This is a genomic window from Gallibacterium genomosp. 1 (genome assembly GCF_001678575.1).
Classification (GTDB): domain Bacteria; phylum Pseudomonadota; class Gammaproteobacteria; order Enterobacterales; family Pasteurellaceae; genus Gallibacterium.
Genome location: NZ_JTJP01000019.1, coordinates 1 through 57,671 on the forward strand (window position 1 = coordinate 1; position 57,671 = coordinate 57,671).

A 57,671-nucleotide genomic window follows, 5' to 3' on the forward strand; every position below is an offset into this window, starting at 1 on the left:
CAATTTTTCTCGGCATCTTTTTTATCCCAAATCTATAATTCCCAAGGGTAATAAAAGTTATTGGAATTTTTGAAATAGATGTGGAGACCGATATATTCTTCCTTATCTCTAAGATACCAGTTTTTTAAACCATATTTTTCTTTCCAATTGTCAAGCTGTTCCATAATTTGTGAAATATCTTCACTAGATACTATAATGCGAGCACCAAAAATATCATTCAAAATACTATTAACCGGATAACCTTCGCTCCTTTGTTGGAAACGTTTAATTTTTTCTAAAATAGATTCTGATGTTTTAACACGATAAAAATAGGAAATATCATATAAATCGGCACGGTAGAGATAATCATTAATTGATTCGTGTAGATTTAAACGATATGCAAGAATATGTTGAACAGTTGTTTTTGATAGTATATTGATTGTTTTAATTTTCCCTGTTTCAAAATAATCTTTTGAAAAAGTAAGATGCACTTTATTTATTTCATCAATAAGTCTTTCTACTTTTTCCAACATTTTTTAATCCCTCAATAAAAAATATTATTCAAAACGTTTTCTTTTTTAATTTTGAGAAAATAAATAAAAACTAATCCCCATAAATCTCACGATAAAGTTGTGATTCAAAACGGACTAGCGGTGCACGTTTGGTTTTATCTTCCAAATCACCGGTGGAGTATCCGTTGATAAATTGAACGAATGCGACTTTTTCACCACGGGCGTTGTTGAGGAAACCAGCGAGGTTGTAAACTCCCTTCAGTGAACCAGTTTTAGCAATGACATTTTTTACTAATGGTGAGCTGATCAATGAACCTCTGCCACTGATAGTGCCGTCAACACCGGCGATTGGGAAAGTTTGCATTAATTTGAGCGTGTTGTCGTTGCGAGCAATGTATTCCAATGCTTGCAACATCGTATTAGCGCTGATCAGATTTTGGCGTGAAAGCCCTGAACCGTCAGCAATCACACTGTTACCAAAGCGGATATTGGTGTTTTTTTCTAGAATTCTTCTCACCGCCATTCCACCTAATTGGAATGTCGCTGGGCGTTTATAGTAGTAATAAGCAATTGTTCTGAATAATGCATCTGCAATTTGGTTATCAGAATGTTTCATCATTTTTTTCAACAATTCCGGCAAGGCTTTAGACTGATGAGTAGCTAAAACATTACCTTGCTGTGGTTGGAATGGTATTTGAACTCGCCCACTGAATGAAATGCCGAGATTTTTTAACATTCTTTGTAAAATCGCTACGGCATAGCTATCGGTATCCTGTACCGCAAAACTTAAACCGAATTTTTTCGGTTGACGGCGGATACAGCCTTTGAGTTGATAACGGTTATTGTCGTTACTGACCACATCAAATTGACAATAGCCCGCTTCATTGTCATTAACGATATAAACTTGGCTAAACATCTGAATTGGGTATTGAGAAGGAACATCAATACGAACTAAACTGCCAACAGAACCACTGGCATCAATGTTTACAGAAAAACAGTTACCGTCAATATTCACCGCTGCTGGTGGTGCATTAAAACACATTGTTAAATCGTTCCAAATCCAACCTAAGCCACGGTCGTGGGAAGCAAAAATGGAGGTATCTAAAATTAAATCACCATTGATTTGGCGAATTCCTTGTTTTTTTAAAGTGGCGAGTAGGTTGTAAAGCTGTCCGCTAGTTAAGTCTGGATCTCCACTAAATTTGATAATTAAATCACCTTTTAAATGTCCATTTTCAATTTTTCCGTTGGTTAATAAGCTGGTTTGGAATTTAAATTGATCAGTTAATAGCAGCTTTGCGGCAATGGCGGTAAATACTTTTTGTGTACTTGCAGGTAACATAAACATATCGCTTTGATAATCTGCAATGGTTTGATTGGTGGCAAGATTTTTGGCAGTGATCGTAACATTTGCGCCTTTAGGTAATTCGCGGGTTAATTGGGCTACATCAACAGCAGCATTTACGAATTGGCTAAATATTGCACAACTTAATGTAGGAAGCAGATATTTTAAAGATTTACGAATGTACGTATTGATTGAAATAGAGAAGATCATAACAACGGTTTTTAATATTGATATTTTTTGCAATGCGGTAAATAATAATAGCTCTCGTTGATTTCGTAAATCACAATTTATTATTTTTGCCACATAAGTACAATGTTTATTGCTTATGTGGTTTTGTTTTGACTGTTAATTAATACGTTAAAAGGGATCAAAATAATGCAACAAATTCCGATGACAGTACGCGGTGCTAATCTTTTACGTGAAGAACTTGAGTATTTAAAGAATGTGCGTCGTCCAGAGATTATTAAAGCAATTGCCGAAGCGCGTGAGCATGGTGATTTAAAGGAAAATGCAGAATATCACGCTGCTCGTGAGCAACAGGGATTTTGTGAAGGACGTATTCAAGAGATTGAAGGCAAATTATCTAATGCACAAATTATTGATATAACGAAAATTGCGAATAATGGACGTGTAATTTTTGGTGCAACAGTCGTGTTAGTGAATGTGGAAACTGATGATGAAGTAACTTATCAAATCGTTGGTGATGATGAAGCAGATATTAAACAAGGGCTAATTTCGGTCAATTCACCAATTGCACGTGGTTTAATCGGTAAAGAAGTAGATGATAATGTCACGATTACAACCCCAGGTGGTAAAGTTGAATTTGATATTATCAGTGTAGAATATCGTTAATACCTCCTTAGCTTTAGGATTGCCCGTTTTCATTTGAAGCGGGCGTATTTTTGGATAAAACTCATCAAACTGATTCTCATTAATCCAATCTGTATAACCAATAACCCTCTTATTGATGTTGATTGCTGATCGGTGAACGCATTCGTGATAAAAATTTTGTAAATTCTGTGATAAGATAACGACCGAATTTTAACTAGAACGATGATATAGATAAGAAAATGGATAGATTGTGGGTAAAAAATTATCCGGCTGAATCAAGAATGGATCCGAATACGTTGGCATTATCTTCTTTAGTAGAAATGTTGGAAAAAGCGGTAAGAGAACATCCGGATAGACCGGCTTATGTCAATATGGGGCAAGTTTTAACTTATCGTAAATTAGAAGAGCGTAGCCGAGCATTTGCAGCTTATTTACAGAATGAGTTGAAGTTGGAACGAGGTGATCGCGTTGCATTGATGATGCCGAATTTGTTGCAATATCCAATTGCACTGTTTGGTATTTTGCGAGCTGGTATGGTGGTGGTGAATGTTAATCCGCTTTATACTCCGAGAGAATTAGAGCATCAGCTCAAAGATAGCGGTGCAACCGCGATAGTGGTGGTTTCCAACTTTGCTTCGACATTAGAAAAAGTTGTTTTTAATACTGATGTGAAGCACGTGATTTTAACTAGAATGGGCGATCAACTTTCATTCGGTAAGCGGACGTTAGTCAATTTTGTGGTTAAATATATCAAAAAGCTAGTGCCGAAATATAAATTGCCGCACGCCGTAACTTTCCGTGAAGTGTTAAGGGTTGGTAAATATCGTCAATATATTCGTCCAGAAATTGGTAAAAAAGATCTTGCATTTCTGCAATATACTGGCGGTACAACCGGTGTGGCGAAAGGAGCAATGCTCACTCACGGCAATATGATTTACAACATTGCACAGGCAAAATGGTTGGCTGAGCCTTTTGTTAAAGCTGGTAATAATCGTTATGCCACTATTATTTTGCCGATGTATCACGTTTTCTCTTTAACCGTGAATGCATTATTGTTTATTGATTTTGGACTTACTGGTATTTTAATCACTAACCCTCGTGATTTGCCTAATTTGATCAAAGAGTTAAAGCGTTATCGTCCGATAGCGATCACAGGCGTAAATACTTTATTTAATTCGTTATTACAGCAAGAAGAGTTAAAAAATGTTGATTTCTCTCAGCTAAAATTAACTGTTGGTGGTGGAGTATCTGTGCAAAAAGCGATTGCACAACGTTGGTATGATTTAACTGGTTGTCATATTTTAGAAGGCTACGGAATGACAGAGTGTTCACCGTTGATTGCTTGTAATCCAGCGAATTTCGCCGGACACGCTGGTAAAATCGGTGTGCCAGTGCCGGATACCGATATTAAAATTATGGATGATAACGGCAATGAGCTCGGGCTTAATCAACCGGGTGAGCTTTGGGTGAAAGGCGCACAGGTGATGCAAGGTTATTGGAATAAACCGGAAGAAACCGCAGCAGTGTTAAAAGATGGTTGGATGGCGACTGGTGATATAGTTGAAATGGATGATGACTATCAGTTGCGTATTGTTGATCGTAAGAAGGATATGATCATTGTTTCTGGTTTTAATGTCTATCCGAATGAAGTAGAAGACGTTATTATGTTGAATCCGAAAGTGGCTGAAGCCGCTGTAATTGGTGTGCCTCATCCGGTTTCAGGAGAGATTATCAAAGCTTTTGTGGTAAAAAAAGATGAAAGTTTAACTCGGGAAGAGTTGCGTAAACATTGTCGTAGTGGTCTAACAGGTTATAAGATTCCACGAGAAATTGAGTTTCGTGAAGAGTTGCCAAAAAGTAATGTCGGAAAAATTTTACGCCGTGTTGTGCGTGATGAAGAGCTGGCAAAACGAGCAAAAATAGCAGCACAAAATTAATCTGAATTTCATCATTGGCTCAAACGCTGAAGATGACGATAATGCGTTACATATTAAGATAGTTTTCGCAAACAGTAATGTACAGTAAGGTAAATAAGGCATGGATTTCATGCCTTTCTTTTTGAAAGATAGACAAGTAGAATGATTCCTTATCAATTTATTCAACAAGATTCACAATTAAAGCAGCTATGCGAACAAGCACGGCATTATTCAGTAGTGGCATTGGACACTGAGTTTGAGAGAATACGCAGTTATTATGCCAAATTAGGGTTGATTCAGCTTTATTTCGGTAAAGATGTTGCATTGATCGACCCTCTAAACATAACTGATTGGCAGCCCTTTGTTGAGTTGCTTAGTGATAAAAATGTATTGAAAATTTTGCACGCTAGTGGGGAAGATATAGAGATTTTTCATCAACAATTTCAGCAAATTCCGATGCCAATGTTAGATACTCAAATTATGGCAAATTTTTTAGGATTTCAGCAATCTGTTGGTTTTGCACTATTAGTACAACATTATTTACAGATAGAGCTGGATAAAAAAGCATCAAGAACAGATTGGTTGAAACGACCGTTAAGCGAAAGACAGCTTAATTATGCGGCGGCGGATGTTTATTATTTATTGCCGATTTACCAAAAAATGGCGATTGCAATGGAAAGTTCGGAGTGGAAAAATGCGATTCAGCAGGAGTGTGAGTTGTTTGTACAAAAACGTTGTCGCCAAATTTCACCGGAAAAAGCGTATCTAGACATTGGCAATGCGTGGCGTTTAACTCGAGCAGAATTGAATAATTTGAAATTCTTAGCGAAATGGCGTTTTCAAGAAGGCATAAAACGCAATATTGCGTTGAATTTTATTGTCAGTAGTGAAGGCTTAATTCAAGTGGCTATTCACGCTCCAGTTCATACCTCGCAACTAGTAGAATTAGGTTTACACCCTAAAGAAATTAAACGGTATGGCAAAAAATTATTGCTGTTGTTGGAGCAGGCAAAACGTGTGCCTGAAGAACAATACCCTGAGTTAATTGAAAATATTTCAGAACGCCCACACTATAAAAAATATTTGAATTTGTTACATAAAGAGCTAAAAGTGATGGTGCAAAACAAAGTGCCATTACAAGTTGTTGCAAGCAAGAAATCACTGCACCAATTTTTAAAATGGTATTGGATGGGACAATCCCAACAAAAATTACCTGATTTGCTGTGTGGTTGGCGTGCGATTTATGGCAAAAAATTATTGAATAGCCTTAAAACAGCTGTAGAAAATGAGAGTTGAATTATATTTTTTCTAAAAAATGACATTTTTTTTTGTAAAAAATATAATTAAAAAGAAAAAAGATTATTTTTAGATTATTTTATTTGCATAATTTATATTTTCCGCTATCTTAAGGTGTGGCGGAGATCAAAGATCTCTTAATTTTCAACACAACAGTATAGAAAATTATAAATTATGGTTACTTCATCTCGTTTTATAACATTACTATTTCAAGGCTCGTTAGTGAAAAGAATTGCTATCGGTCTTGTATTAGGGATATTTTTAGCACTGATTTCTCCTTATTTAGAACCAATATTAGGGACTAATTTGGCAGAAAATGTTAGCATTCTTGGTCAAATTTTTGTCCGTTCTTTACGTTCTATTGCACCGATTTTGATTTTTGTATTGGTGATGTCTGCGATTGCTAATCGTAAAGTCGGTGAAAAAAGCAACTTAAAAAGTATCATCTATTTATATTTGCTAGGTACTTTTTTATCAGCATTAGTGGCTGTGGTCGCTAGTTTTTTATTTCCAACTGAATTAGCATTGGGAGATGCAGAAAAATCTATCGCTCCACCGGAAAGTGTGACTCAAGTGTTGAGCACTTTAATTTTTAACGTGGTGGATAACCCGTTCAATGCGCTTTTCAACGCTAACTTTATTGGTATTTTGGCGTGGGCGATCGGTCTTGGCGTTGCATTACGTCACGCTTCAGATACTACTAAAAATTTATTGTTAGATATTTCTGAAGCAGTTTCTATGGTCGTGAAGGTTGTGATTGCCTTTGCACCAATCGGGGTGTTTGGTTTAGTAGCAAGTACTTTGGCTGATAAAGGTTTATCCGCATTAGGTGGTTATATCCAAGTGTTGGCGGTATTAATTGGCTCAATGCTATTTGTTGCTTTTGTCATCAATCCTATTTTGGTGTTCTGGAAAACCAGAGAAAATCCATATCCGTTAGTTTGGACCTGTATTCGTGTTAGTGGCTTAACTGCATTTTTCACTCGTAGTTCAGCGGCAAATATTCCGGTTAATATGGAGTTAGCACAACGCTTGGGCTTGAAAGAAGAAACTTATTCAGTTTCTATTCCATTAGGTGCAAGCATTAATATGGGAGGTGCTGCAATTACTATTACCATCTTAACTTTAGCGGCAGTACATACTTTAGGCATTGAAGTTACATTACCGACCGCATTATTGTTAAGCCTTGTTGCAAGTATCTGTGCATGTGGTGCATCCGGTGTTGCTGGAGGTTCATTGTTACTCATTCCTTTAGCGTGTAGTTTATTTGGAGTTTCAAACGATATTGCAGCGCAGGTTATTGGAGTTGGCTTTATTATCGGTGTGTTACAAGATTCAACCGAAACCGCTTTAAACTCTTCTACAGATGTTATTTTCACTGCAGCAGCGTGTAAAGAGGAAGAACGTAAAAGCCGAGCTTAATTATTTGTGATTATTTTGGCAGAAATAAATGGAGTGGAATAATTTCCACTCCATTTTTCTTTGCGAAATTTGGGATTATGAGATATTCCTTTAGGTATTTTTTCTCTAATTATTTAAAAAGTTGAGAACAAAAGTTAGCACGGATGTGATAAAAAGCCCGAACTTTCGATCGGGCAATATTAGATAAGTTAAATAACAATAAAAAGTAGATTGCTATTTGAGTGGTTAAAAATTAACGAGTGGAAAGCTGGAAAATCATCGCTTCCGCTTGACAACAGAAATTAAACTCTGCTTTTAATTGATAACCGCCGTCAACTTGAGAAATTTCATTTGTGATTTTGCAAGGTTCGCTTTCGGCTGCTTTTGCTTTTTCAGTTAAATAGTCAAGTGCTTGCTGTGCTTGTTCTTCAGAGGCATAAACTTGAGCAAAATCAACGCTGCAGTCTTCATTATCGATCACTGTGCCGACATCAACGCAACAACAAACTTTTGCTTCTTCAGGTTTACATTTCATTTGACTCATAAATAACTCCAATTCAAAAAAAGTGATAAAAAAACAAATTTATTTTAACACGATGTTGCAAGAAAACCGTTGAGAGTTTATTTAATTTGATCTATATCAAGCTGATTTCAAGGTTGACTGGTCTAATCACTTCGCTTTAAATCCTTATTGTGTTGAGTTATGCCGTGATATTGCATAAGATTCAAGCTCTTAAATTGGCACTAGTTATCAATAAATAATAAGGAAACTAATTAATGCGTTTACTTTCAAAAACTTTACTTGCAAGTTTGGTTGCAGTTGCATCTCAAGGATCGTTTGCTTCTGCTTTCCAATTACATGAAACCTCAACTTCCGGTTTAGGCCGTGCTTATGCGGGGGATGCGGCAGTGGCGGAAAATGCTTCTGTAGTGGCAACCAACCCAGCATTAATGACTTTCTTTAAACAGCCTGAAATTTCCATTGGTGGTATTTATGTTCGTCCGAATATTGATTTAAAAGGCGAAACATTTGGAAACAATGCAGATGCTGATAACATCGCTACGAAAGAAGTGCTGCCATATGTTTATGCGGTTTATCCAATCAATGATCGTTTTGCTGTCGGCGGCGGAGTAAACGTAAATTATGGCTTGGCGACAGAATTTAATAACAGCTATAATGCCGGCTTTTTTGGCGGTAAAACGGATTTAACCACGATTAATTTTAATTTAAGTGGTGCCTATCGTGTCAGTAATAATTTCAGTGTTGGCGTTGGTGTAAATGCAGTGTATGCCGATGCAGTAGTTGAGCGTCGTGTGGGGATTTTAAACTTAGCTGTAGCGTCTTCATTGGCTCAAAAAGCTCAAGATGCCGCTGTTCAATCTAACAATGCTGAAGCTCAGCAATATGCACAAATGGCACAACAAGCTAAAACATTGGATAAATCTGCAATTTTACACAAGTTAGAAGGTGATACTTGGGGTTATGGTTGGAATGTCGGTGCAGTTTATGAGTTTAATGAAAATAACCGTATCGGTTTATCCTATCACTCTCATATCAGTTTAGATTTTGATGGTAATTATACAACTGATATTCCATCAACATTACGTTCGGCTTTTGGTGTAACAAGTGGTAATGGTACGGGATCATTAAAACTTCCTCTGCCTGCTTATTGGGAAGTTGCTGGCTATCACCGTTTAGTACCTAAATTTGCAGTAACTTATAGTATTAAGCGGACTGAGTGGAGTCGTTTCAAAGAGCTATATGCACATAATGGTGGAAATAAATTATTCCAGAAAGATGAAAATTTCAGTGATACTACGCGTATAGCATTAGGTTTTATCTATGATATGACAGAATCATTGACATTGCGTGCTGGAATCGCTCATGATGAAACTGCGGTAAGTCAAAATTATCACTCTATTTCAATCCCTGATACTGACCGTATGTGGTACAGTTTTGGTACAACTTATCGTTTTACACCAAATTTATCTGTTGATGCAGGTTATGCTTTTGTGAAAGGTAAAAACTTATCTTTTGATGAGGAGCAAGGTTCATTAAAAGGGACGTTCCACTCAAAATCTACCGCACATTTATTCGGTCTAGGATTAAACTACCGTTTCTAAATTTTCAATAAATTTCAAAGCAAAGGCTGACATTGTTCAGCCTTTTTTGTTATATATTAGAGAAAAATTGTTAAGGATTACGAATGACCTCTTTTTTCAGTGAAAAACTACAACAATTAGCGCAAATCGGGCAAAGACGAGCATTTCCACAAATTGAACATCAAGGTAAGTGGATTGTGCGACAAGGAGATAAGTTATTAAATCTTTCTTCTAATGATTATTTAGGTATTGCAGCAGAACCACAAATTTTAACGCAATTTTTAGCGGGAATCTCACAACAGTTATTGCCTTTAACCAGTTCTTCCTCAAGATTATTAACTGGAAATTTCCCGATTTATGAAGACTTGGAACAATGCATTGCACAAGATTATCAACGCCAAGCCTGTCTATTATTTAATAGCGGTTATCACGCCAATATCGGTATTTTGCCAGCAGTAACTGATCGACATACATTGATCGTGGCGGATAAATTTGTTCACGCTAGTATTATTGATGGTCTTCGTTTGTCTGAATGCAAATGGATGCGTTATCGTCATAATGATTACCAACATTTGTCGAATATTTTGCAAAAAGTGGCGGCAGATTATCAACGTATTATTATTGTGACAGAAAGTGTGTTCAGTATGGATGGCGATGTTGCTGATTTATCGGCATTAACAGCGCTGAAACAGCAATATGATAATGTTTTATTGTATGTTGATGAAGCTCACGCTGTTGGAGTTTTCGGTGAAAAGGGGCTTGGTATTGCTGAACAGCAGGGGTACATCAATCAGATTGATTTTTTAGTCGGCACGTTTGGCAAGGCACTCGCTTCAACAGGAGCATTTGTTGTATGTGAGCAAGAGGTAAAAGATTATTTGATTAACACGATGCGACCGCTGATTTTTTCCACCGCTTTGCCTCCATTTAATGTAGCTTGGAGCTATTTTGTTTGGCAAAAACTTGCTAGTTTTCACGACCGTCGCCAACATTTAGTTAAAATAAGTCAACAGTTACGAAATTTTATTCAAGATGAGCTGAACTTGCCGATGCCGAGCGAAACGAATGTTGTGCCTTATATTGTTGGTGAAAATCAGCGAGCATTGGAGATTGCTCATCGTTTACAGCAATATCATTTTTATGCATTGCCTATTCGTCCACCGACAGTACCAAAAGGAACGGCGCGCATTCGTTTTTCATTAACAGCTGCAATTAATGAAGAGGAAATTGTTGAATTAATGAAAACATTGAAAGAATTACAATAAGGATTTTAGATGAAAACAGAGTTTATTGAACAACAAGGTTCGAATTTAATTCTCTATTTTGCAGGTTGGGGAACGCCACCTAGTGCGGTAGCGCATCTACAAATACCACAAAATTTTGATTTATTAATCTGTTACGACTATCAGGATTTACAGTTGCAATTTGATTTTTCCGCTTATAACGACATCTATTTAGTAGCGTGGTCAATGGGTGTTTGGGTGGCAGAACAAGTATTGCAGAATGTCGCCATTCATAAAGCGGTTGCTATTAATGGCACATCTAAACCGAATGATGATCTATTTGGTATTCCGACGGATATCTTTCAGGGAACATTAGATAATTTAAATACTACTACAAGAAATAAATTTGAACGTAGAATGTGTCAAAGTCGAGAGCTGTTGGCTCAATATCAACAATTGCCGGATTATCGCTCATTAGAAAATATACAACGGGAGTTGTCATTTCTTGCTCAACAAATCAAGCAGCGACCAGCGGTAATATTTCAATGGCATCAGGCGTGGATTGCAACACAGGATTATATTTTCCCAGTGATTAATCAACAAACTTATTGGCAACCTCGTTGTGTAATTAAAAGAATTGACGCCGGACATTATGCTTTTCCTTATTTTCAGCAATGGCAACAATTATGGCACTGATTGATAAAGAACAGGTGGCGAAACGTTTCCAAACAGCGCAGTTCAGTTATGGGCAACAGGCGATAGCGCAGCAGAAAATTAATCAACATTTGATAGAGTTATTACAGACAACAGGAAAACATCAGTTTTATCGTGTGTTAGAAATTGGCTGTGGCACGGGTGATTTAAGTGAACGATTAATAAAAGCAGTAAAAATAACTGAATTGGATCTGAACGATCTTTACCTTAGCGATAATATTCACCAAAATTTACAGCAAAAACGATGTGCTAATGTAGATCAGGTACGTTTTATTGGTGGTGATATTGAACAATTAAAGTTAACACAGCATTATGATTTGATTATCTCAGCATCAACAGTACAGTGGCTACATCATAAAGAAGCTTTTTTAGCAAAATGTGCAAAGCATCTTAATGCTAATGGGATGCTGTTATTTAACACTTTTGCGCCAAATAACTTAACGGAAATCAGCACATTAACCGGAGTCGGTTTAACTTATCCAACAACTCAAGAATGGCAATACTGGCTTAAACCACATTTTTTATTGGAGCATTTAGACACGGAAACGATTCGCCTAAGATTTGATTCACCACTGACAGTATTACGTCATTTAAAAGCAACTGGCGTAACGGCTGTTCAAAAAACGGTATGGACAAAAGGAAAACTTCAACAATTTTGTCAAGTATATCAACAGCAATATGCGTTGGCGGATGGCTCTGTTTATTTGAGTTATGTGCCGATGTATTTTGTTGCGAGGAAATTATCATAGTGTGAGGTTGTTTTTAACCAAGAGATGGTTTTATTTTGTTGTGATTAGGTCTTGAATGAATGGGGATCTTTTAGGGCGAAATTTAAACTAAAGAATTAAAGTTGAAAATTACAATAAAAAATTCAATAAAATCCTTGCCCAAGCAAAAAATATATGTATAATACGCCACGTATTTCAGACGCGGGGTGGAGCAGCTTGGTAGCTCGTCGGGCTCATAACCCGAAGGTCGTTGGTTCAAATCCAGCCCCCGCAACCAATTTTAAAAATTAAAATTGGTTTAGTTTTAAGAGAGATAAGCCCCGTTAGGGGTTTTTTTGTGGAATAAATTTAAGTAGATAAATTTATTTGTTCAGTTTGGTTAACACGAAGAAACGGGGCTATAAGCCCTTTTTTTGTACCTTAATTTTGACAATTAACAAGGAGATTATCTTTGGCAACGCTAGAGCAAAAATTACAAGATTTATTACAACCTACTGTTGAAGATATGGGGTTTGAACTGCTCGGGGTTGAATGTACCCGTGCTGGTCGTTATTCAACAGTCCGTTTATATATAGATAAAGAAAATGGCGTAACTATTGATGATTGTAGTGATGTGAGTCGTGAAGTCGGTGCAATTTTAGATGTTGAAGATCCGATTAGCGATAAATATAACCTTGAAGTGTCATCACCAGGCTTGGATCGCCCTTTATTTACTTTAGCGCATTATCAACGTTTTGTTGGTGAAGAGGTTGTAATTCATTTACGTATCGCAATGTCAGGTCGCCGAAAATGGCAAGGTGATTTAGTTAAAGTTGATGGCGATATGATTACTTTAAACGTAGAGGGACAGGAACAGGTATTTGCTTTTAGTAACATTCAAAAAGCTAATATTGTGCCGAAAATTTCCTTCTAAATTAGAATTTAAGAGATGATAGAGAGACAAAGATGAGTAAAGAAATTTTATTAGCGGCTGAAGCCGTATCAAACGAAAAGTTATTACCTCGAGAGAAAATTTTTGAAGCGTTGGAAAGTGCCCTCGCTATTTCAACCAAGAAAAAATATGAACAAGATATTGATGTACGTGTTTCAATTGATCAAAAAAACGGTGATTTTGTTACTTTTCGTCGTTGGTTAGTGGTAGAACATGTGACCCACCCAACCAAAGAAATTACGTTGGAAGCGGCACAAATAGAAGAACCGGAAATTCAATTAGGTGAATATATTGAAGATGAAATTGAATCTATTCCTTTTGATCGTATTACAATGCAAACTGTGCGTCAGGTTATCAGTGCTAAAATTCGCGATGCTGAACGTAATAAAGTGGTTGAACAATTCAAAGAACGTGAAGGTGAAATCATCACTGGTATTGTAAAAAAAGTAAATCGTGAAAATGTTATCCTTGATCTAGGAAACCAAGCTGAAGCAATTATTCTGCGTGAAGATTTGTTACCACGTGAAAATTTCCGTGCAGGAGATCGTGTGCGTGGTGTGTTATATAAAGTCAATGCTGATACGAAAGGGCCTCAACTTTTCGTAACCCGTTCTAAACCGGAAATGTTGATTGAGTTATTCAAAATTGAAGTACCAGAAATTGGTGAGGGCGTGATTGAAATCAAAGCGGCAACGCGTGATGCTGGGGTACGAGCAAAAATTGCAGTGAAGAGCCACGATAAGCGAATTGATCCAGTTGGTGCTTGTGTTGGTATGCGTGGTGCGCGCGTTCAAGCTATTACCAATGAGCTGGATGGCGAACGTGTGGATATCGTGCTTTGGGATGACAATCCGGCACAATTTGTGATTAATGCGATGGCTCCGGCAGATGTAGTTTCCATTGTGGTGGATGAAGACAAAAAATCAATGGATATTGCAGTTGAAGCCGCTAATTTGGCACAAGCTATTGGGCGTAATGGACAGAATGTGAATTTAGCTTCTCGTCTTACTGGTTGGAAATTAAATGTAATGAGCAGTGATGATTTAGAAAACCAACATCAGGCTGAGAATCAAAAAACAATGAACTTATTTATGGAAGCGCTTGATATTGATGAAGATTTTGCCAATCTTCTGACTGAAGAAGGTTTCAGAAATTTGGAAGAGATTGCGTATGTACCGATTGAAGAGTTGCTAGAAATTGACGGTTTTGATGAAGATCTTGCCGAAGAGTTACGCAATAGAGCGAAAGAAGCATTGACAAAAATTGCATTGGCAGAAGAAGAAGCATTGGCAAATATTGATGTGGAAGAGGCTTTACTTAAATTGGATGGAATGAACCGTCATTTGGCTGTGAAGTTAGCTGAAAAGAAAATTACCACATTGGAAGAACTTGCCGAACAGGGAGTTGATGATTTAGCGGATATCGAAGGATTATCGGCAGAACAGGCGGCTCAATTGATTATGGCAGCACGTAATATTTGCTGGTTCGGAAATGAAGAATAATAAGGTGGCGTACAGATGAGTGATAAAAAAACTGATACCCAATTAACAGAGAAAAAGCCAACCAAGTTGAAATTAAAACGTTCAACACACAGCACCTTAACAGTGCAACAAAATGGTAGTGGCAAAAGCAAAGAAGTAAAAATTGAGACACGTAAAACACGTGTGATCGATACTCACGCTAAAGAAGAAGCGGAAGCTAAAGCGAAAAAAGAAGCGGAAGCCAAAGCACAAAAAGAGGCGGAAGCCAAAGCGCAAAAAGAGGCGGAAGCTAAAGCGCAAAAAGAGGCGGAAGCCAAAGCACAAAAAGAGGCGGAAGCTAAAGCGCAAAAAGAGGCGGAAGCCAAAGCGAAAAAAGAGGCAGAAGCCAAAGCGCAAAAAGAGGCGCAAGAGCAGGCGAAAAAAGAAGCTGAACAGGTGAAAGTGGCAGATGCTACAAAAGCTGAGACAACCAAGAAAACCGCTGTAAAAGACGAAAATAAACAGAAACGCAAAGCGGAAGAAGAGGAATTTCGTCGTAGAGCAGAAGAAGCCGCACGCCAAAAAGCGGAAGAGCAAGCTCGCAAAGCGGCAGAAGATGCCAAACGCTATGCTGATTTTGAAGATGACAATTTTAGCGATGATGATGTGGATGACTATTCCGATTATCACTTAACCTCTTCTTATGCTCGTGAGGCTGAAAATGAAGAAGAGCGTCGCAATGAAAATCGTGGTCGTGGTAAGAAAGTAGCGAAAGCGAAGAAAAACAATCGTGACGAGGAGTCTTCTAAAAACGAACGTGAAGCGAATCGCCGTAATAATCAGCAACAAAATGCGAAAGGTAAGAAATCTAATCGTAAGAGTGCATTGCAACAAGGTTTTACTAAACCGGCACAACCTGTTACTCGTGATGTCGTGATTGGTGAAACCATTACTGTCGGTGAATTAGCGAATAAAATGGCAGTGAAGGCGACTGAAGTAATCAAAACGATGATGAAAATGGGAGCAATGGCAACCATTAACCAAGTTATCGACCAAGAAACAGCACAATTAGTTGCTGAAGAAATGGGACATAAAGTGGTGTTACGCCGTGAAAACGAATTGGAAGAAGCGATATTAAGTGACCGTGATATGAATGCGGAAGCAGAACCACGTGCGCCAGTAGTAACCATAATGGGACACGTTGACCACGGTAAAACTTCATTGCTTGACTATATTCGTAAAGCGAAAGTGGCTGCAGGCGAGGCAGGAGGAATTACCCAACATATCGGTGCTTATCACGTGCATACACCAAACGGAGATATTACCTTCTTAGATACTCCAGGACACGCTGCATTTACTTCTATGCGAGCTCGTGGTGCGCAAGCTACTGATATTGTTGTGTTAGTTGTAGCAGCGGATGATGGTGTAATGCCACAAACTATTGAAGCAATTCAACACGCTAAAGCGGCAAATGTGCCATTAGTAGTGGCAGTAAACAAAATTGATAAGCCTGAAGCTGATCCAGATCGAGTGAAAACTGAACTTTCACAATATGGTGTTATTTCAGAAGATTGGGGTGGCGATACTCAATTTGTTAATGTTTCAGCAAAGAAAGGCATTGGAATTGATGAGCTATTAGATGCTATTTTGTTACAAGCTGAAGTGCTTGAGTTGAAAGCGGTCAAAGATGGTATGGCAACAGGAGTTGTTATTGAGTCTTACCTTGATAAAGGTCGAGGTCCAGTGGCAACAGTATTGGTGCAATCTGGCACATTAAACCGTGGCGATACTGTACTGTGCGGATTAGAGTACGGTCGTGTGCGTGCAATGCGTAATGAAATCGGTAAAGAAGTAAAAAGTGCCGGTCCATCTATTCCGGTAGAGATTTTAGGGCTTTCCGGCGTGCCTTCAGCTGGGGATGAAATGACGGTTGTTCGTGATGAGAAAAAAGCTCGTGAAGTCGCATTATATCGTCAAGGTAAATTCCGTGAAGTGAAATTGGCTCGTCAACAAAAAGCGAAACTTGAAAATATGTTCAGCAGTATGACTGAGGGCGATGTTTCAGAGTTGAATATTATCGTTAAAGCGGACGTTCAAGGTTCGGTAGAGGCTATCTGTCAAGCATTGTTAGAGCTTTCAACTGATGAAGTGAAAGTAAAAATTGTTGGTTCAGGTGTAGGTGGAATTACCGAAACCGATGCGACTTTAGCTGCGGCTTCTAATGCTATCATTGTTGGTTTCAATGTACGTGCCGATGCCTCAGCACGTAAAGTGGTTGAAGCGGAGAATCTTGATCTTCGTTATTACTCCGTTATTTATGATTTGATCAATGAAATCAAAGCGGCATTAAGCGGTATGCTTCAACCTGAATTTAAACAGGAAATTATCGGTCTCGCAGAAGTACGTGATGTGTTCCGTTCACCGAAATTTGGTGCAATTGCTGGTTGTATGGTAATTGAAGGGGTAGTTAAACGTCATAATCCAATCCGTGTGTTACGTGATAATGTGGTGATTTATGAGGGCGAACTTGAATCGTTGCGACGCTTTAAAGATGATGTGAATGAAGTGCGTAATGGTATGGAATGTGGTATCGGCGTGAAGAACTATAACGATGTTCGTGTCGGAGACCAAATAGAAGTATTTGAAACTGTTGAAGTAAAACGCTCAATTGAATAATAGCTGAGCATTATCAATAATAGGAAAGTGAGTGGCGGTAAATGTCGGCATTCACTTTGAAAAGATAAACTCAGAATCACTTAATGGAATAAATTTTTAAGGCGGTAATTATTGCCGCTTTTTTATTAAGGAGGCAATTATGGCAAGAGAATTCAGCCGTGCACAACGAGTTGCACAAGAAATTAAAAAAGAGATTGCAGTTATTTTGCAACGTGAAGTCAAAGATCCTCGAATTGGTATGGTAACTGTTTCTGATGTAGAAGTATCGAAAGATTTAGCTTATGCTAAAATTTTTGTTACTTTTCTTTTTGATGAGGATGAACAACAGATAGAACAGGGAATGGAGGGATTACATAATGCCTCACCTTATATCCGTTCGTTATTGGGTAAAGCAATGCGTTTACGTATTGTGCCGGAATTACGTTTTGTTTACGATAATTCGCTGGTTGAAGGAATGAAAATGTCTAATCTAGTGACAGAAGTGATTAATCGGGATAAAGCAAAACATCACGAAGATCAGGAGTAATGGTGGTAAAGAAAAAAGGACGAGATTTACACGGTATTATTCTGTTGGATAAACCGCAAGGCAACAGTTCAAATGGAGTAATGCAACAAGTAAAGCGTTATTTTCAAGCAAATAAAGCTGGTCATACAGGGGCATTGGATCCGTTGGCGACAGGAATGTTACCTATTTGTTTTGGCGAAGCGACCAAATTTTCGCAACATTTGCTTGATGCCGATAAATGTTATTTGGTTACAGCAAAACTAGGTGAACGCACAGATACTTCCGATGCAGAAGGCACTGTGGTGGAACGCAAAGCAATTAATGTGGACTTAGAACAAATTAAATCAGCATTGCCTCATTTTACTGGTAAGTTACAACAAGTGCCAACAATGTTTTCTGCACTAAAATATCAAGGGAAACCGCTTTATGAATATGCGCGTGCAGGTATTACTGTTGAGCGTCAAGCTCGACCAATTACTATTTTCTCAATTGATTTTATTGAATATCAGAAACCTTATCTCACTTTATCAGTGCATTGTTCAAAAGGCACTTATATCCGAACATTGATTGATGATCTCGGTGAATATCTTGGTTGCGGTGCACACGTTACAATGTTGCGACGTACCAAAGTAGCGAATTATCCTTATGAAGCAATGGTAACAATGGAACAGTTGGCAGAATTAGCGCAAAGTCACGATTTTACCGCTTTAGATAGATTATTATTGCCAATAGATACGGCGGTTGCGAGCTTGCCCAAATTGATATTACCCTTGCAACAGGCTGAAAAATTAATATTTGGGCAACGTATCAAATTGACGCAACCATTAGCCACAATGCACTACCGAATTTATGATGAAAATGCACATTTTATTGGGGTAGCGGAGATAGTTAATAATGTGCTACACCCTCGTAGATTGGTCAGTCAAGTTGCAAGAGAAGATTAAACAAATTTAGGAAAAATAGTTTAAAAATTTGTCTAAAAAAACATCATTTGGAGTGTTTTGTGTTTTTTTTATGCAAAAAAAGTGTTCTTTTGACTGTTTTTTAGGCTAAAAAATAAATAAAGGTTGATCAACTACCCAAGTTGGCGTAGGATTTGCCCCGAAATGAGGTCGATTAGACTTACATTTTCTTAAAAAGTTCACAGTAACTTAAAAAATTTTTATAGAGGTATTAATTATGAAAAAAACATTAATCGCACTTGCAGTAGCAGTAGCAGCAACTTCAGCAAATGCAGCTGTAGTTTATAATCAAGACGGTACTAAAGTTGAAGTTGGCGGACAATTCCGTGTTAAATTAACAAAAGATTCTAATGAACGTATTGATCTTAAAAACCCAGGTTCACGCATTGACATCAAAGCATCTCAAGATTTAGGTAATGGCTTCAGTGCATTAGCCGCTACTCAATTACGTTTCTCATCAAGAGATGAAGTAACTAAAGAAGCAAAAGAAGATTTCAATAAAATTGAAGCTCATGATGTATATGCAGGATTTGCTTATGATCAAGTGGGTACATTAACTTTCGGTAAACAAAATACCAACCAAGATGATTTAGGTATTTCTGACTATACCTATGATTTAGGTGATGTGAAAATGACTCACAACCACGATGATAAAGCGGCTAAATTCCGCAGCGTAGAATGGAATGGCTTTAGCTTCGGTGCAGATTATTTCTTCGGTGATGCGAAAAAAGATTCTGACACAGAACAAAATGGTAAAGGTTGGGGTGCAGCATTATTCTATACTGCTGAAGTTGCCAATGATACTACTTTAACTGTTAACGGTGGTTACACTAAAGTTAAGAAATTTGAAAGAAATGTAAAAGATTACAATGAAAGCGCTTATGTTGTTGGTGCTGAATTAGCAACTGGTCCGTTTGCATTAGCAGTTGACTGGTCTGAAGAACACACTACTAATGGCACTAACAATTTAGAATTTGGTACAACTGAAGTTGGCATTAATGCTCATAAAGTTAAAGCATTGGAAGTTGGTGCTAAATATAACTACTTAGAAAATGCGAAAGTATATGGTGAATACCAATACAAGAAAGCAACTCCAAACAGTGGTGATGATAAAGTAACTATGAACGGCTTTATCCTAGGTACTGACTACTGGTTTACTAAACAAGTTGTAACTTACTTAGAAGCTGGTACATTCCAATATAAAGATCAAGACAATAACAAAGACAGAGATAACAAAATCGGCGTTGGTTTCCGTGTTTATTTCTAATTTAATTTGTTAGTTGTGAAACCCCGATCAGTTGATCGGGGTTTTTGTTTTTTGTCCAACTATTTCGAATGAGAAAAGTGGGTTTGGAGAGCTAAGAAAATAGTGTATTTGTCAATTCTCATTACTGTAGATCTTGGAACAGTAAAAAGACTTCTCCTTGCTATGCTCGAAAAATGATAACTTTCTGCCTAAAATCTATTTCTATTCTGGCAAGTTTAAGCTTATTGAAATTTGTGGGAAATTTGATTAGTCAATAATAAAAAACCCCGAGAAAACTCTCGGGGTATAGAGGTATGTTTAACTATTAACAATTAGAATAAGACACGTAATCCTACACGTAATTTATGATCTCTTGCTGATTCACCATCAAATTTAGCTTTTGCTGTACCTGCTTCAAAGTAAGTAATAACGTTTTTAGCGAATTTATAATCTGTACCTAAGATAAATTCGTTTACTTTTACTTTTGGATCATCACTTGAAATGGTTGCTTTACGATAAATATATTCACCATATACAGAGGCATTTTCTAAATAACTGTATTTTGCGCCAACTTCAAGTTGTTGTAATTTATTGATTGGGAAGGCAATCAATCCATCATCATGAGGTAGTTTGAATCCGATACCAACTTGGTTATTTGATGCTTTTTGTTGAGAATAATCAACAGCAAAAGCAAAAGGACCTGTTGTTAGTTTTGCACCAACAATGAACGCATTTAATTTGTGTGCCTCATAGTCAACTGAAGCTAAATTATATTCACTTAAATCAAATGAACCTTTTTTCACTTTAACTTGAGAAAAGCCAGCATTTACTTGTAAGGTAGTATTATTAGCAACTTCAGCAGTATAGAATAGTGAGGTACCAAATCCAGCGCCATGGTTATATTCATTTTTATCATTTTCACCAAAGAAATAATCTAAACCTAGTTCTAACCCAGCAAATTCAGCACTACGGAAACGAGCAACTTTGTTACCCTCTGTCATTGTTAAATTAATACCACCTAAGTCATAGGTAAAATCTGATAATCCAGAATCATCTAAGTTAGATAATTGGCGACCGAATGTTAATTGACCAATGCCCTCTTTAGCAAAGCCAGCATAAACACGACGTACTGTAACATTATCTTGATCGCCTTTAAGACCAATTTCTAAATGACCTAATGCACTGTAGCCATCACCTAAATCCTGATTTACTTTTGCGTGAATACGAGATGAACCATATTTAAGATCTGCTCTCTCATTTTTATCTTTAGATAAAATTAGACGAACTTGTCCACCAACATCAACTTTAGTACCATCTTGATTATAAACTACGGCTGCGTTTGCGGAAGTGGCTGCTACTGCTGCAACTGCCAATGCGACTAATGTTTTTTTCATAATTGACACCTCTGTGTTAATTGTTACTTTGCTTATCGCTCCGTAACAGTGTTTGCTTTGATAATCTATGATTATCGACCATTTAAATTCTGTATAGATACTACACCCAGTTTATTATCTGTCAAATTTTTTTCATTTTTAGGGAACTTTTTAAAAACATTTAAAAATCAATAACTTGAAAAAATCTCCAAAATTTTATTATAAAATAATAATAACTTCAAAAATAGTAAAATAAGAAATTATATTTTTTATCTATTTGAAAAATAAAGAATAAATTTATATTTTTATGGTTATTTATTGCTATTTATAAAAAGTTTCGATTTTTTAAAGATTTTTTCAATAATGTGATTTAAATCACAGGAAAAAAATTTTTTTGATTAAAAAATCAACTTGTTTTTTCTAAAAATTTGTTTTTATCTTGCTTTTTAAAAAAAGCTATGCGCAAAAAAAATCACATCTACTAAGTTGTAGGGAATGTATTTTGAAGAGAAAAAAAGGAAATATTCCTAATTAGTTAGAGTATTTATACTAATTTCCGCTACAAAAAAGATACATTTTACATTTAATTGTTTAATTATTGTTCGTTTTATATCGTTTTTTCCAGATTTAATAATGAAAAATACATTCCCTACAACTTAGCGAAAAGGGCATAAAAATTTGCTGATCCTTGATTCATCAAATAAATAACTAAAAAAATATGGGCATCTGTTTATTACTGTTACGGAGCGATAAGCAAAGTAACAATTAACACAGAGGTGTCAATTATGAAAAAAACATTAGTCGCATTGGCAGTTGCAGCAGTAGCAGCCACTTCCGCAAACGCAGCCGTAGTTTATAACCAGGATGGTACTAAGGTTGAAGTTGCCGGATCTTTCCGTGTACTTCTCTCTAAAAATACCGGAGAACGTGCAGATCTTAAAAATGCAGGTTCTCGTGTCATTATTAAAGGAACTCAAGATTTAGGTGATGGTTACAGTGCATTAGCTAATTTAGAAATTCGTTTTGATGCCAATGATAAAAAATCATTTGGTGATATTGAAGCGAAACGTGTTTATGCCGGTTTTGCAAAAGAGGGTGTAGGTACTTTAACCTTTGGTAAACAACCAACCAATCTTGATGATGTTGCTGTTTCAGACTATACCTATGATTTGGGTGGTATAAAACAAACTAAAACTGATGGCGATAAAGTGGCGAAATTCCGTTCTGCAGATTTTGCCGGCTTTAGCTTCGGTCTAGATTATCTCTTTGGTGAAAAAAATAAAGATGAATTTAACAACGGCTCAGGATTTGGCGTATCTGCATTTTATACTACACCAGAATTTGCAGCTGATACTAAATTAAACTTTGAAGCAGGTTTTTCACAAGTCAAAGTGGATGAATATAAAAATGCTCCTATTAAAGAACATAAAGTAAATGCTTTCTTAGTAGGCGCTGAATTGGTATCTGGTCCATTCTCTCTTGGTGTTGACTATTCACAGAAAAAAGCAACAGATGATTTTGATGGAATCGGCTACAAATTTGATAAAGAACTACATGCCGAAGCAATTCCATTTAATAAATTGCGTGCATTAGAAGTGGGTGCTAAATATAAATACTTAGACAATGCTTCTCTTTATGGTGAATATATTAATGGTAAAGCAACTTCAGCAGATGGTGAAAAATATACTAAGCTTAATGCCTATATCTTAGGTACAGATTATTGGTTTACTAAATCTGTAGTCACTTACTTAGAAGCTGGTACATTTAAGTATAAAAACCAAGCTAGTGAAAAATATAATGATAATAGAGTTGGCGTAGGCTTCCGCGTTTACTTCTAATTGTTATCTATAAACATACCTCTATACCCCGAGAGTTTTCTCGGGGTTTTTTTATAATTAATTAAATCCATTACGCAATAATGTTGCATATACAATCAATACACAATACAATTTGTATATTGATTGTGTATTAGTAGATAATGGAGAGAATTATGCGTACTGCAGCGATTAACTTACGAGCCGAACCCAGTCAGCGTGATTTAATTGATTATGCTGCGTCTTTGCTTGGTAAAACGCGGTCCGATTTTATGCTGGATGCCGCCTGCATCTATGCTCAAAATGTGATTTTAGATAGAACAGTATTCCAATTAAATGATGAAAAATTTAATCGTTTTATTGAGATACTGGAGCAACCTCATTCAACAAATGCCGGTCTAGAAAAATTAATGAATATTAAATCACCGTGGGAGTAAAAATGTATTCCGCACCTGAATTATTGAAGTCCCATCATCATTTGAGCTTGTTCGATTGCGGTGAAGAGGTGCTAAATTTGTGGCTTAAGCGTAATGCCTTGAAAAATCAGCAAAATCAAGCAAGTAGAACATTTGTGATTTGCAACGAAAATGTTGTTGTCGGTTTTTATGCTTTAGCCGCAGGATCAGTAACGCATCAGTTTGTATCCGGTGCATTAAAACGTAATATGCCCGAACCGATTCCCGTTATTGTGTTAGGCAGACTCGCCATAGACGTGAAATATCAAGGGCAAAAATTAGGTGCTGCTTTGCTTAAAGATGCGGTATTACGAGCAAAAATTGTAGCAGAACAAGTCGGCGTGAAAGCCTTGTTGGTACACGCACTTAACGATAATGCAAGGCGATTTTATTTAAATTATGGGTTTCAACCCTCTCCTATTGATGACAGATTATTAATGTTGAAATTGTGATGAGTTCAAAAGATAGCCCTCTTTTCACAGAGGGCTAAGATTTTTTAGCGATTATCTCTTGGTCGGGCATCGGACAGTATTGACTGTTTGTCGTTAAAAATTAATCTCTTAAAATTGCTTCAACAATATCTTGTACTTCAGACAAAATATAATTAGGTACAGATTCAACTTTTTGGGCATTTCTGCCTCTAAAATCGATTATTCTGGCTTGGTATGCAACAATAACTCCTTGTGTTTTACAACCGGTTCCACTTAGGGTGACGGCAAAACCGTTATCTCTGGCAAGTGCGGCATTTCCTTGTGTAATAGGCGCAATCATCATAAAGCCTAAATTATGAAACGTTTTATCGCTTAATACTAATGCTGGGCGTCTTTCACCTTGCAACTCTTTGCCAACCACTGGGTTTAAGCAAACTGTGATGATATCGCCTCTTTTTATTGCAGATTTTGCCATTAAATTTCGCTTCCTGTCGGTTGTAGATCATCCCATTCTTTGATGGTAGGTAACTCTTTAGATGCAGTCATTGCGATGCGTTCGTTTAATGTTAATCTTTTTGTTGTTTTTTTATGAGACACAACGACTACTCTAAGTGTATTATCATCAATTTGTTCTAATTCTAAAAAATCACCCATATCAAGGTTCATAGAATTAGTAAGCTCTTTTGGTAGGCGAATGGCTTTACTATTTCCCCATTGTTTTATTTGTAATCTCATATTCATCAGATATCTCCCTATGTTCGTTGGTTGATGTATCATTTAGTGATACGTTATTGTGTCATTTTTTAATCTGATGTCAATCATCTGCGGATGTTTATGGGGTTTTTAGCAAATCTGTACCGGTTGAAAATGTGATGAGCTAAAAGGCGCGTTTAATCTCGATAACAAAGCCCTCTTTCACAGAGGGCTATGATGATATAGCGAAAGTTAATCTTGCGGAATTAAGTCTAAAAATTGCTGTTCGGTTAAGACTTTTATGCCCAAACTTTCGGCTTTCTGCAATTTTGAACCTGCGTTATCGCCGGCAATAACAAAATCGGTTTTGCTGGAAACACTGCCGGTAACTTTACAGCCTAACTGCAATAACAACGCTTTCGCCTGATCGCGCGTCATTTGTGTTAATGTGCCGGTAAGTACTACGGTTTTTTCTTTAAGTGGATTATCAGAAATTTCTTTGATAGCGACATCATCCCAAGTTACTCCCTGTTCAATCAATTTTTCTACTACGTTGCGGTTATGCTCTTCTTGCCAGAACAGAATAATGCGGTTAGCGACAACTTCGCCGATATCTTGCACCTGCTGTAACTGTTCAAATGTGGCGTTTTTAATGTTTTCCAAAGTATGAAAATGGTTTGCCAAATTGCGTGCAGTTGCTTCTCCAACTTCACGGATACCCAACGCAAAAAGGAAACGGGCAAGGGTGGTTTTTTTTGCTTTTTCGATACTGGCAAGCGCTTTTTCTGCTGATTTTGCCCCCATACGCTCTAACCCCATCAAGGTTTCTTTGCTTAAGGTGAAGAGATCAGCAGGCGTATGTAGATATTCACGATCTACCAATTGTTCGATTAACTTATCGCCGACACCGTCAATATCCATTGCTTTGCGTGAAACGAAATGTTTTAAGCCCTCTTTCCGTTGTGCTTCGCATACCAATCCACCGGTACAACGGGCAACTGCTTCGCCGTCAATACGTACAATTGCTGAATCACAAACCGGACAGCGAGTTGGGAAAATTATCGGTTTAGCATCTGGTGGACGGCGATTGTGAACCACACCGATAATTTGCGGAATCACATCACCGGCACGGCGGATAATAACGGTATCGCCGATTGCAATATCTAAACGAGCAATTTCATCTCCGTTGTGCAGTGTTGCATTGCTGACAGTTACACCGGCAACATAAACAGGTTCAAGTTTCGCTACCGGTGTGATCGCTCCAGTGCGTCCTACCTGAAATTCAACATCATTTAGGATAGTTAATTCTTCTTGTGCCGGAAATTTATAGGCAATCGCCCAACGTGGTGCGCGAGAAATAAAACCAAGTTGCTCTTGTAATGCGATGCTATTCACTTTTAGCACGGTTCCATCAATATCGTAACCAAGTTGGCTACGTTTTTCAGCAATAGAATGGTAGAAACTTAAAACTTCTTGTGTGCCGTTACAAAGACGGATTTCTTTATTAACCGGAATGCCGATGCTTTTCAGCCATTGTAAACGATCATAATGAGTATTCGGTAATTCAATGCCTTCTGCAATGCCGATACCGTAAGCATTTAACATTAACGGACGATGATAAGTGACTTGCGGATCGAGTTGTCGTAGTGAACCGGCAGCAGCATTACGCGGATTGGCAAAGGTTTTTTCGCCGTGTTCCAGTGCGTGATTGTTTAAACGTTCAAAACCGTCGTGAGGCATAAAGACTTCACCACGCACTTCTAAACGAGCTGGTGGTGTAGCGGTGCGTAGTTGTAGTGGAATGTTGCGAATAGTGCGGATATTGGCGGTAATATCTTCACCGGTAATGCCATCACCACGTGTTGCCGCCTGCGTTAATTTTCCGTTGATATAAAGAATGCTGACTGCCAAACCGTCTAATTTTGGTTCACAGCAGAATGTGAATGGATCAGGCAATACACCGAGTCGATCTTCAATGCGGTGAATAAATGCAAAAAACTCTTCGTCTGAGGATGCGTTATCAAGTGATAACATTGGTAATTCGTGACGAATTTGTTGAAAACCGTTTGCCGGTTTTGCTCCAACACGTTGTGTCGGAGAGTCGTCCGTGATCAATTCGGGATGTTCAGCTTCTATACGTTTTAATTGGTTCATCATTCGATCATATTCTGCATCCGGAATTATCGGATTGTCGAGAACGTGATATTGATATTCGTGGTAACGAAGATCATTTCTTAGTTGTTCAATCTGTTGTTGAAGGGTGTTCATAATGTGCATTACTGTAAAATTTGAAATAAAAAAGTTAATCGGTAACAACCGATTAACTGTAATGAATTAAGTGTGAGTGATGAATTAACTGGCTTTTTTCTCTGCCGGTTTTTCCGTTTCCGGATCTTGTTTATAGATAGGAACACAACTTCGGCAAGCACCTTGATCAATGCCAAGTTCACGACAGAAATCATCATATTTTTTTAACCATTGTTTAAAAATACTCGGTTTCTTTTCACTTTGTGGCATAGTGTTCCTCCTTATTCAGCGTTAATCGCGGAAGTTATTAAATTGGAAAGGTTGTCCCAATTCAGCGGATTTGACTAATTGAATTACACTTTGTAAATCATCACGGGATTTTCCGGTAACACGAATTTTATCACCTTGAATTTGGGTTTGAACTTTTAATTTGGAATCTTTGATCATTTTGCTGATTTTCTTTGCAAGATCGGTCTCAATTCCCTGCTTAACTTTAATTTCTTTGGCATAGGTTTTACCGCTATGCTCGTAATTTTCCGGAATTTCCAATGCGCTTGGTTCAATATTCCGTTTTTGCATCGCATTACGCAAAATATCAATTAATTGTTCTACCTGAAAATCGGATTCAGTGGCAACCTTGATGGTTTCATTTTTTTCATTTAATTCAATTGATGCGGTTACATTGCGGAAATCCCAGCGATTGCTTAAATCACGATTGGCATTGTCCACCGCATTTTTAACTTCGTGCATAGTAATTTCTGAAACAATATCAAAAGAAGGCATTTTATTTCCTCATTATTTTTGTTGTTGAAAGTTATATTGTTGTTGATTGGCACTCAAAATACACAACAACGCGGTTAAGTCTGCGAAGTTTACCATAGTTTGTGCCTGTTGTTGTACTTTTGGTTTGGCGTGGTAAGCAACGCCAAGAGCTGCGCTTTGCATCATTAATAGATCGTTTGCACCGTCACCGATGGCGATAGTTTGTGTTGCTTCAATTTGGTATTGTTCTGTTAATTGCTGTAATACATTGGCTTTATATTGTGCATCAACGATTTCTCCCTCTACTTTGCCGGTTAAAATGCCGTTTTCAATTTCAAAACGATTGGCACAAACAGCAACTAAACTGAATTTTTTTTGTAACACTTCGGCAAAATAGGTAAAGCCACCGGAAGCGATAGCCACTTTCCAACCGAGTTTCTGTAATTCGGAGATTGTCTGCTCTAAACCGGGCATAATCGGTAAATTATTGCGTACTTGATCTAAAATGGTTGCTGGAGCGCCTTTTAAGGTGCCTACACGTTTGCGTAAACTCTGTTTGAAATCAAGTTCACCACGCATTGCACTTTCTGTAATTGAGGCAACCATTTCTCCAGTTCCGGCTAATTTTGCCACTTCATCAATACATTCAATTTGAATGGCGGTGGAGTCCATATCCATCACCAGTAAACCGGCTTTTTCAAGCAATGGATAGCCGCTGATCACAAAAAGATCAAAACCGTATTGGTGTGCAAGCTCAATATAATTTTGTGGTTGGTCGTGTTGCATCATTACACAGTGATAATCAAAAATATCCCATTCGGCAAGTAGCGAAATATCGGTAGTTTGAGCGCTGAATTGAGCTAATTTGTTAATATCGAAATTTTGGCAATAGAGTAAAAATTGCTGCTGATCGGCACGATAATTATCCGGTTTATTGATTACGGGAACGAGAGTTTGCATATAAAAAAACCTTTTTTAGAATGAAAAGAAAAGCTACAATCCGCATTTAATCACAAATTGCTCAGAATAGAAATATAAAGGTAATAACTTGCATACAGTAAGAGAGAAGAGTGTCAAAATTTTGCTACTGATCGCTATTTTGCTTGTTAGTGGTTTTACAATTGTGACTATTTTATTTGGCATAAATCAGTTTAAATTCGGTTCGCAATTGGCGAGTATTAATCAGGTGTCTAATTTGTCGCATATTTTGGTAAGACAGCAGGCTAATCTATTTTCGTCTTTATTAAATAATAATGTTTCTGTAGAGAAACTGGCGGATCAACTAACGACACTAAGTCGAGAAAAATTTGTGCTAGACGCTTCGGTTTATAGTGGCAATGGTGAGTTGTTGGCTCAAAGTCGCAATGCGCTCAATTTGCGGCAACAGTTAGGTTTAGAAGGGGAAAAATCATTGCAACAGACACAACAGATTGTTGAACCGATTTTTGATGGAAACAGTGTGATTGGCTTTTTACGAGTAACTTTTGATGGGCAATACGGGCAAACTAGTGAGAGTAAGATTAATCAACAGTTTCGTTATTTATATGCTGAAGTGATTGTTATTTTATTGGTAGGGGCTGTGATTGCCAGCAGTTTTCACCATTTTTTTCGACGCAGAAAAATTAAATTAGTGCCGATGAGAATATTAAGAAAGGTACAAGAAAATCAACAGCGTTCCAAAGCATTTCATCAACAACGCCGGCGTTTTAAGCGATAATGAAAGTGGTAATTAGTAGTAGCTACAAAAAGTGAGATCGTTATTTTGATCTCACTTTTTGTTTGATTAAACATTGGGGAATTAATGCCGTTTATGAGCCATTAACCACCAAATAATGGCTGCAAAGAAGATGCTTGGCGCTAATGCACCGATAAATGGTGGAATATTATAGACTAAACTTAATGGCCCGAAGACTTGATCCAAAACATAAAAAGCAAAACCACAACAGATTCCTGTTACCACACGTACGCCGGAAGTAACACTACGTAATGGACCGAAAATAAATGACAGTGCCAAAAGCATCATCACGCTGATAGAAATTGGTTGTAATAATTTTCTCCAATAGGTGAGTTCAAACGTTTTGGTATCTTGTCCGGTATTTTTTAAGAATTGGATATAGTCTGATAACCCTGTAATTGATAGCATACTAGGTCTTAATGACACCATCCCTAATTTATCTGGAGTAATGCTAGTTTCCCAAACTTTATTTAGATATTTTTGGTTAGTGATATGATCACCGTTTATCTCCGATTCTGAAATTTGATTAAAACGCCATTCGTTATTTGCATAAGTTGCCCGATTAGCTTGACTCATTTTTTGTAAATTACGATGTTGATCAAATTGATAGATATAAATGCCGTTTAACTGATTTTCTTTTGGAATATGTTGAATATAAACAAAACTGTTACCATCTTTCGCCCATACTGAACCTTTAACCGAAAGCAGTGAGCCACCAGTAAGCGATTTATAACGCATTTCTCTTGCAAACTGCTCCGTCTGTGGGATTCCCCATTCACCCAATGCCATATTAAGAATAACCAATGGAATAGCAACTTTCATAACCGATAAGCCGATTTGAAAACGTGAAAAACCGGAAGCTTGCATTACGACTAGCTCACTGTTTGAAGCTAAAGAGCCTAAACCGATTAACGCTCCTAGCAATGCCGCCATTGGGAAAAAAGTCTCAATATCTTTCGGAATAGTGAGCAGGGTGTAGGCGATGGCTTTAGCCGTGTCATAATTTCCTTCGCCGATAGCACGGAACTGTTCAACAAACTTGATAATGGCAGAAAGCCCGACTAATAAAAATAAAACAACAAAAATAGTCGCTAAAATTGTTTTACCGATATAACGATCTAAGGTATTAAACATAGATTAACCTCTTGCTCGTTTAAAAAGTTGGATGAATTTACTCTGGATAATCTCAGAATTGAGGATGATGCCTAAGAGTAAAAACAGGATATTGATTAAAATCATCCAATAGTGAGACTCAATTTTTCCATTGATTCCCGCCGTTTTGAGTGAACTTTGCAATAAAAAATAGATTAAATAGAGCAATAATGCAGGTATGATTTTGGCAAAACGACCTTGTCGAGGATTAACCTTGCTCAATGGAATTGCGAGCAACATCATCAATGGCACTGCTAAAAACAGGCTGATGCGCCATTGAAATTCAGCTTTGGCATTAGCGGAATTACTTCTCAATAAAGCATTACTATCTTGCATATCAAGATCGTTTTCTTCTGTTTTTGCCGCATTAAATGCTAGAAATGCCAAGTAATCCTGAAACTGGGTGATACGAAATTCCGGCAGAACTGCACTTCCTTCAAAGCGTTCTCCGTTTTTTAATGTTAATGTTTGGCTACCATCTTCTGCTGTGGAGAAACTTCCCTGTTCGGCAACGATTACAGATGGTTTCACTTTGCCGACCTGTTTAGTTTGGAACAGATAGATATCGGAAAGTTGATTGCCTTTTACTTTATCAACAAACAGCACAAAATTGCCGTTATTGGAGGAGATAAATTGTCCAGGAGTAATCGCAGATGCACTTGGATTAGCTTTTGCATTTTCTACCACTTCTACCTGTTTTTTTAATGCCCACGGTGTGAGATAAAGGGAGTTATAAGCAGCAATTACGGCAGTTACAATAGAAAGAATCAATCCCACTTTTACAAGGGCATTGGGGCCGATGCCACACGCTTGCATCACAGTAATTTCACTTTCGCTGTATAATCTTCCCAAAGTAAGTAAAAGTGCTAAAAATAGGCTAAGTGGCAACATCAGTTGTGCCATTGTCGGCATTCCTAATCCAAGCAGCGGTAAGATGACATCAACAGGAACATTACCATTGACGGCAGAGCCCAAAACGCGGACAAGTTGTTGTGCTAAAAAAATGACGAGTAAAATAAATAAAATAGCCAGTTGGCTTTTTAATGTTTCTTTGATTAGATATTTTGTCAAAATCACGGCAGCTGACCTGTGTTTTCTCTTTATTTTTGCTTGATTTTTTTATAAAAAACGATACTTTAATCAATCGTTCTCACAAGTAGATCTGTTTTCAAGTTTTTTCAAAAACATAAATTCAGGCGCATATAATACCTTGTTTCAGGGCCTAACAACAATAGAAATCATAATGAAGGAATATCAATATGGAATTTAGTGTCAAAAACGGCAGTGTTGAAAAACAACGTACTGCGTGTTTAGTGGTGGGTGTTTTCGAGCCGCGTCGCTTATCTGCATCGGCAGAGCAGTTGGATAATATCAGTAAAGGTTATATTAGTGCATTATTGAGACGTGGTGATATTGAAGGAAAAGTTGGGCAGACATTGTTATTGCATCACGTTCCTAATATTCCGGCAGATAGAATTTTATTGGTTGGTTGCGGTAAAGAACGTGAATTGGATGAAAGACAATATAAACAGATTATTCAAAAAATGGTAAAAGTTTTGAATGAAACTGGTTCAATGGAAGCTATATGTTATTTGACAGGTTTGCACATTAAGGGGCGTAATGTTTATTGGAATGTACGTTTGGCGGTGGAAGCAGCTCAGGAATCATTATATAGCTTTACTCAATTTAAGCGGGTGAAAACGGAAATTAGACGTGAATTACGTAAAATAGTATTCAATGTTCCGATGCGCCGTGAATTACCGCTAGCTGAGTCTGCAATTCAACACGCAATGGCGATCAGTAGCGGCATTAAAGAAACGAAAGATTTAGCCAATATGCCACCAAATATTTGCACGCCTCGTTATTTAGCTGATAAATCGATTGAATTAGCACAGGCTTATGACACTCTAAATAGCCACGTTGTTGATGAGCAGCAGATGGAAAAATTGGGAATGAAATCCTATTTGGCAGTTTCACAAGGATCGCGTAATGAAGCGTTTATGTCGATCATTGAATTTAAAAATAATCCTGATCCTGATGCAAAACCAATCGTTTTGGTCGGAAAAGGGCTAACTTTTGATTCTGGCGGTATTTCATTGAAGCCGGGTGCTGGTATGGATGAGATGAAGTATGATATGTGTGGTGCAGCAACCGTTTATGGTGTGATGAAAGCTGTTGCTGAATTAAATTTACCGTTAAATGTGATTGGTGTGTTGGCAGGCTGTGAAAACTTGCCTGGCGGTAATGCTTATCGTCCCGGAGATATTTTAACCACAATGTCAGGCTTAACTGTAGAAGTGTTGAATACCGATGCTGAAGGGCGTTTAGTGCTTTGTGATGCGTTAACTTATGTTGAGCGTTTTGAGCCGGAAGTAGTGATTGATATTGCAACGTTGACAGGCGCTTGTGTGGTGGCATTAGCGGGAGTCAATAGTGGATTATTTTCGCCGTTAAATAATCTAGCCAATGAGTTGCAAAATGCGGCTGATCAGTCTAATGACAAAGCTTGGCGTTTGCCGATGAATGATGAGTATAATGATTTATTGAAATCTAATTTTGCTGACTTAGCAAATGTCGGTGGGCGTTGGGGTGGTGCGATTACCGCTGCTTGTTTCTTAGCGAATTTTACCAAAAAATATAATTGGGTGCATTTGGATATTGCAGGTACAGCGTGGAAACAGGGAGCTGACAAAGGTGCAACCGGTCGTCCGGTTTCATTATTGGTGCAGTTCTTATTGAATCGCGCTAATGTTAAATTTGATATTTAATATCAGAGGTAACTTCAAATAAAAAGCGGTGTGGAGGCTTAAGATCTACACCGCTTTGTTATTTTAAGCGGTTGTTATTTAATCCGTTTTTGCAGGTAGACATAGCCATTTTGTACCAACTCCGCAAAAGGAATAAAACGTAAAGTCGCACTGTTGATGCAGTAACGCAAGCCACCGGTTTCGAGAGGACCATCTTCAAAAACGTGTCCTAAATGTGCATTGGCAATACGAGAACGCACTTCGGTACGGATCATTCCGTGGTTGGTATCACGCTGATATGTAACCACATCGGATGAAATCGGTTTGCTGAAACTTGGCCAACCACATTGTGACGGAAATTTATCAGAAGAGGCAAAAAGTGGCTCGCCACTGATTATATCGACATATAAACCTTTTTCAAAAAAATCCCAGTAACGATTTGAAAAAGGGTGTTCGGTGGCATTTAGCTGTGTAACAGCAAATGATTCTTTACTTAAATTTTGTTCGATTTCTGCTAAAGTAGGTTTATGGTATTTGTCGGCATCAATAATGACATTATCCGCTTTTCTCAGATCAATATGACAGTAGCCACTCGGATTTTTTTCTAAATAACGTTGGTGATACTCTTCTGCAGGATAGTAGTTTCGCAAAGGTTGCACCTCAACTAGCAAAGGTTGTTGCCATTTTTGCTGTTCGCGTGCCATTGCCGCATCAATAATCGGTTTTTGTCGATCATCAGTATAATAAATGCCGGTACGATATTGGATACCCAAATCATTCCCTTGTCGGTTTAAAGTGGTTGGATCGATGACACGGAAATAGTACTCAAGCAATGTTGATAAATTGATTTGAGCAGTATCATAACAGACTTTGACTGTTTCAGCGTGTCCACTACCATTACAAACTTGCTGATAGCTTGGATTTTCACTGTTACCATTGGCATAACCTGATTCGGCATCCAACACTCCACCGATAGCGGAAAAGTAGGCTTCTAATCCCCAAAAACAGCCACCGGCAAGATAAATTTCGCTGGTTAGGATTTTGTTTTGTTCTGTCATTTATACCTCACAAAATTAAAGCAATTTGTACTTAGCGAGCAACACATTAGGCATTGATTTTATTATTTGGCAGTAGAATAGGGAGAACTTCTCCCCACTGCAACAACAGTTAAATAACGGTTAGATGGTTGCCCATAAATCGTATTCATCGGCATTATGAATGGTAGCCATCACTATATCGCCAATCTTGACTTGTTGTTCACTGATATTATCAATATAAACGACACCGTCAATCTCAGGTGCATCTGCCATTGAACGCCCGATAATACCTTCTTCATCAATTTCATCGATCATTACAGGCAAGGTTTTACCGATTTTTTGTTGTAAGCGTTGGGCGGAAATTTGTTGCTGTAATTGCATAAACCGGTGGAAGCGTTCTTCTTTCACCTCTTCTGGCACTTGTTCTGCCATTTCTGTGGCTACCGCACCTTCAACCGGACTGAATTTGAAACAGCCGACACGATCCAGTTGTGCTTCTTGAATAAAATCTAATAACATTTGGAAATCTTCTTCAGTTTCACCTGGAAAACCGACAATAAATGTTGATCGTAATGTCAGTTCTGGACAGATTTCACGCCACTGTTTAATACGTTCCAATGTACGTTCGATTGAACCCGGACGTTTCATTGCTTTTAGAATTTTCGGACTGGCGTGTTGTAACGGAATATCTAAATAAGGTAAAATTTTGCCTTGTGCCATCAAAGGAATCAGCTTATCAACGTGTGGATAAGGGTAAACATAATGTAGACGCACCCAAACGCCTAATGTTCCAAGCTGTTCGCAAAGCGTAATTAAATCATTTTTAATCGGCATTCCATTCCAGAAAACAGTTTTGCTTTTTTGTTCTTTTTGATTTTTATCCAACGCATAAGCGGAAGTATCTTGAGAAACGATCAACAACTCTTTAACGCCGGCATCAACTAAACGTTTTGCTTCATCCAAAATGGTGTTGATCGGTCTGCTGTCAAGATCACCGCGCATAGATGGAATAATGCAGAAAGTGCAACGGTGATCGCAGCCTTCTGAAATTTTAACGTAAGCATAGTGTTTAGGCGTTAATTTTACCCCTTGTTTCGGCACCACATTGAGATAAGGGTTATATTCCGGTTTCGGGGCATATTTGTGGACGTGTGTCATCACCGCTTCATAACTGTGTGGGCCAGTAATTTCAAGCACTTTAGGATGTACTTCTCTAATTTGATTTTCTTTAGCACCTAAACAACCGGTAACGATAACTTTGCCGTTTTCTTCTAAGGCTTCGCCAATAGCTTCTAATGATTCTTGAACAGCACTGTCGATAAAACCGCAAGTATTGACTATCACTAAATCGGCATTGTCATAACTTGGTACAATGTTATAACCCTCTGCTCGTAGCTCGGTTAAAATACGTTCGGAATCCACTAAATTTTTAGGGCAACCAAGGCTCAAAAAGCCAATATTTGGAGTTGTTATTGTCATAATTTTGTTATCTATTTTGTAATGGAATTTTAGTAGGTGGCGAATTGTACAGAATTTGTCGATAGAAAGCGAATTTTTATCAGAGCAATTAGAAGTAACACTTTGTTCTAAATAGGTAATCCTTTGTGGTTACGTCCCAAAATGGATGGTAAAAAAATAGACAAAATCAGCTGATTTTGCTATGGTAAGACAAATTTTTTCTATCTTTATTTCAAAAAATCTAATAAAATTTCTAAAATTAGTTAATAAATTGTGAAGCTCCAAAAGCAACGCAAATGTTAATTAACAACTTTTTCAGCTGGGTGATGCATAGCTAGCAGTTTTGTGCGTCACACATTTTTTTAACCACAATAAGATAAAAGGAATAGCCCATGTCGGATATGGTAAAAAATGACGTGGATCCGATTGAAACCAACGATTGGATGTTGGCAATCGATTCAGTAATTCGTGAAGAAGGTGTTGAAAGAGCGCAATATATCATTGAACAACTCATTCAACGTGCAAGAGCTAATGACGTTTCACTTCCTACTGGAATGACAACAGACTATATTAATACCATTCCAGTTAATGAAGAACCTAATTATCCGGGTAATTTAGATCTTGAACGTCGCATTCGCAGTGTAATTCGTTGGAATGCGATTATGGCAGTATTACGTGCCTCTAAAAAGGATCTTGAATTAGGCGGACATATGGCATCATTCCAATCCTCCGCAACATTATATGAAGTTTGTTTCAACCACTTCTTTAAAGCTCGTAACGAAAAAAATGGTGGTGATTTAGTGTTCTTCCAAGGACATATTGCACCGGGAATTTATGCACGTGCATTTGTTGAAGGGCGTTTGACCGAAGAACAAATGGATAATTTCCGTCAAGAAGTTCACGGAAAAGGTATTCCTTCTTATCCTCATCCTCGCTTATTACCGGAATTTTGGCAATTCCCTACTGTTTCTATGGGGCTAGGTCCATTAAATGCAATTTATCAAGCACGTTTCTTAAAATATTTACAAAATCGTGGCTTGAAAGATACTTCAGATCAAACTGTTTATGCATTTCTTGGTGACGGTGAAATGGATGAAGTTGAATCACGCGGTGCGATTGCATTTGCTGCACGTGAAAAATTGGATAACTTAATCTTTGTTATCAACTGTAACTTACAACGTTTGGATGGACCGGTAACTGGTAACGGTAAAATTATCCAAGAATTGGAAAGCAACTTTAAGGGTGCTGGTTGGGAAGTAATTAAAGTGATTTGGGGACGTCGTTGGGATCGTTTATTGCAGAAAGACACCTCCGGCAAATTGCTTCAATTGATGATGGAAGTGGTTGATGGCGATTATCAAAACTTCAAATCTAAAGATGGTGCTTATGTTCGTGAACACTTCTTTGGGCGTTATCCAGAAACGGCGGAATTAGTTAAAGATATGACAGATGATGAAATCTGGGCATTGAACCGTGGTGGTCACGATCCGATTAAAGTATTTGCTGCATTCAATAAAGCGAAACAAGTTAAAGGCAAACCGGTTGTTATCCTTGTTAAAACGATCAAAGGTTATGGTATGGGGGATGCAGCGGAAGGTAAAAACATCGCTCACCAAGTTAAGAAAATGGATCTTTCCGGCGTTAAACACGTTCGTGATCAATTTAATGTGCCTGTTTCCGATGCTGATCTTGAAAAACTTCCATATGTGACTTTCGCTGAAGGTTCAGATGAGTACAAATATCTTCACGAACGCCGTCAAGCATTACAAGGCTATTTACCGACTCGTTTACCACGTTTTACTCAAGAATTTAAAGTGCCTGGAATTGAAGAGTTTTCTCAATTATTTGAAGCTCAAGCACGTCCTATTTCAACCACAATGGCATTTGTACGTACATTAAATATATTGTTGAAAGATAAATCTATTGGTAAACATATCGTTCCAATCGTAGCCGATGAAGCGCGTACTTTCGGTATGGAAGGTTTATTCCGTCAAATCGGTATCTACAATCCGCACGGTCAGCACTATGTTCCACAAGATCGTGAACAGGTTGCATATTATCGTGAAGCGACTGATGGACAAGTCTTACAGGAAGGTATCAATGAACAGGGTGCAACTGCATCTTGGTTAGCAGCAGCTACTTCATATAGCACTAACGATTTACCGATGATTCCATTCTTCGTTTATTACTCAATGTTTGGTTTCCAACGTGTTGGTGATTTAATGTGGTTGGCAGGAGACCAACGTGCGCGTGGCTTTATGATTGGTGGTACATCTGGTCGTACAACCTTGAATGGTGAAGGTTTACAACACGAAGACGGACATAGTCACATTCAATCATTAACCATTCCAAGTTGTGTTTCTTATGACCCTGCATTTGCATTTGAAGTACCAGTTATTATCCAAGACGGTGTACGCCGTATGTATGGCCCGGATCAAGAAGATGTTTATTACTATATCACTACATTAAACGAAACCTATGATCAACCGGCAATGCCGAAAGGTGCGGAAGAGGGTATTCGTAAAGGTATCTATAAATTTGAAACCGTAACCGGTCAAGGTAAAGGTAAGGTTCAGTTACTAGGTTCAGGTGCCATTCTTCGTCACGTACGCGAGGCAGCACAATTATTGGCAAATGACTTTGGTGTATCTTCAGATGTTTATAGCGTAACTTCTTTTACTGAGTTAGCAAGAGAAGGTAACGAAATTGAACGTTACAACACGTTGCATCCGGAAGAAGAAGCAAAAGTGCCATATATTGCTAAAGTTATGAATGATGCGCCGGCAATTGCGGCAACCGACTATATGCGTTTATTTGCTGACCAAGTTCGTGCGTATGTTCCGGCAAGCAGCTATTTGGTGTTAGGTACTGATGGTTTCGGTCGCTCAGACAGCCGTGAAAATTTACGTTCACACTTTGAAGTTGATGCACATCACGTTGTGGTGGCGGCATTATCTCAATTAGTGAAGGCCGGCACTTTAGATAAGAAAGTGTTAGTTGAAGCCATTAAGAAATATGGTATCGATACCGATAAAGCGTATTCTTTACACGCATAATGAACTGTAACAATCACAAAGGATATAAATTATGTCAAAACAAATTGCTATTCCAGATATCGGTGGTGATGAAGTTACTGTAACAGAAGTTATGGTTAAAGTTGGTGACACCATTGATGTTGATCAAAGTGTGATCAATGTTGAAGGCGATAAAGCCTCAATGGAAGTACCAGCACCGGAAGCAGGTGTGGTAAAAGAAGTATTGGTAAAAGTGGGTGATAAAGTTTCTACCGGTACTCCTATGTTGGTATTAGAAGCAGCGGGTGCGTCAGCACCTGCTCCTGCAGCGGAAGCAGTGCCATCTCCAGCGGCAGCACCGACTGCAGCAGCTTCTGTTGTTGATGTTCAGGTTCCGGATATCGGCGGAGATGAAGTTAACGTTACTGAAATTATGGTTGCAGTAGGCGATACTGTTAGCGAAGAACAGTCATTAATCACCGTTGAAGGCGATAAAGCTTCAATGGAGGTGCCTGCGCCATTTGCTGGTGTGGTAAAAGAAATTTTAGTTAAATCAGGTGACAAAGTTTCTACCGGTTCATTGATTATGCGTTTTGAAATTGCCGGCGCAGCAGCTGCAGCAGCACCTTCTCCTGCAGCGGAAGAGACTCAGGTGGCAGCACCTGCGGTTAGTGGAGGTGTTCAGGACGTTCACGTTCCGGATATCGGCGGAGATGAAGTGAATGTGACCGAAATTATGGTAGCAGTAGGTGACAGCGTTGCTGAAGAACAATCATTAATTACGGTTGAAGGTGATAAGGCTTCAATGGAAGTACCTGCTCCTTTTTCCGGTGTAGTAAAAGAAATTTTAATTAAATCAGGAGATAAGGTTTCTACCGGTTCATTAATTATGCGCTTTGAAGTGGCTGGTGCAGCGCCGGCGACAGCTCCAGCACAACAACCTGCAACAGCGCCTGCTCCTCAAGCGACAGCAGCAGCGCCTGCTCCAGCAGCTTCTAATGAAGATGTGACTAAGAGCGCAAGTTTCGCTCACGCAACTCCGGTTGTTCGTCGTTTAGCGCGTGAATTTGGTGTGAATCTTGATAAAGTGAAAGGTACAGGTCGTAAAGGTCGTATCTTAAAAGAAGACGTTCAAGCTTATGTTAAAGCGGCTATTAAAGCGGTTGAAAGTGGCTCTGTTTCTACATCGGCTGCTGGAGGTAATGTCGGATCAGGTTTAGGATTGTTGCCGTGGCCGAAAGTTGATTTCAGCAAATTCGGTGAAACTGAAGAAGTTGAATTAGGTCGCATCAAGAAGATTTCCGGTGCTAACTTACACCGTAACTGGGTAATGATCCCTCATGTAACACAATGGGATAAAGCAGATATTACTGAGCTAGAAAAATTCAGAAAAGAGCAAAATGTATTAGCTGAAAAACAGAAACTTGATGTTAAAATTACTCCGCTTGTCTTTATTATGAAAGCGGTAGCAAAAGCGTTGGAAGCTTATCCAAACTTCAATAGTTCAATTACTGAAGATGCACAACGTCTAATCTTGAAGAAATACATCAATATCGGCGTGGCGGTAGATACACCAAATGGGTTGGTTGTACCAGTATTTAAAGATGTTAATAAGAAAGGTGTTATTGAACTTTCTCGTGAATTGGCAACAATGTCAAAGAAAGCGCGTGCAGGTAAATTAACAGCTTCAGATATGCAAGGCGGATGCTTTACTATCTCAAGTTTAGGTGGTATCGGTGGTACTCACTTTACCCCTATCGTTAATGCACCAGAAGTGGCAATTTTAGGGGTTTCTCGTTCAGAGATGACACCGGTGTGGAATGGTAAAGAATTTACACCACGTTTGATGTTGCCATTGTCATTGTCTTACGATCACCGAGTGATTGATGGGGCGGACGGTGCACGCTTTATTACCTATATTAGTGGTGTGTTGTCGGATTTACGCCGCTTAGTCATGTAGTAATGGAAACGAAAGCCTGAGTTGATCAGGCTTTTGTTATAATTAATTTAATTGCCGTCCTAACATTTTGTTAGAGAAAAAATCAAGAGGCTTAACATGAATAAAGAAATTAAAACACAAGTAGTTGTTTTAGGTGCTGGTCCTGCAGGATATTCAGCGGCATTCCGTTGTGCAGATTTAGGGTTGGAAACCGTTATTATTGAACGTTTTTCAACTCTTGGTGGGGTATGCTTAAACGTAGGTTGTATTCCGTCTAAAGCATTATTGCACGTTGCTAAAGTGATTGAAGAAGCTAAATCTTTAGCTGAGCACGGTATTGTTTTCGGTGAACCAAAAACCGATATTGAAAAAATTCGTGGTTGGAAAGAGAAAGTTATCAGTCAATTAACCGGTGGTTTAGCTGGTATGGCAAAAATGCGTAAAGTTCAAATCGTAAACGGTTATGGAAAATTTGCCAGTGCAAACAGCATTATTGTTGCCGGAGAAGAAGGTGAAACTAAAATTACATTTGATAACGCAATCATTGCTGCGGGCTCTCGTCCAATTCAATTGCCGTTTATTCCACACGATGATCCGCGCGTTTGGGATTCAACAGATGCATTAAAACTTAAAGAAGTACCTGAAAAATTATTGATTATGGGTGGTGGTATTATTGGTCTTGAAATGGGAACTGTTTACCACGCACTAGGTTCACAAATTGATGTTGTGGAAATGTTTGATCAGGTTATTCCTGCAGCGGATAAAGATGTGGTTAAGATCTTTACTAAACGTATTGAGAAAAAATTCAACCTTTTATTAGAAACTAAAGTAACTGCGGTAGAAGCAAAAGAAGACGGTATTTATGTTTCTATGGAAGGAAAAGGCGCAAATGAAACTCGTCGTTATGATGCCGTGTTAGTTGCTATCGGTCGTACACCGAACGGTAAATTAATCGATGCACAAGTGGCAGGTGTTGAAGTGGATGAACGTGGCTTTATTCGTACCGATAAACAGATGCGTACTAACGTTCCTCATATCTTTGCAATTGGTGATATTGTTGGTCAACCAATGTTGGCTCACAAAGGTGTTCACGAAGGTCACGTCGCGGCAGAAGTGATTGCCGGACAAAAACACTATTTTGATCCGAAAGTGATCCCATCTATTGCTTATACTGAACCTGAAGTGGCTTGGGTTGGTAAAACAGAAAAAGAATGTAAAGCCGAAGGCATTTCCTATGAAGTGGCAACTTTCCCTTGGGCTGCATCAGGTCGTGCGATTGCTTCAGACTGCTCGGATGGTATGACAAAACTTATTTTCGATAAGAATACACACCGTGTAATTGGTGGGGCAATTGTTGGAACTAACGGGGGTGAATTATTAGGTGAAATCGGTCTTGCAATTGAAATGGGTTGTGATGCGGAAGATTTGGCATTAACAATTCACGCTCACCCTACATTACACGAATCTGTCGGTTTAGCGGCAGAAGTATTTGAAGGTACAGTAACTGATTTACCGAACGCAAAAGCGAAAAAGAAAAAATAATTTGTTAAGAACTCATTAAGTTTATACTACAATCTAAAATCTGCACATTGACCAAAAGTTGAGGTGCAGATTTTTTACTTATTTAGATGAAAAAGACCTATTACCCTTGATATCAAAAAAAGTTCCCCCATATACCTCAAACTATAGAAATAGACAAGAGAACTATAATTATGAGCAAAGAGTTACCACAAAAACAGATTCCTGTCTTACCGTTACGGGATGTTGTCGTGTTTCCACATATCGTAATGCCGCTATATGTAGGAAGAACAAAGTCTATCCGTAGTCTTGATGAAGCGATGGATAGTGGCAAAGATATTTTATTAGTGACTCAAAAAGAAGCTAATTTGGAAGAGCCGACTGCAAAAGATATTTACCAAATAGGAACAGTTGCTACTATTATTCAATTGTTGAAATTGCCGGATGGCACAGTAAAGGTACTTGTCGAAGGAAAATCAAGAGCGAAAGTGCTTTCATTTGAGAGTGAGGAATATTATTCTGCCGAGATAAGTGAAATCACTGAGATCGTAGATAATGATGTTGAGTTGGATGTTATTCAGACGACAGTTTTAACTGAATTGGATAAATTTGCACATCAACAACATAATAAAGTTAAACCTGAAGTATTGACCGCATTGAAAGATATTCACGATCCGAAAAAACTGGTTGATACTTTAGCAGGCAATATACCATTCTCATTAGAGAAAAAGCAGACATTATTGGAACAAGATAATGTCTTTGCTCGCTTTGAAATGTTACTAGGGTTAATTCAAGCGGAAATGGAAATCAGTAGCTTGGATAAAAAAATTCGTGATCGTGTGAAAAAACAGATGGAAAAAAATCAACGCGATTACTATTTGAATGAACAGATTAAAGCAATACAAAAAGAGCTTGGTGAAGTAGAAACTGTTGAAAATGAAGTACAACAATTAAAGAAAAAAATTGCTGATGCAAAAATGCCTAAAGAGGTTCAAGAAAAGGCGGAATCGGAATTACAAAAATTAAAAATGATGTCGCCGATGTCAGCGGAAGCCACTGTGGTTCGTACTTATATTGATTGGATGGTACAAGTACCGTGGCATAAACGCACTAAGGTGAAAAAAGATCTAAAACAGGCGGAAGAAATTTTAAATAATGATCATTATGGATTGGAACGTGTTAAAGAACGCATTCTAGAATATTTAGCGGTACAAACTCGTACCAATCAGATTCGTGGACCAATTTTATGTTTGGTAGGGCCTCCGGGGGTTGGTAAAACTTCATTGGGGCAATCTATTGCTCAAGCTACCGGTCGTAAATATGTGAGAATAGCGTTAGGTGGCGTGCGTGATGAAGCTGAAATTCGTGGTCATCGTCGAACTTATATTGGTGCTTTGCCGGGTAAACTTATCCAAAATATGGCGAAAGTGGGTGTGAAAAACCCATTATTCTTGTTGGATGAAATTGATAAGTTGGGTGCGGATATGCGTGGCGATCCGGCATCAGCGTTATTGGAGGTGTTAGATCCGGAACAGAACAACACATTCAGTGATCATTATCTTGAGGTAGATTATGATCTTTCCGATGTGATGTTTGTTGCCACTTCCAACTCAATGAATATACCGGGACCGTTACTTGATCGTATGGAAGTCATTCGTCTTTCTGGTTATACCGAGGATGAAAAACTGAACATTGCAATGCGTCATTTGTTGAACAAACAGATGGAACGTAATGGTTTGAAAGCAAAAGAGTTAATCGTTAAAGAAGAAGCAATTTTAGATATTATTCGTTATTACACACGTGAAGCGGGTGTACGTAATTTAGAACGAGAAATTTCTAAAATCTGCCGTAAAGCAGTGAAGAATTTATTATTGGATAAATCCTTGAAACAAGTTGTTGTTGATAGTAGTAATCTACACGATTATCTTGGTGTCCGACGTTTTGAATACGGCAAAGCAGATAATCAAAACCGTGTTGGAGAAGTTACTGGTTTGGCGTGGACAGAAGTTGGAGGTGATTTATTAACTATTGAAGCGGCTTCAGTGTCAGGCAAAGGTAAATTAAATTACACTGGTTCTTTGGGTGATGTAATGAAAGAATCCATTCAGGCAGCAATGACGGTAGTTCGTGCTAGAGCTGAACAGTTGGGTATTAATGCGGATTTCTATGAAAAACGAGATATTCATATTCACGTTCCTGAAGGGGCAACCCCGAAAGATGGCCCAAGTGCAGGGATAGCAATGTGTACCGCTTTGGTTTCTTGCTTAACCGGTAATCCTGTGCGTGCCGATGTGGCAATGACAGGTGAAATTACTTTGCGTGGTAAAGTGTTGCCAATCGGTGGCTTAAAAGAGAAATTATTGGCAGCACACCGTGGAGGTATTAAGCGCGTCTTAATTCCGAAAGATAATGTCAAAGATCTTGAAGAAATTCCGGAAAATGCGAAATCTGCATTGGATATTCGTCCGGTTGAAACTATTGATGAAGTTTTGGCATTGGCACTGGAAAAACCACCGGTCGGGATTGAGGTAGTGAAAAATTTAGCCACTCCGAAAAAACGTAGTAGTAAAAATATGACATCAACTGTCAATTAATCAGCAAAAAGCCGGTCAAAATAAGATGACCGGCTTTTTAATAGATGCAGCCAACCCAACTTTTCTATATAATTTTGTCCATTATTGTTTTTATTATAAGGAAGCTCTCATTATGATGGAGAAACTGCGTGGCTATACACATAGTATGGTCTGGAAAGTATTAATGTCGGTCATTGCCATTTCATTTGTGTTGAGTGGTGTTGCCGGTTATTTAATTTCCCGCCAAAACACCTCGGCGGCAACCGTAAATGGTGTTGAAATTTCCCAACGTCTTTTCCAACAACAATATCAAAGCCAATATCAACAGCTGGCGATGCAGATGGGGGATAAATTTGCTGCAGTGGCGGATTCTGCCGAATTTACCAACGGTTTACGTCATTCTGTATTGGATCGTTTAATTGATGATGAATTGTTACGCCAATACAGCAAAGAGTTGGGATTGGGTGTCGGTGATGAAGCGATTAAGCAGGCGATCGTAATGAATCCAGTATTCCAAAAAGATGGTCAATTCGATAACGCAGTTTATCAACAATTGTTAGCTAATAATAATCTTACTCCGGATCAATATGCGGAAATTGTGCGTCAGGATTTAGTTTTATCACAATTAATGGGGTCTTTATTGGCAAGTGATTTCTTAACTGAAGCACAACAACAGCAATTTGTGAAATTATTCTTTCAGAAAAGAAATGTGCGTTTAGCAACTTTCCCAGTAGCGGATTTAGCGGCTAAACAGACCATTTCAGATCAGGAAATTGAGAAATATTACAATGATCATAAGGCTGCTTTTGCCACACCTGAGTTAGTAAAAGTACAATATATTGATGTTAATAAAGATAATTTGGCGAAAGAGCTGAAAGTGAGTGATGTTGAAGTTGCTCAATATTATCAAGACAATAAATCTCAATTTATGGGGCAGGCAAAACAACATATTGCTCATATTCAAGTAAATACACAGGCGGAAGCGGATGATATTTACAACAAATTGCAACAGGGTGCAGATTTTGCTGAGTTAGCGAAAAAATATTCTATTGACCGTTTAACAGCGGTTAATGGTGGTGATTTAAGTTGGGTGGTTGCAGGACAATTACCGAAAGCCTTTGAGACTGTGGCTGATAACACAGCAGTAGGAGCTTATAGCAAACCAACCAAAGTGGATGATAAATATCACATTATTAAAGTGTTGGCTCGTAATAAAGCTACAGTATTACCGCTAGAAGAGGTTAAAAGTCGTATTACTGATCTTGTGCGTCAGGATCTAGCAGAACGTAAATATTTTAGTGTTGAAAAAGCGGTCGCAGATAAAGCATTTGAAGATCAAAGTGGTTTGGTTAATGCTGCCAAAGAGGGCAATTTAACAGTTGAAGAGACAAGTTATTTTGCACGTGATGATGTACCGGCTGCTTTAAATTTTAGCAATGTGATTACTGAAATGTTCAGCCCAGAACTTGTTCAGGGAGGTATGAACTCACAAATGATTAGCGTTGGTGAAAACCACAGTATCATTTTCCGCGTGGTCGATTATAAAGCGGCAGGCACTAAATCTTTAGCTGAAGCAAAAATGCAAATTACAACATTATTACAGCGAGAGAAAGCAGAAAATATTGAGTTGGATCGTGTTAAAGCATTGGTTGCTAAATTACAAGCTGGAGATAACAGTGCGGTTGAATTCAAGCAAAATTTGACTACAGTTTATGCGGAAAGCAAAAATCCGGCGTTGGATAAACAGATTTTTGCAATGCCGTTACCGGTAGATGGTAAACCAAGTTATCACGTTGGCATAGATCAAAATGGTGATATTGTAGCGATTGCTTTGGATAAAGTTGAAGATGGTCAATTATCAGCTGAACAACAAAAAGTATTTATTTCGCAATTGATGCAGTTCCGTGTAAATGATTTGCAAGCAACACTATTGAAAGCATTGCGTGAGAAAGCAAAGATTGAAATTAATCAGGAAATGTTAGATCAGCTACAAGAATAAATTATGCTGATTGAATGATTAAAGCAAAAATAGCGCCTCATTAGGATTTCCTTGTGAGGCGATATTTTTAGGAGAGAAGAATGGATTTACAGCAACTTATTTCTATTGATCGTGAACATATTTGGCATCCTTATACTTCTATGCTTGAACCGGTATCAGTTTATCCGGTGGAACGAGCGGACGGTGTAGTAATTACATTAAAAGACGGTCGGACATTAATTGATGGAATGTCTTCGTGGTGGGCAGCATTACACGGATATAATCATCCGGAGTTAAATCAAACACTGCAACAACAAATCAGTAAAATGAGCCATATTATGTTTGGCGGTTTTACTCACGAACCGGCGGCAGAACTGGCGCAAACACTTCTTTCCATTTTACCGCAACCATTGGATAAGATTTTTTTTGCCGATAGCGGTTCAGTTGCGGTTGAAGTAGCAATGAAAATGGCAATTCAATATCAACAGGCTAAAGGTGAAAGTAATCGTTATCAGTTTGCTACTATTCGCTCTGGTTATCACGGTGATACTTGGCACGCAATGTCGGTTTGCGATCCGGTTACTGGAATGCACTCACTTTTCAGTAAAAGTTTGCCGATTCAATATTTCTTGCCGCAGCCACCGATAAAGTTTGATCAGGCGTGGCAGGAGCAAGCGATTTTACCGTTACAGGATTTGTTGGAAAAACATCATCAAACCATTGCTGGCTTGATTCTTGAGCCGATTGTGCAAGGTGCGGGTGGAATGTATTTTTATTCCCCTGTTTATTTACAGAAAGCTAAAGCACTATGCGAACAGTATGGTGTTTTGCTTATTTTTGATGAAATCGCTACTGGTTTCGGACGTACAGGAAAACTATTTGCTTATCAGCACGCTAATGTGATTCCGGATATTATCTGTATTGGGAAGGCGTTAACTGGGGGTTATATGACCTTGTCGGCAACGATAACTTCCAAGCAAGTGGCGGAAACTATCTGTACTGGTGAGGCAAAATGTTTTATGCACGGGCCAACTTTTATGGGAAATCCATTAGCTTGTGCAGTGGCAAATGCCTCAATTAAACTATTATTACAAAGCGATTGGCAGGCACGGATAAAACGAATTGAACAGCAATTAAAACAGGGCTTGGCGGAAGCGGCACGATGGGATTGTGTGCAGGAAGTAAGAGTGTTGGGCGCAATCGGGGTGATTGAAATGAAACAAGCCGTGAATATAGCAACCTTACAGCCTAAATTTGTTGAGCAAGGGGTTTGGTTGCGTCCATTCGGCAAACTGGTTTATGTTATGCCGCCGTTTATTATTAGCGAAACTGAACTGGCGCAATTAATTTCAGGGCTATTGTCAGCCTTAAAAGCAGAGTATCAAATCGAAGAATAGTTAAAAAATATGACGGAATTTCAAACAAAAACAGCAACAAAATCTCAGCGCAATGTGAAGCATAAAAACGTAAACAGGGTACCATTGGCAGCGTGGCAAAAACAATTATTATCCGAACTGGATCAGGTAATGTTCGCGGATAAATATTTGTTAGCGGCGAGAATAAAAAAAGCTCCGGCACAGGCAAAAGCGGAATTGCAGGCTTTATTAACCAATGCGGTTGAAACGGCAAAGCAAAAATTATTGCAACGACAACAACGTCCGTTGCAAATTGCTTTTCCGGAAGATTTACCGGTGAGCCAACGTAGTGAAGAAATTATGCGTGCAATCGCCACTCATCAGGTAGTGGTGATTGCCGGTGAAACAGGATCGGGCAAAACCACACAGATTCCAAAGATGTGTTTAGCATTGGGTTTAGGGAAAAAAGGATTTATCGGGCATACGCAACCTCGCCGTATTGCCGCACGTTCTGTTGCCACCCGAATCGCAGAAGAGTTACAAACCGAGCTTGGAGATATTGTTGGTTATAAGGTACGTTTTAATGATCAAGTCAGTGAAAATACGCAGATAAAATTGATGACAGATGGTATTTTATTGGCGGAAGTTCAAGCGGATCGTTATTTAAATCATTATGAAGTTTTGATTATTGATGAAGCTCATGAACGTAGCCTGAACAATGATTTTATTTTGGGATATTTAAAGCAATTATTGCCTAAAAGACCAGATTTAAAAGTGATTATTACCTCAGCGACCATTGATGTTGAGCGTTTTGCTAAACATTTTAATAATGCACCGATTATAGAGGTTTCGGGGCGAACTTATCCAGTTGAGGTGAGGTATCGACCAATTGCGGAGAGTGAAGATCAAGATCAGTTGCAGGCGATCTTTGATGCGGTAGATGAATTACAGGCGGAGGGTCGAGGTGATATTTTAATTTTTATGAATGGTGAACGTGAAATTCGTGATACCGCAGAAGCCTTAGAAAAAAGGGATTTATGCCATACTGAAATTTTGCCGCTTTATGCTCGTTTATCGGCACAGGAACAGAATCGCATTTTCCATCCGGGAGCTTTAAATCGTATTATTTTAGCCACCAATGTTGCGGAAACTTCTTTGACTGTTCCCGGAATTAAATATGTGATTGATCCCGGCACAGCAAGAATTTCACGTTACAGTTATCGCACCAAAGTACAGCGATTGCCGATTGAGCCGATTTCACAAGCTTCGGCAAATCAACGTAAAGGGCGTTGCGGACGTGTTAGTGAAGGGATTTGTATTCGTCTTTATTCTGAAGAGGATTTTAATAGTAGACCGCAATTCACTGATCCGGAGATTTTGCGTACCAATCTTGCATCGGTCATTTTGCAAATGACCGCATTAGGTCTGGATGATATTGAATCATTTCCGTTTGTTGATGCACCGGATCGTCGCCAAATTCAAGATGGATTACGTTTATTGGATGAGTTGCAGGCCTTCAAAATGGTGAAAGGGCGTTATGGTGACAAACGGATTTTAACGGAAAGTGGACGACAACTCGCACGTCTGCCGGTAGATCCTCGTTTGGCAAAAATGGTGTTGATGGCAGCAAGTAACGGTAGCCTGCGTGAAGTGTTGGTAATTGTTGCCGCATTGTCGATTCAAGATCCGAGAGAAAGACCACTTGATAAACAGCAATCAGCAGATGATAAGCATCGCCGTTTTGCGGATAAACATTCGGATTTCTTGGTTTTCGTAAATTTGTGGCGTTATATTCAGGAACAGCAGAAACAGCTTTCTCGAAATCAATTTAGACGTTTGTGTCAAAAAGATTACCTCAATTATTTACGAATTCGTGAATGGCAGGAAATTTATCATCAGTTACGTTTAAGTGTTCGGGAAATGGGGCTTGCGATCAATACTGAAGCAGCAGAATATATGCCGATTCACACTGCACTATTAGCCGGATTGCTCTCACATATTGGTAGTAAAGAGACGGAAAAACAGCAATACCTTGGCGCAAGGAATGCCCATTTTTCAATTTTTCCAGCTTCCACATTGTTTAAAAAACAACCTCGATGGTGTATGGCAGCAGAATTAGTCGAAACGTCTAAATTATGGGGTAGAGTTGTTGCGACGATTGAAGCGGAATGGATTGAACCGTTGGCACAGCATTTGGTGAAAAAAAGTTATCACGAGCCACATTGGTCGAAAAAACAGGGAGCTGTTTTAGCTAGTGAAAAAGTAACACTGTACGGTGTACCGATCGTACAAGCAAGAACGGTTAATTATAGTGCCATTGATCCAATGATTTGTCGTGAGATTTTTATTCGTTCTGCATTAGTGGAGGGAGATTGGCACACTAAACATAAATTCTTCTTTGAAAATCAGAAGCTTATCAAAGAAGTGGAAGAGTTGGAACATAAAACACGTCGTCGTGATATTTTAGTCAGCGAGCAGGCACTGTTTGATTTTTATGATCAACGTATTCCAGCGGAAGTGGTATCGCAACGCCATTTTGACCGTTGGTGGCAACAAGCACAGAAGAAAGATGCAGAATTACTGAGTTTTGAAAAATCATTCCTGTTGAATGATGAAACATCGGTCAGTGCCTTAGATTTCCCTAATTTTTGGCATCAAGGCAATTTAAAACTGAAACTAAGTTATCAGTTTGAGCCGGGAACGGATGCGGATGGCGTAACCGTGCATATTCCATTGCCGTTACTTAACCAGATCGAATTAAATGGATTTGAATGGCAAATTCCAGGATTGCGTCAGGAGTTGGTGGTGGCATTGATTAAATCATTGCCGAAAGCATTGCGCCGTAATTTTGTACCGGCACCAAATTATGCCGAAGCGTTTCTAGCTCGAACCACGGCATTGGAAAAACCGTTATTGGAAAGTTTAAGTGAACAACTACGCAAAATGACGGGTGTTTGGGTTGAACCGACAGAATGGAATTGGTCGCAAGTTCCATCACATCTGAAAATGACATTTCGAGTGATTGATGAAAAAGGTCGGAAAATTGCAGAAAGTAATGATCTTGATGCTTTAAAAGTCTCTTTAAAAAATCAGGTACAGCAAAGTATTGCTGAAGTGGCAGATGATGGCATTGAGCAAAGTGGTATTCATATTTGGAATTTTGATACTTTGCCTCAGTTTTATGAACAAAAAAGACGAGGTTTTAGTATTAAAGCATATCCGGCAATTGTGGATGAAAAAGAATCGGTTGGCATTAAATTGTTTGAAACTGAATTTGAACAGCAACGTGCAATGCGTCAAGGATTACGTCGTTTGTTATTGTTGAATGTACCTTCACCAATAAAGTATTTACACGAAAAATTACCGAATAAAGCAAAATTAGGACTCTATTTCACGCCGTTCGGTACAGTATTGCAACTTATTGATGACTGTATAGCTTGTGCTGTTGATAAATTAATCGGTGATTTTGGTGGTGTGGTTTGGCAGGAACAGAAATTTGAGCAGTTGCGAGATTTTGTTCGTGAAAATTTAAATGATGCTACTGTGGATATTGCACAAAAAGTTGAGCAGATTTTAACATTGGCATATGAAATTAATAAACGGATGAAAGGACGTCTAGATTTTAATTTGGCGTTTGCTTTATCTGACATTAAGTCTCAACTTAATCAACTGATTTATCCTGGATTTGTCGAAAATAGTGGTTATAAACGCTTAGCAGATTTATTACGTTATCTTCAGGCGATTGATAAACGGCTTGATAAAGTGGCACAGGATGTTAATCGTGATCGTGCATTAATGTTGAAAATAGAAAGTGTACAACAGGCTTATCAACAACTATTGAATAAATTGCCAAAATCTAAACCGATTAGTGATGAAATTTTGGAAGTTCGTTATATGATTGAGGAGTTACGTGTCAGTTTATTTGCACAGCAGTTAAAAACCGCTTATCCGATTTCTGATAAGCGTATTTTAAACTTATTGCAGCAGTTAGGTTGATTTTTCATAACCGTTTTGCAATTAAATATTTTATTTGCCCTCTTTCTATCTAGTTTGTATAGGGTAGTATAGAGGAGTGAATATAACTTATGAAGGAGGCAATATGCATTGTCCGTTTTGTTCAGCTCCGGAAACGAAAGTGATTGATAGTCGCCTTGTTTCTGAAGGTTATCAAGTCAGACGTCGCCGTGAGTGTACTCAATGTAAAGAACGCTTTACTACTTTTGAATCTGCGGAATTAGTTATTCCTCGTATTATTAAGAATAACGGCAATCGTGAACCTTTTAATGAGGAGAAATTGCGCGCAGGGATTTATCACGCATTGGAGAAACGACCGGTCAGTGAAATGCAGATTGAGGCGGCAGTTAACCGAATAATGCATACATTACAAGCAACCGGAGAACGAGAGGTACCAAGTAAAATGGTTGGTACATTGGTAATGAATGAGTTGAAAAAAATGGATAAAGTCGCCTATATCCGCTTTGCATCGGTTTATCTCAGTTTTGATGATATTAAACAGTTCAGTGAAGAAATAGATAAGTTGAATAAAGAGTAATGCAAAATTTTAAATTTTCACAGCAAGATCACCAATTTATGGCATTGGCGATAGAATTGGCAAAAAAAGGGCGTTTTACCTGCACACCTAACCCAGCCGTCGGTTGTGTATTGGTTAAGAATGGTGAGATTGTCGGTAAAGGATATCACGAAAAAGCAGGCAAACCTCACGCAGAAGTGATGGCGATGCGAGAAGCAGGAGAGAAAGCGAGCGGTGCCACAGCTTATGTGACACTTGAACCTTGTTCGCATTACGGCAGAACACCACCTTGTGCTAAAGGTTTAATTGAGGCGGGGGTTGAGCGCGTGGTGGCAGCAATGCAAGATCCGAATCCTCAAGTTGCTGGGCGTGGTTTAAAAATGCTGGCGGATGCCGGTATTGAAACAGCAGTTGGTTTATTACAACAGCAAGCGGAACAGTTGAACAAAGGTTTTTTAAAAAGAATGCGCACTGGCTTCCCTTACGTGCAACTTAAAATGGCGATCAGCATTGACGGTCGTACTGCGATGGCGAATGGCGAAAGCCAATGGATTACAGGTGAAGCGGCACGACAGGATGTGCAGCAATATCGAGCAATGGCATCTGCAATTTTATCCAGCAGTAAGACAGTGCTGATTGATAATGCCGCTTTAAATGTGCGTTGGCAACAATTACCGCTTGATGTGCAATCTATTTATCCGCAAGAAAAATTACGACAACCACTGCGAGTTATTTTAGATTCTCAACATCAAATCGAGCCTAGAGGGCGTTTGTTTGAAAGCGAAAGCCCCATTTTATTGGTCAGTCCGAGCGCACGAAATATGGCACATTTCCCGGCATTTTGTCAGCAGCAGCAATTAGTGGAAAGTCCTTATTATTTGACGGATTTACTTAATCTGCTAGGGAAACAGCAGATAAATTCAGTTTGGGTGGAGGCAGGTGCAACTTTAGCCGGAGCGCTAATTGAAGCCGGTTTGGTAGATGAATTAATTGTCTATATTGCACCGAAATTGTTAGGTGATCAGGCAAAAGGGCTTTGTCATTTGCCGCAATTGCAACATCTGAAGGATGCACCACAATGGCGGTTAAGTGATGTTAGCTTAATCGGTGATGATGTTAAATTAGTGTATATTAAATAAGCTAAATGGCGTGTTGTTTATTTTAAAGACTATAGATAACACGCCATAATTACAGCGTTTTCACGTCCACCACTGACAACAGGATAATAATTTTTTCGTACGGTAACTTCATTAAAGCCGAGATTTTCATACAATTTTCTTGCTTTTTGATTGGATTCTCTTACTTCTAACCACAAGGTTGTAATCCCTTTTGTTATTAATTCATTCATCAAATGTTGTAATAGCGCTTTGCCGAAACCGTTTCCTTGAAATTGCGGATCAATTGCAATATTAAATAGTGTTGCCTCATCAAGAACAGTTTGACAGATACAAAATCCAATAATGCTATTTTGATATAAAACCTTAAAATTAAGGTAATTATCACCCTGATTATTTTTGAGTGTAGCTAAACTCCAAGGCACACTATGTGCCGCTTGTTCAATCTGAAATAGTTGCGTGAAATCGTGATCAGTGATGGTTTGAAATTGTGTTTTCATTTTGTAAAAAGTGCTGGATTTGTTGCCAAATGGTTCGTTTTTGTTGAACGGACAAGATTAATGTTGAATTTAATGAAATGATTTGTGTGGCAATTTTGGCTAATGCTGAGTTTTGAAATTGTGATAAACAATCTTCAACACAAAACACAAGCAGTGGATGATCGCTCTCTAAACGTTGTAATTGTTGACAGTTTATAATTAAGGCTTTATCAGTAGTTGTTTCTGCTGCACGTAGTAAATCTTGTATTAACTGTGAGCCTATTATCGAATGCTGTTCTGATAGAATAATGGTATGAATATCGGCTGGCACATTAATTATTCCTACACCCTGTAACACTTCAGGATGTACTAATTGCCAAAAGGTAATGCCCATTTCTTGCAGTAACAACTCTCGTCTGTTGATCATTTTCTTCTCCAAAATTTAATGCTGCCAATCATAGCATTTTTGTTTTAGAAATACAGAGCAAAAATAAGAAGAATAGAACTATTTTAGAGAGTTCTTTCTACGGTTTCAGTGAATTTTAAATCCCTCTTTCACAAATGTATCACCATTGTTAAAATAGAAACTTCATAATAAGGAGAGGTAGATGAATACAATTTCATTGGAGGCTCAACAAGTTAGAGCCGCTTTATTGTCTAAAGGTCTGGAAACACCAATGATGCCACGTGTGGGGACTCAGGATGAACGTCGTCAAAAAATCGAACAGCATATGAAAGAGGTAATGACGATTCTTGGTTTAGATTTAAGAGACGACAGTTTAGAAGAGACACCTAAACGTTTGGCAAAAATGTATCTTGACGAAATTTTTAGTGGTTTGGATTACCATAATTTCCCGAAGATTACTCGTATTGAGAATAGAATGAATGTTAGTGAAATGGTGTTGGTGAATGATATTAATTTGACCAGCACCTGTGAACATCATTTTGTTACTTTTTCAGGTAAAGTCGCAGTTGCTTATTATCCTAAAAAATGGGTGATCGGGTTATCAAAAATTAATCGTGTTGTCGATTTTTTTGCACAACGTCCGCAAGTTCAGGAAAGATTAACTGAACAGATTTTAACCGCATTTCAAACCATTTTAGAAACGGATGATGTGGCAGTGTATGTTAGAGCAACTCACTTTTGTGTGAAATGTCGAGGAGTTCGCGATGCAAATAGTTTTACTGTGACCTCCGCTTATGGCGGCATTTTCAGTCAGGATCGAGCGACTAAACAGGAATTTTTGTCATTGATATCAAAATAGTTTAAATTTTAAAATTTTATTGCTATTGATGCTGTGATATACTTTCGCCCGCAATAACTTGCGGGTATTTTATTGCAATTTTTGCTATCAAATCAAATAGTGTTTCGTTTCGCTATTGAAGTAGAAATAGCAATAAAGTTCGAAAATAAACATTAACACAAGTAACCTCTCGTATGGGTTACCACTGTAAGGATTTTTATTATGCCAATTATTACATTACCTGACGGATCTCAACGTCAATTTGAACAACCAGTTACTGTGCTTGAAGTGGCACAAAGCATTGGTGCCGGTCTAGCCAAAGCGTGTATTGCCGGTCGTGTGAACGGCGTGCGTAAAGACGCTTGTGATTTAATCAACGAAGATGCAAATGTTGAAATTATTACTGCTAAAGATGAAGACGGATTAGAAATTATTCGCCACTCTTGCGCTCATTTATTAGGTCACGCCTTAAAACAACTCTATCCTAACGCCAAAATGGCAATTGGGCCAACGATAGAAAATGGCTTCTATTATGACATTGATCTTGATCATTCTTTAACTACGGAAGATTTAGAGAAAATTGAAAAAAGAATGTTGGAATTAGCGAAAACTAATTATGACGTGATCAAAGAGCCGGTTTCTTGGCAAAAAGCACACGATGTGTTCGAACAACGTGGCGAGCCGTACAAAATGGCAATTTTAGAAGAAAATATTGAAAAAAACGCTACACCGGCGCTTTATCATCATTTGGAATATATTGATATGTGTCGTGGTCCACACGTCCCTAATATGCGTTTCTGTCATCACTTTAAATTGCAAAAAGTGGCTGGAGCTTATTGGCGAGGCGATAGCAATAACAAGATGTTGCAGCGTATTTATGGTACAGCTTGGGCAGATAAGAAACAGCTTGCTGAATATTTGAAACGTCTTGAAGAAGCTGCAAAACGTGATCACCGTAAAATTGGTAAAGCGTTAGATTTATATCATATGCAGGAAGAAGCGCCGGGAATGGTGTTCTGGCATAATGATGGTTGGACAATTTTCCGTGAATTGGAAACTTTTGTTCGCACTAAATTAAAACAGTATGATTATCAAGAAGTCAAAGGTCCATTTATGATGGATCGTGTGCTTTGGGAAAAAACCGGTCACTGGCAGAACTATGGTGATTTAATGTTCACTACTTCATCAGAAAACCGTGAGTATGCGATTAAGCCGATGAACTGTCCTGGACACGTGCAAATTTTTAATCAAGGTTTGAAATCTTACCGTGATTTACCATTGCGTATGGCGGAGTTTGGTTCTTGCCACCGTAATGAACCTTCAGGTTCTTTGCACGGCTTAATGCGTGTTCGTGGTTTCACTCAAGATGATGCACATATTTTCTGTACTGAAAATCAGATTGAAAGCGAAGTAACTTCCTGTATTAAAATGGTTTATGACATTTATAGTACATTTGGCTTTACTGATATTTATGTCAAACTTTCAACTCGTCCGGAACATCGTATCGGTTCTGATGAAATGTGGGATCGTGCTGAAGCGGATTTGGCAAAAGCACTTGAACATAATGGTTTAGAATATGAAGTGCAGCCGGGAGAGGGTGCATTCTATGGTCCGAAATTGGAGTTTGCTTTACGAGATAGTATTGGTCGTGAATGGCAATGTGGCACTGTTCAGTTAGACTTTGCGTTACCGGGTCGTTTAAATGCCTCTTATGTGGCGGAAGATAATGAGCGTAAAACACCGGTTATGATTCACCGTGCTATTTTAGGTTCAATTGAGCGCTTCATCGGTATTATTACCGAAGAGTATGCCGGTTTCTTCCCTGCGTGGTTGGCACCGACTCAAGCAGTGGTAATGAATATTACCGATAGCCAAGCAGATTATGTGCAAAAGGTTGTTAAAACCTTATCTGATGCCGGATTACGCGTAAAATCAGATTTACGCAATGAAAAAATCGGTTTCAAAATCCGTGAGCATACCTTAAAACGTGTGCCTTATATGTTGGTTTGTGGTGATAAAGAGATTGCTGAAGGCAAAGTAGCAGTTCGTACACGTAAAGGTGCAGATTTGGGTACTTTTAGTGTGGAAGAATTTGTTGAGATCTTAAAAAATCAAGTAAGAAATCGTGATTTAAAACTTCTTGGCGAAGAGTAATCAGAGATTGAGAATTAAAAAGCGACCGAATGGTCGCTT

Annotated in this window: 46 protein-coding genes and 1 tRNA gene; 31 read left to right on the forward strand and 16 right to left on the reverse strand. The window is 38.4% G+C overall.

Annotation, left to right across the window (positions count from 1 at the left end; genetic code table 11):
• Positions 1 to 32: 32 nt before the first annotated feature.
• Both QV04_RS04820 and dacB read right to left on the reverse strand, forming a co-directional pair.
• Positions 33 to 512 (reverse strand): GTP pyrophosphokinase, encoded by a 480-nt coding sequence (locus QV04_RS04820; RefSeq protein WP_082985568.1) that lies wholly within the window; start codon positions 510 to 512, stop codon positions 33 to 35.
• A 70-nt stretch (positions 513 to 582) separates the two neighbouring features.
• Entirely contained in the window at positions 583 to 2,046 is a 1,464-nt protein-coding gene (dacB, locus tag QV04_RS04825; RefSeq protein ID WP_065231251.1) for a serine-type D-Ala-D-Ala carboxypeptidase, read from the reverse strand.
• A gap of 165 nt (positions 2,047 to 2,211) precedes the next feature.
• Between dacB and greA the strand changes: the two genes are divergently transcribed.
• The 4 genes from greA to sstT all read left to right on the forward strand — a co-directional run bounded on the left by greA (position 2,212) and on the right by sstT (position 7,301).
• On the forward strand, positions 2,212 to 2,688 hold the full coding sequence (gene greA / locus QV04_RS04830; protein ID WP_065231229.1) for a transcription elongation factor GreA: 477 nt from the start codon (positions 2,212 to 2,214) through the stop codon (positions 2,686 to 2,688).
• 218 nt (positions 2,689 to 2,906) lie between these two features.
• Positions 2,907 to 4,604, forward strand: coding sequence for a long-chain-fatty-acid--CoA ligase FadD (gene fadD / locus QV04_RS04835; protein WP_039137303.1), 1,698 nt, complete (start codon positions 2,907 to 2,909; stop codon positions 4,602 to 4,604).
• A 141-nt stretch (positions 4,605 to 4,745) separates the two neighbouring features.
• A complete protein-coding gene (gene rnd, locus QV04_RS04840; RefSeq protein WP_065231230.1) occupies positions 4,746 to 5,879 on the forward strand; it encodes a ribonuclease D in 1,134 nt (377 codons plus the stop codon).
• 174 nt (positions 5,880 to 6,053) lie between these two features.
• Positions 6,054 to 7,301, forward strand: a complete 1,248-nt coding sequence (gene sstT / locus QV04_RS04845) for a serine/threonine transporter SstT (protein ID WP_065231231.1) — start codon at positions 6,054 to 6,056, stop codon at positions 7,299 to 7,301.
• A gap of 232 nt (positions 7,302 to 7,533) precedes the next feature.
• On the opposite strand, the gene QV04_RS04850 is transcribed toward sstT, so the two are convergent.
• Positions 7,534 to 7,824 carry a YfcZ/YiiS family protein gene (locus tag QV04_RS04850; RefSeq protein WP_018347066.1) on the reverse strand — a complete coding sequence of 97 codons (291 nt, stop codon included), beginning with the start codon at positions 7,822 to 7,824 and terminating at the stop codon, positions 7,534 to 7,536.
• A 233-nt stretch (positions 7,825 to 8,057) separates the two neighbouring features.
• Between QV04_RS04850 and QV04_RS04855 the strand changes: the two genes are divergently transcribed.
• The 11 genes from QV04_RS04855 to QV04_RS04905 all read left to right on the forward strand — a co-directional run bounded on the left by QV04_RS04855 (position 8,058) and on the right by QV04_RS04905 (position 19,849).
• The gene (locus QV04_RS04855) at positions 8,058 to 9,404 is read left to right on the forward strand and encodes an outer membrane protein transport protein (RefSeq protein ID WP_065231232.1); all 1,347 of its coding nucleotides are present in this window, start codon (positions 8,058 to 8,060) and stop codon (positions 9,402 to 9,404) included.
• Positions 9,405 to 9,487: 83 nt separating this feature from the next.
• Positions 9,488 to 10,648 (forward strand): aminotransferase class I/II-fold pyridoxal phosphate-dependent enzyme, encoded by a 1,161-nt coding sequence (locus QV04_RS04860; RefSeq protein ID WP_065231233.1) that lies wholly within the window; start codon positions 9,488 to 9,490, stop codon positions 10,646 to 10,648.
• 9 nt (positions 10,649 to 10,657) lie between these two features.
• Positions 10,658 to 11,302, forward strand: coding sequence for a DUF452 family protein (locus QV04_RS04865; RefSeq protein ID WP_065231234.1), 645 nt, complete (start codon positions 10,658 to 10,660; stop codon positions 11,300 to 11,302).
• Positions 11,293 to 12,069 carry a malonyl-ACP O-methyltransferase BioC gene (gene bioC / locus QV04_RS04870; protein WP_065231235.1) on the forward strand — a complete coding sequence of 259 codons (777 nt, stop codon included), beginning with the start codon at positions 11,293 to 11,295 and terminating at the stop codon, positions 12,067 to 12,069. Before QV04_RS04865 ends, bioC begins: the two co-directional genes overlap by 10 nt.
• A gap of 179 nt (positions 12,070 to 12,248) precedes the next feature.
• Positions 12,249 to 12,325, forward strand: a tRNA-Met gene (locus QV04_RS04875).
• Positions 12,326 to 12,499: 174 nt separating this feature from the next.
• A complete protein-coding gene (gene rimP / locus QV04_RS04880) occupies positions 12,500 to 12,961 on the forward strand; it encodes a ribosome maturation factor RimP (RefSeq protein WP_039136868.1) in 462 nt (153 codons plus the stop codon).
• A 32-nt stretch (positions 12,962 to 12,993) separates the two neighbouring features.
• On the forward strand, positions 12,994 to 14,481 hold the full coding sequence (gene nusA / locus QV04_RS04885) for a transcription termination factor NusA (RefSeq protein WP_039136866.1): 1,488 nt from the start codon (positions 12,994 to 12,996) through the stop codon (positions 14,479 to 14,481).
• A gap of 15 nt (positions 14,482 to 14,496) precedes the next feature.
• Positions 14,497 to 17,115 (forward strand): translation initiation factor IF-2, encoded by a 2,619-nt coding sequence (gene infB / locus QV04_RS04890; RefSeq protein ID WP_039172080.1) that lies wholly within the window; start codon positions 14,497 to 14,499, stop codon positions 17,113 to 17,115.
• A 139-nt stretch (positions 17,116 to 17,254) separates the two neighbouring features.
• Entirely contained in the window at positions 17,255 to 17,641 is a 387-nt protein-coding gene (rbfA, locus tag QV04_RS04895) for a 30S ribosome-binding factor RbfA (protein ID WP_039136323.1), read from the forward strand.
• Positions 17,642 to 17,643: 2 nt separating this feature from the next.
• Positions 17,644 to 18,564 (forward strand): tRNA pseudouridine(55) synthase TruB, encoded by a 921-nt coding sequence (gene truB, locus QV04_RS04900; RefSeq protein ID WP_082985570.1) that lies wholly within the window; start codon positions 17,644 to 17,646, stop codon positions 18,562 to 18,564.
• A 235-nt stretch (positions 18,565 to 18,799) separates the two neighbouring features.
• Positions 18,800 to 19,849 carry a porin gene (locus tag QV04_RS04905; protein WP_039136325.1) on the forward strand — a complete coding sequence of 350 codons (1,050 nt, stop codon included), beginning with the start codon at positions 18,800 to 18,802 and terminating at the stop codon, positions 19,847 to 19,849.
• 311 nt (positions 19,850 to 20,160) lie between these two features.
• Here the strand turns inward: QV04_RS04905 and QV04_RS04910 are convergent, their stop codons facing one another.
• Positions 20,161 to 21,222, reverse strand: coding sequence for a porin (locus QV04_RS04910; RefSeq protein ID WP_039087182.1), 1,062 nt, complete (start codon positions 21,220 to 21,222; stop codon positions 20,161 to 20,163).
• Positions 21,223 to 21,986: 764 nt separating this feature from the next.
• Here QV04_RS04910 and QV04_RS04915 point away from each other — a divergent pair.
• The 3 genes from QV04_RS04915 (at position 21,987) to QV04_RS04925 (ending at position 23,922) form a co-directional block, all read left to right on the forward strand.
• Complete coding sequence (locus QV04_RS04915) at positions 21,987 to 23,039, forward strand: porin (RefSeq protein ID WP_039135861.1); 1,053 nt, start codon at positions 21,987 to 21,989, stop codon at positions 23,037 to 23,039.
• A gap of 152 nt (positions 23,040 to 23,191) precedes the next feature.
• On the forward strand, positions 23,192 to 23,452 hold the full coding sequence (locus QV04_RS04920; protein WP_021462499.1) for a DUF1778 domain-containing protein: 261 nt from the start codon (positions 23,192 to 23,194) through the stop codon (positions 23,450 to 23,452).
• 2 nt (positions 23,453 to 23,454) lie between these two features.
• Positions 23,455 to 23,922, forward strand: a complete 468-nt coding sequence (locus QV04_RS04925; RefSeq protein ID WP_018345767.1) for a GNAT family N-acetyltransferase — start codon at positions 23,455 to 23,457, stop codon at positions 23,920 to 23,922.
• 100 nt (positions 23,923 to 24,022) lie between these two features.
• Here the strand turns inward: QV04_RS04925 and QV04_RS04930 are convergent, their stop codons facing one another.
• The 6 genes from QV04_RS04930 to serB form a co-directional block, all read right to left on the reverse strand.
• Complete coding sequence (locus QV04_RS04930) at positions 24,023 to 24,376, reverse strand: type II toxin-antitoxin system PemK/MazF family toxin (protein WP_039135860.1); 354 nt, start codon at positions 24,374 to 24,376, stop codon at positions 24,023 to 24,025.
• Positions 24,376 to 24,642: an AbrB/MazE/SpoVT family DNA-binding domain-containing protein gene (locus QV04_RS04935; protein ID WP_039135859.1), complete on the reverse strand. Its 267-nt coding sequence runs from the start codon at positions 24,640 to 24,642 to the stop codon at positions 24,376 to 24,378. Before QV04_RS04935 ends, QV04_RS04930 begins: the two co-directional genes overlap by 1 nt.
• Before the next feature lie 204 nt (positions 24,643 to 24,846).
• Positions 24,847 to 26,862 (reverse strand): NAD-dependent DNA ligase LigA, encoded by a 2,016-nt coding sequence (ligA, locus tag QV04_RS04940; RefSeq protein WP_052121818.1) that lies wholly within the window; start codon positions 26,860 to 26,862, stop codon positions 24,847 to 24,849.
• 84 nt (positions 26,863 to 26,946) lie between these two features.
• Positions 26,947 to 27,111, reverse strand: coding sequence for a DUF5363 family protein (locus tag QV04_RS11615; RefSeq protein WP_167333068.1), 165 nt, complete (start codon positions 27,109 to 27,111; stop codon positions 26,947 to 26,949).
• Positions 27,112 to 27,132: 21 nt separating this feature from the next.
• Complete coding sequence (locus QV04_RS04945; protein WP_039135857.1) at positions 27,133 to 27,624, reverse strand: YajQ family cyclic di-GMP-binding protein; 492 nt, start codon at positions 27,622 to 27,624, stop codon at positions 27,133 to 27,135.
• Positions 27,625 to 27,636: 12 nt separating this feature from the next.
• Positions 27,637 to 28,563, reverse strand: a complete 927-nt coding sequence (gene serB, locus QV04_RS04950) for a phosphoserine phosphatase (RefSeq protein ID WP_039135856.1) — start codon at positions 28,561 to 28,563, stop codon at positions 27,637 to 27,639.
• Between the two features lie 88 nt (positions 28,564 to 28,651).
• On the opposite strand from serB, the gene QV04_RS04955 reads away from it, so the two are divergent.
• A complete protein-coding gene (locus QV04_RS04955) occupies positions 28,652 to 29,320 on the forward strand; it encodes a YtjB family periplasmic protein (RefSeq protein WP_039135855.1) in 669 nt (222 codons plus the stop codon).
• A gap of 81 nt (positions 29,321 to 29,401) precedes the next feature.
• On the opposite strand, the gene lptG is transcribed toward QV04_RS04955, so the two are convergent.
• Both lptG and lptF read right to left on the reverse strand, forming a co-directional pair.
• On the reverse strand, positions 29,402 to 30,472 hold the full coding sequence (gene lptG, locus QV04_RS04960; protein ID WP_039135854.1) for an LPS export ABC transporter permease LptG: 1,071 nt from the start codon (positions 30,470 to 30,472) through the stop codon (positions 29,402 to 29,404).
• Between the two features lie 3 nt (positions 30,473 to 30,475).
• Positions 30,476 to 31,567 (reverse strand): LPS export ABC transporter permease LptF, encoded by a 1,092-nt coding sequence (gene lptF, locus QV04_RS04965; RefSeq protein ID WP_039135853.1) that lies wholly within the window; start codon positions 31,565 to 31,567, stop codon positions 30,476 to 30,478.
• Positions 31,568 to 31,749: 182 nt separating this feature from the next.
• Between lptF and pepA the strand changes: the two genes are divergently transcribed.
• Complete coding sequence (gene pepA / locus QV04_RS04970; RefSeq protein WP_039135852.1) at positions 31,750 to 33,258, forward strand: leucyl aminopeptidase; 1,509 nt, start codon at positions 31,750 to 31,752, stop codon at positions 33,256 to 33,258.
• A gap of 74 nt (positions 33,259 to 33,332) precedes the next feature.
• Here pepA and msrB read toward each other — a convergent pair whose 3' ends face one another.
• Positions 33,333 to 34,295, reverse strand: coding sequence for a peptide-methionine (R)-S-oxide reductase MsrB (gene msrB, locus QV04_RS04975; protein WP_065233259.1), 963 nt, complete (start codon positions 34,293 to 34,295; stop codon positions 33,333 to 33,335).
• Between the two features lie 120 nt (positions 34,296 to 34,415).
• Positions 34,416 to 35,753: a 30S ribosomal protein S12 methylthiotransferase RimO gene (gene rimO / locus QV04_RS04980; protein ID WP_039135850.1), complete on the reverse strand. Its 1,338-nt coding sequence runs from the start codon at positions 35,751 to 35,753 to the stop codon at positions 34,416 to 34,418.
• Between the two features lie 371 nt (positions 35,754 to 36,124).
• Here rimO and aceE point away from each other — a divergent pair, with 371 nt between their 5' ends.
• The 9 genes from aceE to ribD all read left to right on the forward strand — a co-directional run bounded on the left by aceE (position 36,125) and on the right by ribD (position 53,779).
• Positions 36,125 to 38,788 (forward strand): pyruvate dehydrogenase (acetyl-transferring), homodimeric type, encoded by a 2,664-nt coding sequence (aceE, locus tag QV04_RS04985; protein WP_039171215.1) that lies wholly within the window; start codon positions 36,125 to 36,127, stop codon positions 38,786 to 38,788.
• A 31-nt stretch (positions 38,789 to 38,819) separates the two neighbouring features.
• Complete coding sequence (gene aceF, locus QV04_RS04990; RefSeq protein WP_065233260.1) at positions 38,820 to 40,706, forward strand: pyruvate dehydrogenase complex dihydrolipoyllysine-residue acetyltransferase; 1,887 nt, start codon at positions 38,820 to 38,822, stop codon at positions 40,704 to 40,706.
• A 96-nt stretch (positions 40,707 to 40,802) separates the two neighbouring features.
• A complete protein-coding gene (gene lpdA, locus QV04_RS04995) occupies positions 40,803 to 42,227 on the forward strand; it encodes a dihydrolipoyl dehydrogenase (protein ID WP_039135847.1) in 1,425 nt (474 codons plus the stop codon).
• Positions 42,228 to 42,394: 167 nt separating this feature from the next.
• Complete coding sequence (lon, locus tag QV04_RS05000) at positions 42,395 to 44,797, forward strand: endopeptidase La (RefSeq protein WP_197494793.1); 2,403 nt, start codon at positions 42,395 to 42,397, stop codon at positions 44,795 to 44,797.
• 112 nt (positions 44,798 to 44,909) lie between these two features.
• Entirely contained in the window at positions 44,910 to 46,775 is a 1,866-nt protein-coding gene (gene ppiD, locus QV04_RS05005) for a peptidylprolyl isomerase (RefSeq protein WP_065231239.1), read from the forward strand.
• A gap of 80 nt (positions 46,776 to 46,855) precedes the next feature.
• A complete protein-coding gene (bioA, locus tag QV04_RS05010; RefSeq protein WP_065231240.1) occupies positions 46,856 to 48,151 on the forward strand; it encodes an adenosylmethionine--8-amino-7-oxononanoate transaminase in 1,296 nt (431 codons plus the stop codon).
• Positions 48,152 to 48,160: 9 nt separating this feature from the next.
• A complete protein-coding gene (hrpA, locus tag QV04_RS05015) occupies positions 48,161 to 52,105 on the forward strand; it encodes an ATP-dependent RNA helicase HrpA (RefSeq protein ID WP_065233261.1) in 3,945 nt (1,314 codons plus the stop codon).
• A gap of 103 nt (positions 52,106 to 52,208) precedes the next feature.
• The gene (gene nrdR, locus QV04_RS05020; RefSeq protein WP_013746959.1) at positions 52,209 to 52,661 is read left to right on the forward strand and encodes a transcriptional regulator NrdR; all 453 of its coding nucleotides are present in this window, start codon (positions 52,209 to 52,211) and stop codon (positions 52,659 to 52,661) included.
• Positions 52,661 to 53,779 (forward strand): bifunctional diaminohydroxyphosphoribosylaminopyrimidine deaminase/5-amino-6-(5-phosphoribosylamino)uracil reductase RibD, encoded by a 1,119-nt coding sequence (ribD, locus tag QV04_RS05025; RefSeq protein WP_065233262.1) that lies wholly within the window; start codon positions 52,661 to 52,663, stop codon positions 53,777 to 53,779. Before nrdR ends, ribD begins: the two co-directional genes overlap by 1 nt.
• Positions 53,780 to 53,808: 29 nt before the next feature.
• Here ribD and rimI read toward each other — a convergent pair whose 3' ends face one another.
• The gene (rimI, locus tag QV04_RS05030) at positions 53,809 to 54,255 is read right to left on the reverse strand and encodes a ribosomal protein S18-alanine N-acetyltransferase (protein WP_039135841.1); all 447 of its coding nucleotides are present in this window, start codon (positions 54,253 to 54,255) and stop codon (positions 53,809 to 53,811) included.
• Positions 54,227 to 54,661 (reverse strand): DNA polymerase III subunit psi, encoded by a 435-nt coding sequence (locus tag QV04_RS05035; protein WP_039171236.1) that lies wholly within the window; start codon positions 54,659 to 54,661, stop codon positions 54,227 to 54,229. Before QV04_RS05035 ends, rimI begins: the two co-directional genes overlap by 29 nt.
• 181 nt (positions 54,662 to 54,842) lie before the next feature.
• Here QV04_RS05035 and folE point away from each other — a divergent pair, with 181 nt between their 5' ends.
• Together folE and thrS are read left to right on the forward strand one after the other, a co-directional pair.
• On the forward strand, positions 54,843 to 55,499 hold the full coding sequence (gene folE, locus QV04_RS05040; protein WP_065231243.1) for a GTP cyclohydrolase I FolE: 657 nt from the start codon (positions 54,843 to 54,845) through the stop codon (positions 55,497 to 55,499).
• A 201-nt stretch (positions 55,500 to 55,700) separates the two neighbouring features.
• Positions 55,701 to 57,632: a threonine--tRNA ligase gene (thrS, locus tag QV04_RS05045; protein ID WP_065231244.1), complete on the forward strand. Its 1,932-nt coding sequence runs from the start codon at positions 55,701 to 55,703 to the stop codon at positions 57,630 to 57,632.
• The last annotated feature ends 39 nt before the right edge of the window (positions 57,633 to 57,671 follow it).

What these genes read in the sequence shown, in the direction of transcription:
- QV04_RS04820 (WP_082985568.1), bottom strand. Translation starts at nt 512, where the DNA reads ATGTTGGAAAAAGTAGAAAGACTTATTGATGAAATAAATAAAGTGCAT.
- dacB (WP_065231251.1), bottom strand. Translation starts at nt 2,046, where the DNA reads ATGATCTTCTCTATTTCAATCAATACGTACATTCGTAAATCTTTAAAA.
- greA (WP_065231229.1), top strand. Translation starts at nt 2,212, where the DNA reads ATGCAACAAATTCCGATGACAGTACGCGGTGCTAATCTTTTACGTGAA.
- fadD (WP_039137303.1), top strand. Translation starts at nt 2,907, where the DNA reads ATGGATAGATTGTGGGTAAAAAATTATCCGGCTGAATCAAGAATGGAT.
- rnd (WP_065231230.1), top strand. Translation starts at nt 4,746, where the DNA reads ATGATTCCTTATCAATTTATTCAACAAGATTCACAATTAAAGCAGCTA.
- sstT (WP_065231231.1), top strand. Translation starts at nt 6,054, where the DNA reads ATGGTTACTTCATCTCGTTTTATAACATTACTATTTCAAGGCTCGTTA.
- QV04_RS04850 (WP_018347066.1), bottom strand. Translation starts at nt 7,824, where the DNA reads ATGAGTCAAATGAAATGTAAACCTGAAGAAGCAAAAGTTTGTTGTTGC.
- QV04_RS04855 (WP_065231232.1), top strand. Translation starts at nt 8,058, where the DNA reads ATGCGTTTACTTTCAAAAACTTTACTTGCAAGTTTGGTTGCAGTTGCA.
- QV04_RS04860 (WP_065231233.1), top strand. Translation starts at nt 9,488, where the DNA reads ATGACCTCTTTTTTCAGTGAAAAACTACAACAATTAGCGCAAATCGGG.
- QV04_RS04865 (WP_065231234.1), top strand. Translation starts at nt 10,658, where the DNA reads ATGAAAACAGAGTTTATTGAACAACAAGGTTCGAATTTAATTCTCTAT.
- bioC (WP_065231235.1), top strand. Translation starts at nt 11,293, where the DNA reads ATGGCACTGATTGATAAAGAACAGGTGGCGAAACGTTTCCAAACAGCG.
- nusA (WP_039136866.1), top strand. Translation starts at nt 12,994, where the DNA reads ATGAGTAAAGAAATTTTATTAGCGGCTGAAGCCGTATCAAACGAAAAG.
- infB (WP_039172080.1), top strand. Translation starts at nt 14,497, where the DNA reads ATGAGTGATAAAAAAACTGATACCCAATTAACAGAGAAAAAGCCAACC.
- rbfA (WP_039136323.1), top strand. Translation starts at nt 17,255, where the DNA reads ATGGCAAGAGAATTCAGCCGTGCACAACGAGTTGCACAAGAAATTAAA.
- QV04_RS04905 (WP_039136325.1), top strand. Translation starts at nt 18,800, where the DNA reads ATGAAAAAAACATTAATCGCACTTGCAGTAGCAGTAGCAGCAACTTCA.
- QV04_RS04910 (WP_039087182.1), bottom strand. Translation starts at nt 21,222, where the DNA reads ATGAAAAAAACATTAGTCGCATTGGCAGTTGCAGCAGTAGCAGCCACT.
- QV04_RS04915 (WP_039135861.1), top strand. Translation starts at nt 21,987, where the DNA reads ATGAAAAAAACATTAGTCGCATTGGCAGTTGCAGCAGTAGCAGCCACT.
- QV04_RS04920 (WP_021462499.1), top strand. Translation starts at nt 23,192, where the DNA reads ATGCGTACTGCAGCGATTAACTTACGAGCCGAACCCAGTCAGCGTGAT.
- QV04_RS04925 (WP_018345767.1), top strand. Translation starts at nt 23,455, where the DNA reads ATGTATTCCGCACCTGAATTATTGAAGTCCCATCATCATTTGAGCTTG.
- QV04_RS04930 (WP_039135860.1), bottom strand. Translation starts at nt 24,376, where the DNA reads ATGGCAAAATCTGCAATAAAAAGAGGCGATATCATCACAGTTTGCTTA.
- QV04_RS04935 (WP_039135859.1), bottom strand. Translation starts at nt 24,642, where the DNA reads ATGAATATGAGATTACAAATAAAACAATGGGGAAATAGTAAAGCCATT.
- ligA (WP_052121818.1), bottom strand. Translation starts at nt 26,862, where the DNA reads ATGAACACCCTTCAACAACAGATTGAACAACTAAGAAATGATCTTCGT.
- QV04_RS11615 (WP_167333068.1), bottom strand. Translation starts at nt 27,111, where the DNA reads ATGCCACAAAGTGAAAAGAAACCGAGTATTTTTAAACAATGGTTAAAA.
- QV04_RS04945 (WP_039135857.1), bottom strand. Translation starts at nt 27,624, where the DNA reads ATGCCTTCTTTTGATATTGTTTCAGAAATTACTATGCACGAAGTTAAA.
- serB (WP_039135856.1), bottom strand. Translation starts at nt 28,563, where the DNA reads ATGCAAACTCTCGTTCCCGTAATCAATAAACCGGATAATTATCGTGCC.
- lptG (WP_039135854.1), bottom strand. Translation starts at nt 30,472, where the DNA reads ATGTTTAATACCTTAGATCGTTATATCGGTAAAACAATTTTAGCGACT.
- pepA (WP_039135852.1), top strand. Translation starts at nt 31,750, where the DNA reads ATGGAATTTAGTGTCAAAAACGGCAGTGTTGAAAAACAACGTACTGCG.
- msrB (WP_065233259.1), bottom strand. Translation starts at nt 34,295, where the DNA reads ATGACAGAACAAAACAAAATCCTAACCAGCGAAATTTATCTTGCCGGT.
- rimO (WP_039135850.1), bottom strand. Translation starts at nt 35,753, where the DNA reads ATGACAATAACAACTCCAAATATTGGCTTTTTGAGCCTTGGTTGCCCT.
- aceE (WP_039171215.1), top strand. Translation starts at nt 36,125, where the DNA reads ATGTCGGATATGGTAAAAAATGACGTGGATCCGATTGAAACCAACGAT.
- aceF (WP_065233260.1), top strand. Translation starts at nt 38,820, where the DNA reads ATGTCAAAACAAATTGCTATTCCAGATATCGGTGGTGATGAAGTTACT.
- lpdA (WP_039135847.1), top strand. Translation starts at nt 40,803, where the DNA reads ATGAATAAAGAAATTAAAACACAAGTAGTTGTTTTAGGTGCTGGTCCT.
- ppiD (WP_065231239.1), top strand. Translation starts at nt 44,910, where the DNA reads ATGATGGAGAAACTGCGTGGCTATACACATAGTATGGTCTGGAAAGTA.
- bioA (WP_065231240.1), top strand. Translation starts at nt 46,856, where the DNA reads ATGGATTTACAGCAACTTATTTCTATTGATCGTGAACATATTTGGCAT.
- hrpA (WP_065233261.1), top strand. Translation starts at nt 48,161, where the DNA reads ATGACGGAATTTCAAACAAAAACAGCAACAAAATCTCAGCGCAATGTG.
- nrdR (WP_013746959.1), top strand. Translation starts at nt 52,209, where the DNA reads ATGCATTGTCCGTTTTGTTCAGCTCCGGAAACGAAAGTGATTGATAGT.
- ribD (WP_065233262.1), top strand. Translation starts at nt 52,661, where the DNA reads ATGCAAAATTTTAAATTTTCACAGCAAGATCACCAATTTATGGCATTG.
- rimI (WP_039135841.1), bottom strand. Translation starts at nt 54,255, where the DNA reads ATGAAAACACAATTTCAAACCATCACTGATCACGATTTCACGCAACTA.
- QV04_RS05035 (WP_039171236.1), bottom strand. Translation starts at nt 54,661, where the DNA reads ATGATCAACAGACGAGAGTTGTTACTGCAAGAAATGGGCATTACCTTT.
- folE (WP_065231243.1), top strand. Translation starts at nt 54,843, where the DNA reads ATGAATACAATTTCATTGGAGGCTCAACAAGTTAGAGCCGCTTTATTG.
- thrS (WP_065231244.1), top strand. Translation starts at nt 55,701, where the DNA reads ATGCCAATTATTACATTACCTGACGGATCTCAACGTCAATTTGAACAA.